Annotated in this window: 56 protein-coding genes, 1 tRNA gene and 3 pseudogenes (2 of these 60 running past the window's edge); 18 read left to right on the plus strand and 42 right to left on the minus strand. The window is 69.5% G+C overall.

Features of this window, described 5'->3' with window-relative positions:
* The 6 genes and pseudogenes from ACIP4X_RS11640 to ACIP4X_RS11665 form a co-directional block, all read right to left on the minus strand.
* Nucleotides 1-965 carry the 5' portion of a sugar ABC transporter substrate-binding protein gene (locus ACIP4X_RS11640; RefSeq protein ID WP_401348122.1) on the minus strand. The gene continues 145 nt to the left of window position 1, outside the view, so only the first 965 of its 1,110 coding nucleotides appear in the window; the start codon lies at nt 963-965; its stop codon lies beyond the left edge, outside the window.
* 266 nt (nt 966-1,231) lie between these two features.
* Nucleotides 1,232-1,681 (minus strand): heat shock protein transcriptional repressor HspR, encoded by a 450-nt coding sequence (locus tag ACIP4X_RS11645; protein WP_358737050.1) that lies wholly within the window; start codon nt 1,679-1,681, stop codon nt 1,232-1,234.
* 5 nt (nt 1,682-1,686) lie between these two features.
* A complete protein-coding gene (gene dnaJ, locus ACIP4X_RS11650) occupies nt 1,687-2,865 on the minus strand; it encodes a molecular chaperone DnaJ (RefSeq protein ID WP_358736989.1) in 1,179 nt (392 codons plus the stop codon).
* A gap of 39 nt (nt 2,866-2,904) precedes the next feature.
* Nucleotides 2,905-3,588: a nucleotide exchange factor GrpE gene (gene grpE, locus ACIP4X_RS11655; RefSeq protein WP_358736991.1), complete on the minus strand. Its 684-nt coding sequence runs from the start codon at nt 3,586-3,588 to the stop codon at nt 2,905-2,907.
* Nucleotides 3,585-5,447, minus strand: coding sequence for a molecular chaperone DnaK (gene dnaK, locus ACIP4X_RS11660; RefSeq protein WP_358736993.1), 1,863 nt, complete (start codon nt 5,445-5,447; stop codon nt 3,585-3,587). The genes grpE and dnaK overlap by 4 nt, the downstream gene beginning before the upstream one ends.
* Before the next feature lie 523 nt (nt 5,448-5,970).
* Nucleotides 5,971-6,984, minus strand: a pseudogene (locus ACIP4X_RS11665) (MraY family glycosyltransferase); the annotation flags it as partial.
* A gap of 225 nt (nt 6,985-7,209) precedes the next feature.
* Between ACIP4X_RS11665 and ACIP4X_RS11670 the strand changes: the two are divergent.
* Nucleotides 7,210-9,513 (plus strand): (Fe-S)-binding protein, encoded by a 2,304-nt coding sequence (locus ACIP4X_RS11670; RefSeq protein WP_401347938.1) that lies wholly within the window; start codon nt 7,210-7,212, stop codon nt 9,511-9,513.
* Between the two features lie 130 nt (nt 9,514-9,643).
* Here the strand turns inward: ACIP4X_RS11670 and ACIP4X_RS11675 are convergent, their stop codons facing one another.
* Complete coding sequence (locus tag ACIP4X_RS11675) at nt 9,644-9,976, minus strand: antibiotic biosynthesis monooxygenase (protein WP_358736997.1); 333 nt, start codon at nt 9,974-9,976, stop codon at nt 9,644-9,646.
* Nucleotides 9,977-10,161: 185 nt separating this feature from the next.
* Between ACIP4X_RS11675 and ACIP4X_RS11680 the strand changes: the two genes are divergently transcribed.
* Entirely contained in the window at nt 10,162-11,058 is an 897-nt protein-coding gene (locus tag ACIP4X_RS11680; RefSeq protein ID WP_358736999.1) for a Yip1 family protein, read from the plus strand.
* Nucleotides 11,059-11,147: 89 nt separating this feature from the next.
* On the opposite strand, the gene ACIP4X_RS11685 is transcribed toward ACIP4X_RS11680, so the two are convergent.
* Nucleotides 11,148-11,570, minus strand: coding sequence for a hypothetical protein (locus tag ACIP4X_RS11685; RefSeq protein ID WP_358737052.1), 423 nt, complete (start codon nt 11,568-11,570; stop codon nt 11,148-11,150).
* A gap of 403 nt (nt 11,571-11,973) precedes the next feature.
* Between ACIP4X_RS11685 and ACIP4X_RS11690 the strand changes: the two genes are divergently transcribed.
* Genes ACIP4X_RS11690 through fmdA form a run of 3 tightly spaced genes read left to right on the plus strand, consistent with a single transcriptional unit; the run spans nt 11,974 to nt 14,204 of the window.
* On the plus strand, nt 11,974-12,252 hold the full coding sequence (locus ACIP4X_RS11690) for an FmdB family zinc ribbon protein (protein WP_358737001.1): 279 nt from the start codon (nt 11,974-11,976) through the stop codon (nt 12,250-12,252).
* Nucleotides 12,253-12,290: 38 nt separating this feature from the next.
* A complete protein-coding gene (locus tag ACIP4X_RS11695) occupies nt 12,291-12,944 on the plus strand; it encodes an AmiS/UreI family transporter (protein WP_358737002.1) in 654 nt (217 codons plus the stop codon).
* A gap of 9 nt (nt 12,945-12,953) precedes the next feature.
* Complete coding sequence (fmdA, locus tag ACIP4X_RS11700; RefSeq protein ID WP_358737004.1) at nt 12,954-14,204, plus strand: formamidase; 1,251 nt, start codon at nt 12,954-12,956, stop codon at nt 14,202-14,204.
* A 102-nt stretch (nt 14,205-14,306) separates the two neighbouring features.
* Here the strand turns inward: fmdA and ACIP4X_RS11705 are convergent, their stop codons facing one another.
* Nucleotides 14,307-14,816, minus strand: coding sequence for a phosphoribosyltransferase (locus ACIP4X_RS11705; protein WP_358737006.1), 510 nt, complete (start codon nt 14,814-14,816; stop codon nt 14,307-14,309).
* 14 nt (nt 14,817-14,830) lie between these two features.
* Complete coding sequence (gene dcd / locus ACIP4X_RS11710; RefSeq protein WP_358737008.1) at nt 14,831-15,406, minus strand: dCTP deaminase; 576 nt, start codon at nt 15,404-15,406, stop codon at nt 14,831-14,833.
* A 524-nt stretch (nt 15,407-15,930) separates the two neighbouring features.
* Between dcd and ACIP4X_RS11715 the strand changes: the two genes are divergently transcribed.
* Nucleotides 15,931-16,004, plus strand: a tRNA-Gly gene (locus ACIP4X_RS11715).
* Between the two features lie 79 nt (nt 16,005-16,083).
* Here the strand turns inward: ACIP4X_RS11715 and ACIP4X_RS11720 are convergent.
* From ACIP4X_RS11720 to ACIP4X_RS11780, 13 genes and pseudogenes are all read right to left on the minus strand, one after another.
* Nucleotides 16,084-17,250 carry a tyrosine-type recombinase/integrase gene (locus ACIP4X_RS11720; RefSeq protein WP_401347945.1) on the minus strand — a complete coding sequence of 389 codons (1,167 nt, stop codon included), beginning with the start codon at nt 17,248-17,250 and terminating at the stop codon, nt 16,084-16,086.
* On the minus strand, nt 17,250-17,462 hold the full coding sequence (locus tag ACIP4X_RS11725) for an excisionase family DNA-binding protein (protein WP_362349903.1): 213 nt from the start codon (nt 17,460-17,462) through the stop codon (nt 17,250-17,252). The genes ACIP4X_RS11720 and ACIP4X_RS11725 overlap by 1 nt, the downstream gene beginning before the upstream one ends.
* Nucleotides 17,459-18,760: a replication initiator gene (locus tag ACIP4X_RS11730; RefSeq protein WP_401347948.1), complete on the minus strand. Its 1,302-nt coding sequence runs from the start codon at nt 18,758-18,760 to the stop codon at nt 17,459-17,461. The genes ACIP4X_RS11725 and ACIP4X_RS11730 overlap by 4 nt, the downstream gene beginning before the upstream one ends.
* Nucleotides 18,761-18,890: 130 nt before the next feature.
* Nucleotides 18,891-19,139, minus strand: a complete 249-nt coding sequence (locus tag ACIP4X_RS11735) for a SpdD protein (protein WP_401347951.1) — start codon at nt 19,137-19,139, stop codon at nt 18,891-18,893.
* Between the two features lie 14 nt (nt 19,140-19,153).
* Complete coding sequence (locus ACIP4X_RS11740; protein WP_358737017.1) at nt 19,154-19,348, minus strand: hypothetical protein; 195 nt, start codon at nt 19,346-19,348, stop codon at nt 19,154-19,156.
* A gap of 10 nt (nt 19,349-19,358) precedes the next feature.
* Entirely contained in the window at nt 19,359-19,550 is a 192-nt protein-coding gene (locus ACIP4X_RS11745) for a mobile element transfer protein (protein ID WP_358737018.1), read from the minus strand.
* Entirely contained in the window at nt 19,550-19,750 is a 201-nt protein-coding gene (locus tag ACIP4X_RS11750; protein WP_358737020.1) for a hypothetical protein, read from the minus strand. The genes ACIP4X_RS11745 and ACIP4X_RS11750 overlap by 1 nt, the downstream gene beginning before the upstream one ends.
* An 18-nt stretch (nt 19,751-19,768) precedes the next feature.
* Nucleotides 19,769-20,392, minus strand: a complete 624-nt coding sequence (locus ACIP4X_RS11755) for a DUF2637 domain-containing protein (RefSeq protein ID WP_358737022.1) — start codon at nt 20,390-20,392, stop codon at nt 19,769-19,771.
* A gap of 289 nt (nt 20,393-20,681) precedes the next feature.
* A pseudogene (locus ACIP4X_RS11760) lies at nt 20,682-22,060 on the minus strand (FtsK/SpoIIIE domain-containing protein).
* Between the two features lie 5 nt (nt 22,061-22,065).
* Nucleotides 22,066-22,416 (minus strand): hypothetical protein, encoded by a 351-nt coding sequence (locus ACIP4X_RS11765; protein ID WP_358737027.1) that lies wholly within the window; start codon nt 22,414-22,416, stop codon nt 22,066-22,068.
* Nucleotides 22,417-22,542: 126 nt separating this feature from the next.
* Complete coding sequence (locus tag ACIP4X_RS11770; protein WP_358737054.1) at nt 22,543-23,271, minus strand: GntR family transcriptional regulator; 729 nt, start codon at nt 23,269-23,271, stop codon at nt 22,543-22,545.
* Nucleotides 23,272-23,363: 92 nt separating this feature from the next.
* On the minus strand, nt 23,364-23,801 hold the full coding sequence (locus tag ACIP4X_RS11775; protein WP_401347957.1) for an ATP-binding protein: 438 nt from the start codon (nt 23,799-23,801) through the stop codon (nt 23,364-23,366).
* Nucleotides 23,802-24,077: 276 nt separating this feature from the next.
* Nucleotides 24,078-24,818, minus strand: a complete 741-nt coding sequence (locus tag ACIP4X_RS11780) for a GntR family transcriptional regulator (protein WP_401347960.1) — start codon at nt 24,816-24,818, stop codon at nt 24,078-24,080.
* Between the two features lie 81 nt (nt 24,819-24,899).
* Between ACIP4X_RS11780 and ACIP4X_RS11785 the strand changes: the two genes are divergently transcribed.
* The gene (locus ACIP4X_RS11785) at nt 24,900-25,994 is read left to right on the plus strand and encodes a DUF1152 domain-containing protein (RefSeq protein ID WP_401347963.1); all 1,095 of its coding nucleotides are present in this window, start codon (nt 24,900-24,902) and stop codon (nt 25,992-25,994) included.
* A 530-nt stretch (nt 25,995-26,524) separates the two neighbouring features.
* Here the strand turns inward: ACIP4X_RS11785 and ACIP4X_RS11790 are convergent.
* Nucleotides 26,525-28,189, minus strand: coding sequence for an ATP-dependent nuclease (locus tag ACIP4X_RS11790; protein WP_401347966.1), 1,665 nt, complete (start codon nt 28,187-28,189; stop codon nt 26,525-26,527).
* A 720-nt stretch (nt 28,190-28,909) separates the two neighbouring features.
* Here ACIP4X_RS11790 and ACIP4X_RS11795 point away from each other — a divergent pair.
* Together ACIP4X_RS11795 and ACIP4X_RS11800 are read left to right on the plus strand one after the other, a co-directional pair.
* On the plus strand, nt 28,910-29,560 hold the full coding sequence (locus ACIP4X_RS11795; protein ID WP_401348126.1) for a DUF4145 domain-containing protein: 651 nt from the start codon (nt 28,910-28,912) through the stop codon (nt 29,558-29,560).
* Nucleotides 29,561-29,766: 206 nt separating this feature from the next.
* Complete coding sequence (locus tag ACIP4X_RS11800; protein ID WP_401347968.1) at nt 29,767-30,882, plus strand: DUF1152 domain-containing protein; 1,116 nt, start codon at nt 29,767-29,769, stop codon at nt 30,880-30,882.
* A gap of 397 nt (nt 30,883-31,279) precedes the next feature.
* Here the strand turns inward: ACIP4X_RS11800 and ACIP4X_RS11805 are convergent, their stop codons facing one another.
* From ACIP4X_RS11805 to ACIP4X_RS11815, 3 genes are read right to left on the minus strand one after another with little or no spacing between them, the layout of a single operon-like run.
* The gene (locus tag ACIP4X_RS11805; RefSeq protein ID WP_401347971.1) at nt 31,280-31,615 is read right to left on the minus strand and encodes a hypothetical protein; all 336 of its coding nucleotides are present in this window, start codon (nt 31,613-31,615) and stop codon (nt 31,280-31,282) included.
* A 53-nt stretch (nt 31,616-31,668) separates the two neighbouring features.
* Complete coding sequence (locus ACIP4X_RS11810) at nt 31,669-32,067, minus strand: PIN domain-containing protein (protein ID WP_391458630.1); 399 nt, start codon at nt 32,065-32,067, stop codon at nt 31,669-31,671.
* A complete protein-coding gene (locus ACIP4X_RS11815; protein ID WP_358733054.1) occupies nt 32,064-32,345 on the minus strand; it encodes a hypothetical protein in 282 nt (93 codons plus the stop codon). The genes ACIP4X_RS11810 and ACIP4X_RS11815 overlap by 4 nt, the downstream gene beginning before the upstream one ends.
* A 119-nt stretch (nt 32,346-32,464) precedes the next feature.
* Between ACIP4X_RS11815 and ACIP4X_RS11820 the strand changes: the two genes are divergently transcribed.
* The gene (locus ACIP4X_RS11820; RefSeq protein WP_401347974.1) at nt 32,465-34,636 is read left to right on the plus strand and encodes a PQQ-binding-like beta-propeller repeat protein; all 2,172 of its coding nucleotides are present in this window, start codon (nt 32,465-32,467) and stop codon (nt 34,634-34,636) included.
* Between the two features lie 105 nt (nt 34,637-34,741).
* Here the strand turns inward: ACIP4X_RS11820 and ACIP4X_RS11825 are convergent, their stop codons facing one another.
* From ACIP4X_RS11825 to ACIP4X_RS11850, 6 genes are all read right to left on the minus strand, one after another.
* The gene (locus tag ACIP4X_RS11825) at nt 34,742-34,873 is read right to left on the minus strand and encodes a hypothetical protein (protein ID WP_358733058.1); all 132 of its coding nucleotides are present in this window, start codon (nt 34,871-34,873) and stop codon (nt 34,742-34,744) included.
* A gap of 252 nt (nt 34,874-35,125) precedes the next feature.
* Nucleotides 35,126-36,427 (minus strand): diaminopimelate decarboxylase, encoded by a 1,302-nt coding sequence (locus tag ACIP4X_RS11830; protein ID WP_401347978.1) that lies wholly within the window; start codon nt 36,425-36,427, stop codon nt 35,126-35,128.
* A gap of 212 nt (nt 36,428-36,639) precedes the next feature.
* A complete protein-coding gene (locus ACIP4X_RS11835; RefSeq protein WP_401347980.1) occupies nt 36,640-38,331 on the minus strand; it encodes a helix-turn-helix domain-containing protein in 1,692 nt (563 codons plus the stop codon).
* Between the two features lie 26 nt (nt 38,332-38,357).
* Nucleotides 38,358-38,699, minus strand: a complete 342-nt coding sequence (locus ACIP4X_RS11840; protein ID WP_401347983.1) for a hypothetical protein — start codon at nt 38,697-38,699, stop codon at nt 38,358-38,360.
* A 6-nt stretch (nt 38,700-38,705) separates the two neighbouring features.
* On the minus strand, nt 38,706-39,149 hold the full coding sequence (locus tag ACIP4X_RS11845; protein ID WP_358733065.1) for a PIN domain-containing protein: 444 nt from the start codon (nt 39,147-39,149) through the stop codon (nt 38,706-38,708).
* Nucleotides 39,146-39,406 carry a CopG family transcriptional regulator gene (locus ACIP4X_RS11850; RefSeq protein ID WP_358733067.1) on the minus strand — a complete coding sequence of 87 codons (261 nt, stop codon included), beginning with the start codon at nt 39,404-39,406 and terminating at the stop codon, nt 39,146-39,148. The genes ACIP4X_RS11845 and ACIP4X_RS11850 overlap by 4 nt, the downstream gene beginning before the upstream one ends.
* Nucleotides 39,407-39,625: 219 nt before the next feature.
* Here ACIP4X_RS11850 and ACIP4X_RS11855 point away from each other — a divergent pair, with 219 nt between their 5' ends.
* Nucleotides 39,626-40,135 carry a hypothetical protein gene (locus ACIP4X_RS11855; protein WP_401347987.1) on the plus strand — a complete coding sequence of 170 codons (510 nt, stop codon included), beginning with the start codon at nt 39,626-39,628 and terminating at the stop codon, nt 40,133-40,135.
* Between the two features lie 135 nt (nt 40,136-40,270).
* On the plus strand, nt 40,271-41,722 hold the full coding sequence (locus ACIP4X_RS11860; RefSeq protein WP_358733071.1) for an SPFH domain-containing protein: 1,452 nt from the start codon (nt 40,271-40,273) through the stop codon (nt 41,720-41,722).
* Between the two features lie 113 nt (nt 41,723-41,835).
* Here ACIP4X_RS11860 and ACIP4X_RS11865 read toward each other — a convergent pair whose 3' ends face one another.
* On the minus strand, nt 41,836-42,393 hold the full coding sequence (locus tag ACIP4X_RS11865; RefSeq protein WP_401348129.1) for a hypothetical protein: 558 nt from the start codon (nt 42,391-42,393) through the stop codon (nt 41,836-41,838).
* Between the two features lie 119 nt (nt 42,394-42,512).
* On the opposite strand from ACIP4X_RS11865, the gene ACIP4X_RS11870 reads away from it, so the two are divergent.
* Nucleotides 42,513-43,151, plus strand: a complete 639-nt coding sequence (locus tag ACIP4X_RS11870) for a TetR/AcrR family transcriptional regulator (RefSeq protein WP_358733073.1) — start codon at nt 42,513-42,515, stop codon at nt 43,149-43,151.
* Between the two features lie 241 nt (nt 43,152-43,392).
* Nucleotides 43,393-46,584: an alpha-L-rhamnosidase gene (locus ACIP4X_RS11875; RefSeq protein WP_391459403.1), complete on the plus strand. Its 3,192-nt coding sequence runs from the start codon at nt 43,393-43,395 to the stop codon at nt 46,582-46,584.
* Between the two features lie 6 nt (nt 46,585-46,590).
* On the opposite strand, the pseudogene ACIP4X_RS11880 reads toward ACIP4X_RS11875, so the two are convergent.
* From ACIP4X_RS11880 to ACIP4X_RS11895, 4 genes and pseudogenes are all read right to left on the minus strand, one after another.
* Nucleotides 46,591-46,800, minus strand: a pseudogene (locus ACIP4X_RS11880) (helix-turn-helix domain-containing protein); the annotation flags it as partial.
* A gap of 163 nt (nt 46,801-46,963) precedes the next feature.
* Nucleotides 46,964-47,383, minus strand: a complete 420-nt coding sequence (locus ACIP4X_RS11885) for a transcriptional regulator (RefSeq protein WP_358733078.1) — start codon at nt 47,381-47,383, stop codon at nt 46,964-46,966.
* On the minus strand, nt 47,380-48,210 hold the full coding sequence (locus tag ACIP4X_RS11890; protein WP_358733080.1) for a hypothetical protein: 831 nt from the start codon (nt 48,208-48,210) through the stop codon (nt 47,380-47,382). Before ACIP4X_RS11890 ends, ACIP4X_RS11885 begins: the two co-directional genes overlap by 4 nt.
* A gap of 165 nt (nt 48,211-48,375) precedes the next feature.
* The gene (locus ACIP4X_RS11895; protein WP_401347993.1) at nt 48,376-48,969 is read right to left on the minus strand and encodes a peroxiredoxin-like family protein; all 594 of its coding nucleotides are present in this window, start codon (nt 48,967-48,969) and stop codon (nt 48,376-48,378) included.
* A gap of 77 nt (nt 48,970-49,046) precedes the next feature.
* On the opposite strand from ACIP4X_RS11895, the gene ACIP4X_RS11900 reads away from it, so the two are divergent.
* The 3 genes from ACIP4X_RS11900 to ACIP4X_RS11910 all read left to right on the plus strand — a co-directional run bounded on the left by ACIP4X_RS11900 (nt 49,047) and on the right by ACIP4X_RS11910 (nt 51,661).
* Nucleotides 49,047-49,706 (plus strand): TetR/AcrR family transcriptional regulator C-terminal domain-containing protein, encoded by a 660-nt coding sequence (locus tag ACIP4X_RS11900; RefSeq protein ID WP_358733084.1) that lies wholly within the window; start codon nt 49,047-49,049, stop codon nt 49,704-49,706.
* Between the two features lie 271 nt (nt 49,707-49,977).
* Complete coding sequence (locus ACIP4X_RS11905; protein WP_401347996.1) at nt 49,978-50,724, plus strand: hypothetical protein; 747 nt, start codon at nt 49,978-49,980, stop codon at nt 50,722-50,724.
* A 253-nt stretch (nt 50,725-50,977) separates the two neighbouring features.
* On the plus strand, nt 50,978-51,661 hold the full coding sequence (locus ACIP4X_RS11910; protein ID WP_358733088.1) for a phosphatase PAP2 family protein: 684 nt from the start codon (nt 50,978-50,980) through the stop codon (nt 51,659-51,661).
* A 17-nt stretch (nt 51,662-51,678) separates the two neighbouring features.
* Here ACIP4X_RS11910 and ACIP4X_RS11915 read toward each other — a convergent pair whose 3' ends face one another.
* Nucleotides 51,679-52,362 carry a lytic transglycosylase domain-containing protein gene (locus tag ACIP4X_RS11915; protein ID WP_401347999.1) on the minus strand — a complete coding sequence of 228 codons (684 nt, stop codon included), beginning with the start codon at nt 52,360-52,362 and terminating at the stop codon, nt 51,679-51,681.
* 52 nt (nt 52,363-52,414) lie between these two features.
* Nucleotides 52,415-53,575, minus strand: a complete 1,161-nt coding sequence (locus ACIP4X_RS11920; RefSeq protein ID WP_391459395.1) for a TerD family protein — start codon at nt 53,573-53,575, stop codon at nt 52,415-52,417.
* A gap of 210 nt (nt 53,576-53,785) precedes the next feature.
* Here ACIP4X_RS11920 and ACIP4X_RS11925 point away from each other — a divergent pair, with 210 nt between their 5' ends.
* Nucleotides 53,786-54,052 (plus strand): GlsB/YeaQ/YmgE family stress response membrane protein, encoded by a 267-nt coding sequence (locus tag ACIP4X_RS11925; protein ID WP_358733094.1) that lies wholly within the window; start codon nt 53,786-53,788, stop codon nt 54,050-54,052.
* Between the two features lie 25 nt (nt 54,053-54,077).
* Here the strand turns inward: ACIP4X_RS11925 and ACIP4X_RS11930 are convergent, their stop codons facing one another.
* Complete coding sequence (locus ACIP4X_RS11930) at nt 54,078-54,245, minus strand: hypothetical protein (RefSeq protein ID WP_358733096.1); 168 nt, start codon at nt 54,243-54,245, stop codon at nt 54,078-54,080.
* Nucleotides 54,246-54,250: 5 nt separating this feature from the next.
* Nucleotides 54,251-55,247 carry the final stretch of a DNA repair ATPase gene (locus ACIP4X_RS11935; protein WP_391459392.1) on the minus strand. It continues 4,247 nt past the right edge of the window, so 997 of the gene's 5,244 nt are visible here — the last part of the coding sequence; its start codon lies beyond the right edge, outside the window; it ends in the stop codon at nt 54,251-54,253.

Genomic DNA, 55,247 nt, shown 5'->3' on the forward strand with positions numbered 1-55,247 from the left:
TTGCGGTGGGTGGGGCTGCTGACGCGGTCCCGGGTGAGGGAGTCGAACTGGATGTCCTTGCCCTGGACCTTGGCGACCGCCATCTGGGCGGCGGTCTCGGCCTCCGTCGGGTAGGGCTTGTACACGCTCATGTACTGCTCGCCGGCCACGATCCGCTGCACGGCGTCCAGTTCGGCGTCCTGGCCGGTGATGGCCGGCAGATCGGTGATACCCGCGGCCTTGAAGGCCCTGATGACGCCGGCCGCCATGCCGTCGTTGGCGGAGTAGACGGCGGCGACGTTGTCCTTGCCGAGCGAGGCGAGCGCCTGGGCCATGTTCGCCTGGGCGTTCTCCGGCTTCCAGTCCTTGGTGTCGTAGGACTTGGCGATCGTGACCTTCCCGCCGAGCTGGGAGAGCGCACCCTCCTTGAACTGCTTGGCGTTCGGGTCGGTGGGCGAGCCGTTGATCATGACGATGTTGTGGGAGAGGTCGGCCTTGGAGCCCAGCGCCTCGATCAGGGAGCGGCCCTGCACTTCCCCCACCAGTTCGTTGTCGAAGGAGATGTACGCGTCGATCGGGCCCTCGGCGAGCCGGTCGTAGGCGATGACCGGGATGCCCGCGTCCTTGGCCTTCTGCACCATGTCGGCGATGGTGTGCGAGTCGACCGCGTCGAGCAGGATGACGTCGACCTTGTTGTCGATCATCCGCTGCATCTGGCCGGCCTGCCGGTCCGCGTCCGCGTCCGCGTTGGCGTACTCGACCCTGCCCTGCTTCCCGGTCAGGGTGGAGACCTTCTCCTTGATGATGGGGTAGTCGAACTTCTCGTAACGGGTGTTGGCCGTCTCCGGCAGCAGCAGACCCACCGTCAGGTCGTTGCCCCTGGTCGGGCTCGCGTCCCCGCCGCTCGCCGTCCCGTCGAGCGCCCCGCAGGCGGCGAGCGAGAAGGTCAGCGTGGGTGCGGCCACGGCTATGGCGATACGACGCATCAAGGTGCTCACTTCTGGTGCCTTCCGGACGAGGGCGCAGCATTGCGACCCAGGTGACTGAAAAGCCAACGCGGAGGCGGCCATCGGCGTCAAGCGGAACCACTTAACGAGATGGCAACGTAACGCTCCGCTGCACCTGTGAAGACTTTGGGGAGCCTTGCGGAATCACCTCCAACCTCCCTTTACGGGCAGCGCACCCGCACAGCACGACGAGGGGCCGGGAGGCTCCACGGCCTCCCGGCCCCTCGTCGTCGGCCGAGTGTGTGTCAGTCCGGCTGCTGCCGCTTGGGCCGCCAGACCACCAGCGCGCTGGTCTGCTGGACCTCCTGATAGGGGACCAGGTCCCGGCGGTAGGAGGCATGGACGGCGGCCTCGCGCTGCCGCATCGCCGCCGCGGCGCCGTCCAGCGCCCCCTGGAGCTCAGCGATCCGGGACTGGAGCGCCGCGACCTGGTTCTCCAGTTCGATGATGCGCTTGATTCCAGCCAGGTTGATGCCCTCGTCCTGCGACAACTGCTGCACCTGACGGAGCAGTTCGATGTCGCGGGCCGAGTAGCGGCGCCCTCGTCCGGCGGTACGGTCGGGGGACACCAGGCCCAGCCGGTCGTACTGACGGAGTGTCTGCGGGTGCAGTCCGGACAGCTGGGCGGCCACCGAGATGACGTACACCGGTGTGTCTTCCGTCAGTTCGTACGGGTTGCGGCGGCGGCCGTCCATCTCACTCATGCTCCCTTCGCGGCCTCGAACAGCTCGGCCCGCGGGTCCTCGCCCGCGGTGGCCTCGCGATACGCCTGAAGCGCGTCACGAGCCTTCCCCGACAGGTCCTTCGGGACACACACCTCCACGGTGACCAGCAGATCGCCGTGGCTGCCGTCCTTGCGGACCGCGCCCTTGCCGCGGGCCCGCATCGTACGCCCGTTCGGGGTGCCCGGGGGCAGCTTCAGGGTCACCGGCGGACCGCCCAGGGTGGGCACGCGGACCTCGCCGCCGAGGGCCGCCTCGGCGAACGTGACCGGCACGGTGACGGTGAGGTTGTCGCCCCGCCGCCCGAAGACCGGGTGCGCCCCGACGTGCACCACCACGTACAGGTCGCCCGCGGGTCCGCCGCGCTCGCCCGGGGCGCCCTTGCCGCGCAGCCGGATGCGCTGGCCGTCACTGACCCCGGCCGGGATGCGGACCTGCATCGTCCGGGACGACTTGGCCCGACCGGAGCCCATGCAGACCTCGCAGGGGTTCTCCGCGATGAGCCCGCGGCCCTTGCAGTCCGGGCACGGGTCCGTCAGCGAGAACCCGCCGCCGGAGCCGCGCGCCACCTGTCCGGTGCCGACGCAGGTCGGGCACACCCGCGGGGTGCCGTTCTTGTCGCCGGTGCCCGAACAGGCCTTGCACGGCTGCTGGCTGGACATGCGCAGCGGCACCGTCGCGCCCTCGATGGCCTCCGTGAAGCTCAGCGTGACCTCGGACTCGATGTCCTGGCCGCGCCGGGGCTGGGCGCGCGTGGTGCCCGCCCCGCCCCGGTTGAACAGGCCCCCGAAGACGTCACCGATTCCGCCGCCGAAGCCGCCGCTCGCCCCGCCGCCGCCCTGGGCGCCTCCGAAGAGGTCGCCCAGGTCGAAGTTGAAGGAGCCGCCGCCCGCGCCCGGTCCGGGGCGGAAGCCGCCGTTGCCGAACAGGGTGCGGGCCTCGTCGTACTCCTTGCGCTTCTTGGCGTCGCCGAGCACGTCGTTCGCCTCGGAGATCTCCTTGAAGCGCTCCTCGGCCTTGGCGTTGCCCTTGTTGGCGTCCGGGTGGAACTCGCGGGCGAGCTTCCGGTACGCCTTCTTGATCTCGGCCTCGGTGGCGTCCTTGGGGACGCCGAGGACCTTGTAGTAGTCCTTCTCGATGAAGTCCTTGGTGCTCATCCCCGACGTCCCTCCTCTCGTGCGTCGTCCGTTATTGCGTCAGCCCTCCTCCGGGCCACCGTTCTCCTTGTCCTCGCCCTGCTCGGCGGCCGGGGCCGTGCCGGACTCCTCGGCCGGCTTGACCGTCTGCGCGCCGGGCTGGGGCTCGGCCACGGCCACCCGCGCGGGGCGGATGGTGCGCTCGCCGATCCGATACCCGGGCTGCAGAATCGCCACGCACGTCGTCTCGGTGACGTCCGGTGCGTACGAGTGCATCAGGGCCTCGTGGATCGTCGGGTCGAAGGACTCGCCCTCCTTGCCGAACTGCTGCAGGCCGAGCTTGGCCACCACGGTCTCCAGCGACTCGGCGACGGACTTGAAACCGCCCACCAGTTCGCCGTGGTCCCGCGCGCGGCCGATGTCGTCGAGCACCGGCAGGAGCTCGGACACGATGTTCGCGACCGCGACCTCCCGTACCGCGATCCGGTCCCGGTCGACCCGGCGCCGGTAGTTCTGGTACTCGGCCTGGAGCCGCTGCAGGTCGGCCGTGCGCTCGCCGAGCGCCGTGCGCACCTGGTCGAGCTGCGCGGTCAGCGCGGCCGACTGGTCCGGTTCACCGGCCGGGGCCGCGCCCTTGTCCTGGGCGGCGGCCTGCGCGGCGTCGTCGGGCGTGGCGGGGGCGGAGTCGGACTGCGGCGGAGGCTGCGGCTGATGCTCCTCGAAGCCGGGGGTCTCCTCCGTCACGCCGCACCGTCCTTGCGCTCGTCGTCGACGATCTCGGCGTCCACGACGTCGTCGTCGGCCCTGGCCTGGCCGGCACCGGCGTCACCGGCACCGCCCGCGGCCTGCGCGGCCTGGGCGTCGGCGTACATGGCCTGGCCGAGCTTCTGGGAGACGGCGGCGACCTTCTCCGTGGCGGTGCGGATCTCGGCCGTGTTGTCGCCTCCGGCGGAGTCGCCCTTGAGCTGCTCCTTCAGCTCGGCGACCGCGGACTCGACCTCGGTCTTGATCTCGCCGGGGACCTTGTCCTCGTTGTCCTTGAGGAACTTCTCGGTCTGGTAGACGAGCTGCTCGCCCTGGTTGCGGGTCTCGGCGGCCTCGCGGCGCTTGTGGTCCTCCTCCGCGTAGCGCTCGGCCTCCTCGCGCATGCGGTCGACCTCGTCCTTCGGGAGCGAGGAGCCGCCGGTGACGGTCATCTTCTGCTCCTTGCCGGTGCCGAGGTCCTTCGCCGTGACGTGCATGATGCCGTTGGCGTCGATGTCGAAGGACACCTCGATCTGCGGGACGCCGCGCGGCGCCGGCGGCAGACCGGTCAGCTCGAACATGCCGAGCTTCTTGTTGTACGCGGCGATCTCGCGCTCGCCCTGGTAGACCTGGATCTGCACCGACGGCTGGTTGTCCTCGGCCGTGGTGAAGATCTCGGAGCGCTTGGTCGGGATCGTGGTGTTGCGCTCGATCAGCTTGGTCATGATGCCGCCCTTGGTCTCGATGCCGAGGGACAGCGGGGTGACGTCGAGCAGCAGGACGTCCTTGACCTCGCCCTTGAGGACACCGGCCTGGAGCGAGGCGCCGATGGCGACGACCTCGTCCGGGTTCACGCCCTTGTTGGCCTCCTTGCCGCCGGTCAGCTCCTTGACGAGCTCGGCGACCGCGGGCATACGGGTGGAACCACCGACGAGCACGACGTGGTCGATGTCGCTGACGGAGACGCCGGCGTCCTTGATCACGTTGTGGAACGGCGTCTTGCAGCGCTCCAGCAGGTCGGCCGTCAGCTGCTGGAACTGGGCGCGGGTGAGCTTCTCGTCCAGGTGCAGCGGGCCCTCGGCGGACGCCGTGATGTAGGGCAGGTTGATCGAGGTCTCGGTGGACGAGGACAGCTCGATCTTGGCCTTCTCCGCCGCCTCACGCAGACGCTGGAGGGCCATCTTGTCCTTGGACAGGTCCACGCCGTGACCGGCCTGGAACTGCTTGACCAGGTAGTCGACGACACGCTGGTCCCAGTCGTCACCACCGAGGTGGTTGTCGCCGTTGGTGGCCTTCACCTCGACCACGCCGTCGCCGATCTCCAGCAGCGAGACGTCGAACGTACCGCCACCGAGGTCGAAGACGAGGATCATCTGCTCGTCCTTGTCGAGGCCGTACGCCAGGGCGGCGGCCGTCGGCTCGTTGACGATGCGCAGCACGTTCAGACCGGCGATCTCACCGGCCTCCTTGGTGGCCTGGCGCTCGGCGTCGTTGAAGTACGCCGGGACGGTGATGACCGCGTCCGTGACCTTCTCGCCGAGGTATGCCTCCGCGTCCCGCTTCAGCTTCTGCAGCACGAAGGCGCTGATCTGCTGCGGGTTGAAGTCCTTGCCGTCGAGGTTGATCTTCCAGTCGGTGCCCATGTGGCGCTTGACCGACCGGATGGTCCTGTCGACGTTGGTGACGGCCTGGCGCTTGGCCACCTCACCGACCAGCACCTCGCCGTTCTTGGCGAAGGCGACGACGGACGGCGTGGTCCTGGCGCCTTCGGCGTTGGTGATGACGGTGGGCTCGCCGCCTTCGAGAACGCTGACGACGGAGTTAGTCGTGCCCAGGTCGATGCCGACCGCACGTGCCATGGTGAATTCCTCCAGCTGACTTGAGTGGAACGGACTCAAGTGTGCCCGAGGCTCACCGCCGGGTCAACAGACCTGAGCCACATCGACTCAAGACTTATCCATCCCTTATACGCAAGGGCGCTCTGACCTGCGGCGATGTGGATTGCCTGGGCGGAGGAGGCGGATATTCAAGTTGACGGCGAGGGGGCTGCACCCCGGATACGCCGGGTCCGCCGGCCTCCGCGTCGTACGGAACCCGGCCGCGCGGGGCTCCCGCCTCGGACTGCCCCTGGGCGCGGAGGATGCCCCAGAAGGGCTCGCCGCGGGGGCGGGCGCCGGAAGCGCCGGCACGCGCGCGTGGCGGTGCCCCGCTACCGGACGCATCCGCACGCGCGCGCGTGGCACTCCCGGCGGCGGGAAGGCCCCGGGCCGTGCGCTCCTCGGGCCGCCCGCGGGTGCCGGGCACCCGGGCCCGCCCCCGGCTCCCGGGAAGCCGGGACTGGGTGCGCGTCCCGGGCAGCCGGGACTGGGTGCGCGTACCCGGGAGCGGGGACTGCACACGGGCGCTGTTGAGTTCGGTCGGGCGACGCGGCGCGTACGCCGGTACCCGCAGCAGCCCGAGAACGGCCACCAGGGCCGCCCCGGCCACCCACGCCACGGCTCTCGGACCGATCCAGTTCGTGTGGACCAGCACCCCGACCAGGACCGCGGCGAAGGTGCCGACACCGAGCAGGACGGTCACGCCCGGCGGGGTCGGCCCGAGCCTGCGCAGCCGGTGCGCGAGATGGTCCGGGCCTCGGCGCAGCAGGGGGCGCCCGGCGAGCTTCCGCGACAGCAGGACCAGGACGGCGTCGGCGCTCGCCGTGGCGGTGAGCGCGAACAGCACCGCCACGGTGGAGACCGTGTCGTACCCGGTACGGGTGAGCAGGGCCGCGGAGGCGAGCACGAAGCCGGTGAACAGCGAGCCGCCGGACCCGAAGGCGACCCGGGCCGGATGCCAGTTGTGCATCAGGAACCCGGTGAGGGCGGCCGCCAGCACGCTCAGCAGCACCGCGAGGTCGTCCATCACCTCGGCCGCCGCGCACGCGCCCACCCCGAACGCGGTGAGCACGCCCACCGTGCCCGCGAGGCCGTCCGCGTGATCGAGTCCCCGGAAGGCGGCGGCCACACAGGCGATCCAGACGACGGCGGCGATCCCGGCCACCGGCCCGGTCTCGTCGTACGGCACCACGCAGGCCGCCGCGAGGGCCGTACCGACGAACAGGAACGGTGTCCTCAGCCGCCACACGTCCGCGGCGGTCCCGAGCAGGGCGACCGCGGCGCCCGCGGCGAGCAGCCTGCCCACCCCTTCGCCCAGCGGGGCGGTGCCGGTCCAGCCGCCGGCCGCGGCGACCAGGCAGGTGCTGAGCACCACGGCCAGGCCGCCGAGCAGCGGCAAGGGGCGCGCCCGCCTCCTGCGGTCGACGAGGCCCAGCCGAAGCGCGAGCACTCGGAGCAGCGCCGAGAGCAGGGCGGCGAGGAGGAGAGCGGTGATGGCGGTGGCGATCCCGTAGAGCACGGTTCTTAAATTAGGGGTATATGGGGCGATCGGGTGCGAATAACACGATCGGCGCGCGACCGGATCCCCGGGCGGCCCTCCGGTACCCCCGGACGGCCCCCACGAGGGCTTCCAGCGACCCAGATCACCCCGCGTCCAGCTGCATCGCGTCGGAAGATGGGGGTAGTCTCAGACGGACTACATAAGTTACCGCTCAGTAATTTCGAGGCCGCCTCAGGAGCCCCCATGCAACTCGCCGCGATCATCGTGTCGCTGGTCCTGACCGTGGTCGGCGTCGCGCTGCTCGCCCGTGCCATCGGCCAGTTCGTCCGGTACTTCAAGCTGGGCCAGCCCGTACCCGCCGGCACCCGTACCGACAACCCCTACCAGCGCAGCGTGACCCTGGTCCGGGAGTTCCTCGGCCACACCCGGATGAACCGCTGGGGCATCGTGGGCGTCGCCCACTGGTTCGTGGCCATCGGCTTCCTGACGCTGCCGCCCACCCTCGCACAGGCGTTCGGCCAGTTGTTCCGGGCCGACTGGACGCTGCCGGTCATCGGCGACTTCCTGCCGTTCGAGATGTACATCGAGTTCATCGGTGTGATGACCGTCCTCGGCATCGCCGTGCTCATGGCGATCCGGCTGCTGAGCCTGCCGTCCCGGCCCGGCCGCAAGTCCCGCTTCGCTGGTTCCAAGGCCGGCCAGGCGTACTTCGTCGAGTACGTCATCCTCACCATCGGCCTCGCGATCTACGTCCTGCGCGGGCTGGAGGGCGCGCTCCACCACGTGGGGCACTACGAGGCCGGGTACTTCGCCTCGTACCCGCTGGTGCTCGCCTTCAAGGGCCTGTCGGCCGGCACACTGCAGAACCTGGTCTACCTGACCGCGATGATCAAGATCGGCACGTCCTTCGTGTGGATGATCGTGGTCTCCCTGAACACCAACATGGGCGTGGCCTGGCACCGCTTCCTGGCCTTCCCGAACATCTGGTTCAAGCGCGAGGCCACCGGCGGCACCGCCCTCGGCGCCCTTCAGCCGATGACCTCCGGCGGCAGGCCGATCGACTTCACCGACCCCGGCGAGGACGACGTCTTCGGCGTCTCCCAGGTCGAGCAGTTCTCCTGGAAGGGCCTGCTGGACTTCTCCACCTGCACCGAGTGCGGCCGCTGCCAGTCGCAGTGCCCGGCCTGGAACACCGGCAAGCCGCTCTCCCCCAAGCTGCTGATCATGTCGCTGCGCGACCACGCGCACGCCAAGGCGCCGTACCTGCTGGCCGGCGGCGGCAAGACCATGGAGGGCGAGGAGAAGGCCTCCGAGGAGCAGCTGAAGGACGTCCCCACGTCCGCGCTCGTGGAGGCCGAGCGCCCGCTGATCGGCACGCTGGAGACCGGCGCCGACAGCGCCTTCGCGGGCGGCGTCATCGACCCGGACGTGCTGTGGTCCTGCACCACCTGCGGTGCCTGCGTCGAGCAGTGCCCGGTCGACATCGAGCACGTCGACCACATCGTCGACATGCGCCGCTACCAGGTCATGATCGAGTCCTCGTTCCCGTCCGAGGCGGGCACGATGCTCAAGAACCTGGAGAAGAAGGGCAACCCCTGGGGCCTGGCAAAGAAGCAGCGCCTGGAGTGGACCAAGGAGGTCGACTTCGAGATCCCGGTCGTCGGCAAGGACATCGAGGACCTCTCCGAGGTCGAGTACCTGTACTGGGTCGGCTGCGCCGGCGCCCTGGAGGACCGCGCCAAGAAGACCACCAAGGCCTTCGCGGAACTGCTGCACATCGCGGGCGTGAAGTTCGCGATCATGGGCGGCGACGAGAAGTGCACCGGTGACTCCGCCCGCCGCCTGGGCAACGAGCCCCTGTTCCAGGAACTCGGCATGGAGAACGTCGCCACGCTGAACATGGCCTTCGGCGAGGAGACGGACGACGACGGCAACGTCACGCCCGAGTCCAGGAAGCCGAAGTCGGCGAAGAAGATCGTCGCCACCTGCCCGCACTGCCTCAACACGCTCGGCAACGAGTACCCCCAGCTCGGCGGCGACTACGAGGTCGTCCACCACACCCAGCTGCTCCAGCACCTGGTGGACGAGGGCAGGCTGGTCCCGGTCACCCCGGTCGAGGGCATCATCACCTACCACGACCCCTGCTACCTGGGCCGCCACAACAAGATCTACACGCCTCCGCGCGAGATCATCGGCAAGGTCCCGGGCCTCAGGAACGAGGAGATGCACCGCCACAAGGAGCGCGGCTTCTGCTGCGGCGCCGGCGGCGCCCGGATGTGGATGGAGGAGCGGATCGGCAAGCGCATCAACGACGAGCGCGTCGACGAGGCTCTTTCGCTGAACCCGGACATCGTCTCGACGGCCTGCCCGTTCTGCCTGGTCATGCTCACCGACTCGGTGAACGGCAAGAAAAACGACGGCAAGGCCAAGGAGTCCGTCCAGGTCGTGGACGTCGCCCAGCTGCTCCTCGACTCCGTCAGGACGCCGGTCGACCCGGCGGGCGAGGCGGCCGACGAGACCGAGCCGGAGCCCGAGCCGGTGAAGTAGGCGGCAGGCCCGGTCGTCCGCGTCCGACGCCCCCGTGTCCGTATGGGCACGGGGGCGTCGCCATGTCTCCGGGCTCGGGTCTCCGGGCTCCGGGCTCCGGGCTCCGGGCTCCGGGCTCCGGGCTCCGGTGCTACGCGCTCTTGGGCGCGGCCTGCTGCACGACCTCGAAGGACCACAGGGTGGAACCGCTGGCCGCGGGCTTCGGCCGCTCCCCGCCCTCACCCGCGCCGGCGCCCTGGTGCGCGGACTTCATCGGCCCCTCCATCCAGGCCTGGAACGACTCCTCGTCACGCCAGCGCGTGTAGACGAGATAGGTGTCGGTGCCCTCGACCGGGCGCAGGAGCTCGAACCACTCGAACCCGTCGGAGTTCTCGACCGCGTGGGCCCGGGAGGCGAACCGCTTCTCCAGCGTCTCGCGCTGCTCGGCGGGCACGGTCAGTACGTTGATCTTGACTACGCTCATGGTCCCATCCTGCCCGGTGACCCCCGGGCCGCCACTCAGCCCCTCCGTGTACCTCCGAGCACTCCGTGAACGCCCCTGAGAAACGCCCGGAACGCCCCTTAGGGGATGTCACAGCTCGGACCCAAAGCCCTGCCGAAACACCCGGTCCCGCACGGGATCCGGCGGGCTCGGGTACGTTCGATGACGTGGCTGGATTCAGGAGCGGACGCGGCGACCGGAACGACCGGGCCCCGCAGGCGCGGACCCAACGACCTCCGTACGGGCAGCAGGCACCCCAGGCCCCCTCGTACGGCTATCCCCCGGCGCAGCAGCCGTACCCGCAGCAGCGGCCGCCGTACGGAGGCGGGGGCGCCCAGTGGCCCCAGGCCGACGGCGGTGGCTACGGCGAGCCGGAGTACTTCGGCGGCGGCCGTCCGCAGGGCGGCCCCGACCCGTACGCGGCGGACAACCCCGGCCACACCCAGGCCTTCGCGGTCGGCGAGGACCCGTACAACCAGAGCGGGACCTACCGCGCGGGCTCGGCGCCGGCCGGTCCGATCGGCCCCCGGCTGCACTGGACGGACCTGCTGCGGGGCATAGTCCTCTCCCCCAACCAGACGTTCCTCCAGATGCGCGACTACACGATGTGGGGCCCCGCCCTCATCGTGACGTTCCTCTACGGGCTGCTCGCGGTCTTCGGCTTCGACGGCGCCCGCGAGGAGGCCATCAACGCCACCCTCACCAACGCGATCCCGATCGTCCTGATCACCGCCGTGGCGCTGGTGCTCAGCGCCTTCGTCCTCGGTGTGGTCACCCACACCCTGGCCCGCCAGCTCGGCGGCGACGGGGCCTGGCAGCCCACGGTCGGCCTGTCCATGCTGGTCATGTCGGTCACGGACGCGCCGCGTCTGCTCGTCGCCATGTTCCTCGGCGGCGACGCGGGCTTCGTCCAGCTGCTCGGCTGGGCCACCTGGGTCGCGTGCGGCGCGCTGCTGACCCTCATGGTCAGCCGCTCCCACGACCTGCCCTGGCCCAAGGCCCTGGGCGCCTCGGCGATCCAGCTGATCGCGCTGCTGTCGATCGTGAAGCTCGGCACGTTCTAGGGGGTGTCCGGCCTTCCGACGGCCCACCGGCACACAAGGGGCCCGGCACTACGCCGGGCCCCTTGCTCGTCCTCGCTCGTCCTCGCTCGTCAGAGCTTGCCGCCGATCTCGCAGGCCCGGCACGGCGGCTGCCCGCAGGTGCACTGCATGACGGCCTCCACGACCCCGCGATCGTGGTAGAGGCACTGGTCCTTGCAGGTGTGGCGCGGGATGAACCCCGCCGGGATCTCGCCGGGCCACGGCTCGTGACCGTCCCGGCAGCGGGCGAACCGCTCAGGGTCGGTGGAGTGCAGCTCGTGCATGCCCGAGCGTGCGGTGTCCTCCAGCTCCCGCACCCGCTCCACCAGGCTCTTCAGCTCGGCGGCGAGGCCGGCGTACTGGTCGGTGCCGGTCCTGACGTGCGCGGCCCGCAGGGCCATCGCCGCATTGCCCAGGAACCTGCCGGCGTCCTGAAGGTCGGTCACGTGATGCAACTGAATGCCGTTCACGCCTCGTACCCACACGGCGTCCATGTTGCTCACCGATCCGCCCTCCTTGGTTTTCTGCGAGACAGTATGCGCGGCGCCAGTGCCTGCGCATAAGCAAAATGAATCTATTTACCGAAACTAAAGGTGTCGGTCGCAACCGTCCAGCGAAATCAGGCGTGAGTCGCCTCACTCCACCCCTCATAGTGGATCTTCTACTGGCTCCGCCGCCGCCCCGGCTGATCAACACCGCGCGCACGATCATGCACTGATACGCACCCCACGGACTGCCGGAACAGGAGAAGGGACGGCCACCCCTCCGCGCCCCCTCCCCCGACTTGACACGCCCATTGACGAGACGTCTCCTTGAAGAGAGGAAACAGTCGCGGCACACGTTTTTCCGGCGCCGCACACTCGGGTTCGTGAGCGTCCAGCAATTTCCGGAGCAATAATGGCCACTTACGAATATCTATGCGGCCATTGCGGCCCCTTCGATGTGAAATTGGCGATCGGAACGGCGCCCACGACATACGGCTGCCCTTCTTGTGCGGACGCCGCGAGGCGTCTGTACTCCTCGGCCGGCCTGTCGACGGCCTCGAGCGTGTCCTCCGCCCTCCGCGAACGGGAGGAGCAGACCCGTGAGGCCCCGGCAGTGGTTGCCGAAGTGCCGTCGCGCGCAAGGCCGGAGCGGCGACCGCATCCCGCGCTCCCGCGGCTGCCGCGTCCCTGACTGTCTCCACCTCACGCGGAGTCAGGAGGTGCGTCGCGGTGGGAAATGTAGGACTCCTCTTTGTCGGCGCAGTGCTCTTCATGAATGGGTTGCTGCTCCTCAACAAGGTCGATGCCCGGTCAGGAGCAATACTGAACCTGTTCGTAGGAACATTGCAGGTTCTGACGCCGACCTACCTCATCTTCACGGCCGGCGGCGACCCCAAGAAGATCCTGGCGGCATCCGGCATCTACCTGTTCGGCTTCACCTACCTTTATGTGGGTATCGGCCTGCTCGCCAACCTCGACACCACCGGGGTCGGCTATTACTCATTGTTTGTGGCAATTGCCGCACTGGGTTATTCGTTCGCCAATTTCCACATCTTGCACGATGCCCCCTTCGGGGTCATCTGGCTCTACTGGGCCTTGCTCTGGTTCCTGTTCTTCCTGCTGCTCGGCCTCAAGATGGAGCACCTCAGGGCCTATACGGGATGGATCACCGCGATCGAGGGCTGGGTCACCGGTGCCATTCCCGCGGCGCTGCTGCTCTCCGGCTACTGGAAGCACCCCACCGAGACCGCCATCGCCCTGGGAGTGTTCGGCGTGCTGATGTTCGTGGGGCTGTGGCCGCGCACCCGTGGAACGCCCCGGCCGACCCGGGCCGCTCCGCCTGCCAGTAGCACGGGTGCTCCGACGTCACCGGATCAGAAGTGAGGAGTTGTCATGCCCGAAATTCTCTTCAACGTGGACCAGAGCAAGTCGATGCGTGAGCAGGACGTTCCCGGACACAACAGGTGGCACCCCGACATCCCCAACGCCGCCATGGTGAAGCCGGGAGCGGAGTTCCGGATCGAGTGCCGCGACTGGACCGACTGCCAGATCGGCGACAACGACTCCGCCAACGACGTGCGCGACATCGACCTGACCGTCCCTCACATGCTCAGCGGGCCGATAGGCGTGGAGGGCGCCGAACCCGGCGACCTGCTCGTCGTCGACATCCTCGACCTCGGTCCCGTGCCGCAGCAGCGCGGTGACGCGGCGGGCCAGGGCTGGGGCTACACCGGCATCTTCGCCAAGACCAACGGCGGAGGCTTCCTGACCGACTACTTCCCGGACTCCTACAAGGCCATCTGGAACTTCCACGGCCAGCAGGCGGTCTCCCGCCACCTGCCCGGCATCCGCTACACCGGAATCACCCACCCCGGTCTGTTCGGAACGGCCCCGTCCCCCGAGATGCTCGCCCGCTGGAACAGCCGCGAGAAGGCGCTGATCGACACCGACCCGAACCGGGTCCCGCCCCTCGCCATACCTCCGGACGCCACCCACGCGCTCGCCGGCAAGGCCACCGGGGACGTCGCCACCCGTATCGCCCAGGAAGGCGCACGTACGGTTCCGGCCCGTGAGAACGGCGGCAACCAGGACATCAAGAACATGACCCGCGGCTCGCGGGCCTTCTTCCCCGTGTACGTCAAGGACGCCAAGCTCTCCGCGGGCGACCTGCACTTCAGCCAGGGCGACGGAGAGATCAGCTTCTGCGGGGCCATCGAGATGGGCGGCTTCATCGACTTCCACGTCGACCTGATCAAGGGCGGCATGGAGAAGTACGGCATCACCACCAACCCGGTGTTCATGCCCGGCAACGTCGAGCCGCGCTACACGGAGTTCATCAGCTTCATCGGGGTCTCCGTCGACCACGACACGGACACGAACTTCTACATGGACGCGACGCTGGCGTACCGGCGGGCCTGCCTCAACGCCGTCGAGTACTTCAAGAGGTTCGGCTACAGCGGAGAGCAGGCCTACCTGCTGCTCGGCTCCGCCCCCATCGAGGGACGCATCAGCGGCATCGTGGACATCCCCAACGCGTGCTGCTCGCTGTACGTCCCCACCGCCATGTTCGACTTCGACGTCCGGCCGTCCGCGGCCGGCCCGGTGAAGGCCGACCGCGGCCAGGCCGCGCTGACCAGCGCCTGACGGACCACGTACGGACGACGTACAGGTCCACGTACAGGTACGGCCCCGCAGCAGGCGCTGCGGGGCCGTACGACGCTCGTTGCTGACGCTGATGGGCTCTCGCTACAGGGCGTCCTTCGAGGGCGTGATCGGCGTGCCGGCCTTGCGGCACGGGGGCAGCACGGACCACGGGAAGTTGATCCACTCGTCGGTGCGCTTCCAGACGTACTCGCACTTCACGAGCGACTGGGACTTCTCGTAGATGACGGCGCTGCGCACCTCGGCGACGGTGTCCAGGCAGAAGTCGCGGACCAGCTTGAGCGTCTTGCCGGTGTCGGCGACGTCGTCCGTGATCAGGACCTTCTTGTCGGAGAAGTCGATCACGTTGGGCACGGGCGCGAGCATGACGGGCATCTCGAGCGTGGTCCCGACGCCGGTGTAGAACTCGACGTTGACCAGGTGGATGTTCTTGCAGTCGAGGGCGTAGGCGAGCCCGCCGGCGACGAAGACACCGCCGCGCGCGATGCTGAGCACGATGTCCGGCTCGTACCCGTCGTCGGCGATGGTCTGCGCGAGCTCGCGCACGGCGGTGCCGAAGGCCTCGTAGCTGAGGTTCTCTCGTATCTCGGTCATGTCGCGAGCGCCTCTCACACCTGCGTGCGGTGGAAGTTGAGGTAGGAGCGGGAGGCGGTGGGCCCGCGCTGCCCCTGGTACCGGGAGCCGTAGCGTTCACTGCCGTACGGGGCCTCGGAGGGCGAGCTGAGCCGGAACAGGCACAGCTGCCCGATCTTCATCCCGGGCCAGAGCTTGATCGGCAGAGTCGCGAGGTTCGACAGCTCCAGGGTCACGTGCCCGGAGAAACCGGGGTCGATGAACCCGGCGGTGGAGTGGGTGACCAGCCCGAGCCGCCCGAGCGAGCTCTTGCCCTCGAGCCGGGAGGCGAGGTCGTCGGGAAGCGTGATGACCTCGTACGTCGACGCGAGAACGAACTCCCCGGGGTGCAGGATGAACGGTTCGTCGCCCTCCGGCTCGACGAGCCGGGTGAGGTCCGGCTGCTCGACGGAGGGGTCGATGTGGGGGTAGCGGTGATTCTCGAACACCCGGAAGTAGCGGTCGAGCCGCACATCGATGCTCGACGGCTGCACCATGGATTCGTCGAAGGGATCGATCCGCACCCGCCCGGCGTCGATCTCGGCCCGGATGTCCTTGTCTGAGAGAAGCACGTAGCGAGGATACGCAAGGCGCGCGGAGCCCCCACAATCAGGACGACTCCACGCGCCGGTACCGCGTTGCTGCCGCTGCTGCTCCTGAGCTGCCGCTACCGCTTCTGCAGTCCCACAGGCACCACGCTGCGGAGCCTGGCACACCGTGGACACCTCATGAGCCGGCCGGGGCCGAGCCGCTCGGCCTGCTGCATCGGGAACGAAGCGGTGCTGAACACGTGCCCTTCGGCACAACGGACGACGGTGCGCTCCATCAAGTCCCTTAAGTCCCTTCCCCAGAACCGCGTCTGGCCTCTCGCCGCCTGACGACAAAAGCCACAGTACGGGATCAAAGAGACGTGCCACCAGACGGCACTCCGGCCCCACAGGACCCCAGCCGCGCACCCCCACCGTACGCCCCAACTCCGTTCCCCCGCAGCGCCACTCCCCCCTTCCGGAACGCACACCGGCCCCACGGTTCGAGCACCGGGGGCCGGGGATGGGGTACAGTGAGCGCCGGACCCGAACTTCGGTCGGCGTCTTACGCGGGTGTAGTTTAATGGTAGAACATCAGCTTCCCAAGCTGAGAGCGCGAGTTCGATTCTCGTCACCCGCTCCATATGAAACCCCCAGGTCAGTGACCCGGGGGTTCTTTGTTGTCTAGACCGGCGGGCGGCTGCCGCACCACAACCGCACCATTAGTTCTCGGACGGCTCCACCCTGTGGTGCGCGGGATCGTTCTTGTGGTCCTTCGCACGTTCGGCGCGTACAAGGTCGTCGAGCCCGGCGGCTACCTCCCGTTGCCGGTGCTCGTCTGAGTGCTGGTAGATCAGCGCCGCCTTCTCGGAGGACTGGCCGGCGCGCACCATCGTGTCCCGGAGGGTGGCGCCCGAGCGGGTCGAGAGGGTGTGCCCGGTGTGCCGGAGGTCGTAGAAGCGGAAGCCGTCCGGAAGACCGGCGACCGCGCGAGCCCGACGCCACTTCCGCCCGAACGAGGTGCGCCGGAAGGCCGCGCCCTTCTCCCCCACGAAGACCAGCCCATCGGGCCCCTTCTCGGCGAACCAGTCGAGGTGCCGCTTCACCTCCTTCTGCAGGAAGGCCGGGAGGACGACGACACGAGCGCCCGCATCGGACTTGGTCGGTCCGGGAGCCCGCTTGCCATTGGTCCGCTCAGGCTCGGCGACCCGCACGCGGATCACGAGGTTGTCGAGGTCGACGTCACGGCGACGGAGGCCGGCCAGCTCCTCGGGCCGCATCGGACCGTACGCGCCGAGGTAGACCATGAGCCGCCAGCGGATGCCGATCGCGTCGGCGAGCGCGTCGACCTGGGCGACGGTGGCGATACGACGCTCGGTGGCGGACTCCTTGCCCGCGCCCTTGATCCGGCACGGGTTGCGGGTGATCAGGTCGTCGTCGACGGCTGTCTCGAGGATGCCCTTGAGGAGGCGGTACGCCTTGGCGACGGTTGTCTTGGCTTTGGTGGTGCGGAGCCGTTCGGCTCGCCACTCGCGTACGCGAGGTGCGGTGATCTCGTCCAGGTCGAGTCCGCCGAACGTCGGGAGGATGTGCAGGCGGAGCAGGTGCCGGTACAGGTCCTCCGTCCGAACGGCCAACTCTCTCTCCTCGACCCACTTCTCGGCGTAGACGCCGAGGTTGACCGCCCCGACGTCAGGAGCACGCCAGTCCCCGCGGCTGAGGTCCGCCTCGACCTGGGACAGCCAGATCTCGGCGTCCCTCTTGGTCTGGAAGGTCTCGCCCGCGCGGATGCGCTCACCGTCGGGCCCGAGGTACGACGCCGTCCAACTCCCGGACCGGTACTGCCGTACAGCACCGAAGCGCCGGCGCCTGCCCTTCTTGTTGGCCATCAGGCAGCCCTCCGCAGGGCCGTACGGCGGAGCCTCACCGGTTCCACGGTGTGGGCGGCGATGTAGTCGCGCACGGCACTCTCGGGAACGCGGACATGACGGCCGACCTTGACGTACCGGATGCGCCGTTCCTCGATGAGCCGCCGAGGAAAGCGGACGGTCGTCCCCAGCAGCTCGGCGACCTGATCCACGGACAGATAGCGGTCGTTCATGTGGTCGGCTCTCCTTCTGTTCCGGGAGCGGGTTCGAGGGTGGCGGCGAGCCAGCTTTCAGCGGCGGAGAGGCCGGTTCCGGCGAAGACCCAGTGCGCGAGGACGAGCGTCGTGTCATGGCCGGTGTCGACGACCGGGGCGGCTTGGGCGCGGCGCCATTCGGTGCGTGCTTCGCGGAGGGCGCCGAGGGTGGTGGAGTAGCGGCGGGACTTGGTGGAGAAGTGGCCGCGGAAACCGAGCATGTGGGCCCAGGCCCGCAGGCGGAGGTCTGCCAGTTCGGGGCGTGCGCCCAGGGCCCAGGCGATGCGGATCATGTGCCGGGCGTGTTCGGTGATCCGCGCTTGCGCCAGCTCGGCGAGGAAGCGCAACGGCCGGTCGAGGGTGCCGGTCGCCGTCTCGGCGCCCTTGGTGGCGTACTTGGCGACGTAGGCCGCGACGGCCCGCTCGGTGAGCTCCTGGCCGCCGTCGAAGTCGGCGGAGCGGATCGGGCGGACGTCGAGTTGGCGGCCGAAGACGAAGGTGTGCGGCCGGCCGTCGACCTCCGGGCCGTCGACGCGGGCGGCAGCAGCGGCAGCGCGGATGGCGTCGGCCAGCAGCTCGGCCGTTGCCCAGGCCGGGGGTACGGTCTGGGCGCCTTCCGGGCCGTCGAGGCGGATGACCGCGTGGAAGTGGACAGCGCCGCGCTTCTGGTACTCGGCCACCTTCGCGAATGAAACACACGCATGGTCGCGGAAGGCCCGTTGGGTCAGGCCGGCTCGCTTGGCGACTTCCCGACGGAGGTAGATCGAGAAGCGCTGCCAGAGGGCCCCGGCGCGCGCGTTCCAGAGAACGGCCGCTTCGTAGTCGTAGGCGTCCGGATCAAGGGGTGTGCCCAGGGCCGGGTCCTGGTCGTAGTGGCGGATGCCGCAGCGGCAGGGGCGTCCGTTGGAGGGACGGTTATGGACCGGGCCGAAGCTGGGGGCGGTGAAGGTGGCGAAGACGCGCGGGTGCGTGGCGACCTGTTCCGGGGTGTCCTTGCCGCCGCGGAGACCGGCGGTGATCAGGTGGTAGGTGTCGCGGCGGTAGGTCTCGGCGCAGGCCGGGCACCGGGTGGCCCGGCGGTTGTTGCAGCGGACGAGAAGCTGGCCGGCGGGGAGGGTGGCGGAGTCGAGGTGGTGCACGGTGCGGCCGATCTCACCGGTCGTGATGTCGATCTCGTACTCGGTGCGGTGGCCGTCGAGGCGTACCGGGCGAGTACAGCCGCCCAGGCCGGACAGCTGGCGGGCCAACTCGGGCATGGTGCCCAGCGAGGCCAGCATGGAGAGTTCCGCCAGCGGGGGCGAAGTCTGCCGGGTGATGATGGGAGTTCCTTTCGGCTGTTGCGATGGTCGGGAGGGGCGGCCCCGGGGCGGCGGGATGCTTGGCGGCGCTTGCCGCCCCGGCGGCCGGTCAGCGCTTGTGCGCGCCGTTGACGAGGGAGCGCAGGACCACGGCGGCGATGGCCACGGACACGGCCGAGACGGCGAGGGCCGCCAGGAGTGCGGTGAGCACGACGCCGACGACGGTCACCGCGGCGACGGCGCCCACCCAGGGGGCGAGAGTGCGGCCGGCCGAGGGCGCCGGGACGTGGCTGTGCTGGGCGCTGACGATGTGCGACGTGGGCTGAGTCGGGATGTCGGGCAGCTTGGGGCGGAGCACGGCGTATCTCCTCGTCAGTCGTGGGTGCCGTTGACGACGTCGACGCCGGAGCGGGTGCCGGAGTCGATGGCCGGTGCGAGGAAGGTCCGGGAGAGCAGGAAGCCGAACAGCGCGATCACGACGACGATCCAGACGCGGACGCCGAGGAACTTGATCGCGCCCCACGCGATGAGGCCCAGGACCAGGACGAGCGGCAGTGAAACAGTCACGGAAGCTCCCTCAGCGGACGTTGCAGCGGTGGGTGCGGGCGGCGAGTTCGGCGGCGGTGCGGCTGTCGTAGTCGGCGGAGAAGCCGCAGCGCGGAGCGGTACAGGCCGCGGTGTGCTTCTCGCGGCCCCGGCCGTCGTAGTACGTGGCGACCTGCACGGGGCCGATGCTGACGACTCGGCGAAAGCGCGGGTTCGCGGGCATCAGGGCAGCTCCCTCGATTCCGGGTGGCTCTCGCCGGTGAAGTCGGCGACGTGGTCGAGCAGCCACCGCCGGATCTCCTCGCTCTCGTACTCGTCGGCGGTGAGGATCACGGGTTCGGCGATGAGCATTGCTTCGGTGAGGCGGTTCTGACGGGTCAGCTCGGCGGCCCGGTTGAGCGCGCGGAGCGTGGACGGACGCACGGTGGGATGTCCTCCGGGTCAGGTGAGGTGGTGGGTGGTGATGGCTTCGGCGAGCCGCAACGGGACGCCGAGGCGGACGCGCAGGGTCGAGGTGTCGATGGCTGTCCCGGTCCGGGCCCGGTGTTCGTCGGCGACCTTGCGGGCGAGAGCGACGAGTGCAGGGGGAACGGGCGCAGTAGCAGGAGCGGAGGCCGGGGCCAGCTCGGGAGCCGAGGCCGAAGCCCCGGAAGCACCGTTGTCTGCCGGAAGCGGTTCCGGTGACGGCGCGGGTGTCTGTGTGCGTGAGCCGTGGGCGAGCAGGGTTCCGCCGAGGAAGGCGACCGCGGGCCATCCGGCGACGAGGATGCGCAGCCAGGCCGGTACGTCGTCCATGTCGAGGAGGCCGGCGGTCGCGACGTTCGCACCGAGCGACGCGGTCAGAGCGACGGCGAACCAGCACCAGGCGGCCGGCTTCGATCCGCCGTTGCGGAGCCGGTGCCAGGCAGCGACGAGGAGCAGGTCGACGGAGACGGGGTAGGCCCACGCCTTCCATCCGTCCTGTCCCGCAGCGGCGGCGAGGTCGTGCAGGTGGGCGAAGGACAGGGCCCCGGCGATAACGGCTTGGACCAGGACCGCGTCCGCACGGAGAGCGGGGCGGGCCATCAGGACGACTCGCCGGGGTGGTCCGGGCCGTCTTCGGGGTCGTAGCCGGGCGGGAAGATGCCGGGTGGCGGCTCCAGAAGGGACACGGCCAGGGACTGAGCCACGGCTTCGACGAACTTCTCGTCGGCGCCCGACGTGTCGGCGTAGAGGGCGAGTTGGCCCAGTAAGAAGACGGTCCGTGTGAAGTCTTCACAGTCAGGGCACATGGCAGCGCTCTCCTTCCTTTGGGCATGGCGGGGTAGGGACTTGGTGCGTGACGGTCGCGCCGACCGTGGAGGTGGAGGTGTGGCTACTCGGTCATCGGCTGCGAACGGCTCGGTGATTCGGTGGACTTCACCGACTGCACGGGCGGTGCGGAAGGCCGGAAGGGCGAGAGGGCCGGTACGTCGGGAGCGAAGTGGGCCGCAGCGCGGCAGGTGGCCGCAGCGTCGGCGAGGGAGAGTGCGGGGTGCGGATGCGGGACCAGCCGCCCGAGGTGTCACCCACGACGGCCAGGCCGGGCCGCTCGGAGGCGATCGAGCACGCGGCCCAGACGGCTTCCGGAGCGATGTCCCCGAGTGCCATCTTGGCCGACGCCTCGTCGTTGACACGGTGGCAGACACGGCCGGTGAGCTGTGCACGGAGCATGGTCGCGCCCTTACCCAGCTCGGCGCCGAAGCGCTGGCCGCAGACCTCCAGGTAGATGCCGGCCGCGCGGCCGAGTTGGGCGAGGCGGATGAGGTGGGTCACCATCTCGTCGCGCCGTTCCTCTTCCTTCCGCGTGGCGACGAGGAAGAGTTCCGCCACCTCATCGACGAACAGCACGATGGGCGCCGGGCGTTCGGTGTCCGGCAGGCCCCAGATGTCGGAGGTGATCAGTTCGTCCGGGGTGCCCGGGGCGATGCCCTGCCGGGCCTTGATCAGGTCGTATCGGTCCTCCATTTCCTTCACGAGCACCGGCAGCAGCTCGGCCGCCAGGTCAGGGTCGGTCGCCAGCGCCGACAGCCGGGCGGCGAACGGCGCCAGTTCGACACCGCGCTTGCAGTCGATGCCGACCAGGACCACCGGCTGCGTGGCCAGTCCGGCGAGCAGGTTCCGCAGGTACATGGACTTGCCCGAGAGCGTGGCGCCGAGAACCAGCTCATGCGGTACGGCACGGTAGTCACGGACGTACGGAGTCGCGTCCTCCCGCAGGGCCACCGGCACTTGGAGCAGTCCTGGGCCCGTACGACCGCGGGGCATCCGTACCTTCCGGAGGACGTCGAAGCCGACGAGCCGCAGTTCGACGACTCCGGGCTTGATGTCCCGGACGTGCACGGCATGGACGCCCCAGGCGTGCCGAAGCCGTTCGGTCGAGGCCGCCACGTCCGCCGGCTCCTGTCCGGGAGCCAGGCGCAGCCGCATGCGCAGGCCTGTCGAGGTGGGCCGGATGAGCCCCCGGCGGGGCGGGACCGGCCGGACCTCCCGTCGGGTGGTGGCCCGGACGGCCAGGGTCCGCCAGCGCGGCGGCTCGACGGTCAGGCCGCAGGCGTCCATGGTCGAGGAGTACGAGGCCAGCAGCCGGGCCACCGACAGCGGCAGCCCGACCGTGGACCAGTACGCCGCGGGGTGAGCGTGTCGGACGTAGGCCGCGCCGCCTATCGCGGCGAGCGACCCACCCAGCTCGGCCACCGTCCCAAGGTCCGCCACGGCGATCAGCCCGCCTGAGCCATCGGGAAGGCACCGGGGGCAACGGCGGTGGCCCGGTAGGCGATGCCGTGCCGCTGCTGCCCGTTGAACACGCTTTCCCAGGGCCGGGCCACCAGCCCCGGCAGGGCGACCGGAGCACCGACGGTCAGCCCCTCCGAGACCCCGCTTTCGGGGATGGTGACCTGGATCAGCGACGACTCGCCCTCGTCGATGTAGACGACGCCGACGGTCATCAGGGCCTCACCGCTCACGGCGTCCTTGGCGATCTCGCCGGTCTGCCGGTCACGCACCTTCGGTGCCGGTGCTTCGGTGAGCAGGATCGTGGCGGTCGAGGCGTCAACGCGGATAACACGCACTGAGATGTCTCCTTCTGAGTCGATCAACTCGCACCTGACAAGTTGACTTAGCAAGTTCGAAACTAGGGATGCCAAGTTGACTTGTCAAGCCACTTGTGAGGGTGAGTTGAGGGGCCGTCAGGCGGCTTAGTTCAAGCGGTAGGTGTCTTCCAGCTCCTGCCGATCGGCAGGAAGGAGCACGTCAGAGACCTGGAGCGCCTGGCCGGAGGCATCGCAGGCGATGACGAGGACGCTCAGGACGGGGACGCCGTCCTGAAGCCCCAGCAACTCAGCTTCGGCAGCGTCGGGCAGCCGGGCGGACACCCGCTCCGTGACATGGTCGAAGCGAATCTTCTTACGCGTCTCCAGGTGCTCGCGCACGCCGGACGCCAACGCGTCACCGTCGGCCAGATCGGTTCCGTCGACCAGGCCGGCGGGGAAGTACGACGAGACGAGCTCGACCGCTTCGCCGTCCTCTTCGACCAAGAGCCGACGACGGAGCACCTTGGCACTCTTGGGCAGCCCGAGAGCCGAGGCCACACGCGGCGGGACCGCCGCTTCCCCGACATCGACCAGGCGCCCAGGGGTCTGCGACTCGTCGCGCGTCAGAGCGTCGAGCCCGCGCCGATCCTTGCTCTCGACGACCGCGGGACGTCCGCGCACGATCGTCCCGTAGCCCTGCCGGGACTCCAGCCAGCCGTCCCGCTTCAGCAGCTCCAGCGCTCGCACGACCGTGGGGCGGGACATCCCGAACGCCTGCACCAACTGGTTCTCACTGGGAACCCGTGTGCCAGGCGCGTACGTGCCGTCCTCGATGCGACGTTGGATCGTCTGCGCGAGGCGCACGTACTTGGGTGCCTCCACTTCATACGCCATGAACGCCGCCACCTGTCGAGATTGGCCAAGTCAACCAGTCAACCAGACTAGCGACTATGCCCGTGCGGCAGTAGAAGTGGGGCAGGTCTGGCTCATGAAGGCCAGGCATCGGCCATCACGAAGGAGACGACCGTTCCCCCGAATCGGCTCGGCCCGGAGTGCCAGGATTCGGCGATGGAGTCGACCAGGAGCAGACCGCGCCCGTGCGCATCGTCGGCATCCGGCCGGCGGAGACGCACGCTCGCCGGGAATCCCGGGTTGTGCACCTCCACCCGCAGCGAAGTCCCCTCCCGGAACCACTCCACCCGTACGAGCCACTCCTCGTCCGACCGTCCGTAGCGGATCGCGTTGGTCACCAGCTCCGAGATCATCAGCATGCAGTCGTCGACCGAGCAGAGCGGGTTGTACGGGGCGATGAACTTGCGGAACCAGCGCCGGGCCCGGGGTACGGACTCCGGAGTCGGATGCAAGGTCATCGCCCCGAGTCGGGGCGAGTCCTCGCAGGGGTAGCGGTCGATCAAGTAGGTCATCCGCGCTCACTCCTTGCCGCTGCCGTCGCAGTCGAGGCAGCGCCGCTTCGATGTGGCACGAGTTCGGTCATCGGCCGTGGCCAGAGCCACCGTCGTGCGCGAACCGACACGTTTCCAGCCGCGCCCCCGGCATCCCCGGCAGGCTAAGCGCGCGCCCTGATCCGGCCGCTGACTCGTCACGCCGTGCCCCCTTCTCGTAAGTGGCCTTGGCCACTTACTGGATGGTGGCATTAGCCACTTGGGCCGCGCAAGCCGTTCGCGCGAAGTGACCTGCAATCAGGTGAGGGGATAACCCTGCTCGAACGCCCAGCGGCGCGGCGGGTAAGTGGCCTCGGCGAACTCCAGCGGCCGGTCCTGGAGGTCATAGACCACGTGATGGACAACCAACACGGCCGATCCAGCGCCCAGTTGCAGGTTCAAGGCCTCTTCGTCGGTAGCGCTCCGGGCACACATGCGGTCCTCGGCGTAACTACCCTTGCGCCCTGTCATCGTCTCGACGTACATCAGGGTCCCCTCCTGGATGCGCTCAGGCTCCATGAGCTTGGGCGCACGCTGACCGATGTCAGGCGCGAACCACGAGGTGGACAGGGTGATCGGACCGTCCTGGTTGTTGGTCACCCGCCGGCGGTGCACCGCCCGACGATCCTTCGTCAGCCCCAGGGCCTCAGCGACGTGATCGGGCGCGTCCATCCAGCCGGCGGAGGTGATGACCGCGTACTCCCCGGGCGTGTAGATCTTCCCGGTCTGGCGCGCACGGCCGTACAACTCTCGTGCGCGGCGGTTCACTTCGAGACTGCGCACGTAGGTACCTGACCCCTGGCGCTTCTCGACGAGCCCCTGATGACTCAGCGCCTCCAGCGACCGGGCCGCCGTGGGCCGGGACACCTTCCAGTCGGCAGCCAGCTGCCGTTCCGAGGGAACCTCGTCCCCTGCCCGTAGGTCGCCTCGAAGGATCTGATCGCGGATGTAGTGGGCGATCTGGAGATACTTCGGTTGAGCCTCCTCGATCTGCGGCATGTGCCCTCCTCGTCCAAGTGGCTATGGCCTCTGGCCACTATAGGGTGAGTGGCCAGGCCCTCAGCCCGTAATGTTGGGCACATGACGCGGTTGATCGTCGCAGCAGGAGGAGGTGGCGACGCAGTCGCCGCCGGAATGCTTCACGCCGCCCTGTACGGCGACGAGGGCCGGGCGGTGATCCTCACCTACGCCTGGGACCGCCTGCTGGTCGACCCGATCCCGGGCCCGCGAGGAGCGGACAACTTCATGGGACTCGCGCCGGTCACTCGCTCCGTCCGGTCGGTGCCGGCCACGGCCGAGCCGATCGCCCCGGCGGGCTCCACTCTCCCCCGACTCGCGGCCGAGCTCCCGCACACCTTCGCCCTGCTCGACCCGCACCACGGCGCCGAGGGCGTCACGCGCCAGCTCGAAGAGCTGATCGACCATCTGGCTCCCGCGTCGATCGATCTGCTGGACGTGGGCGGCGACATCCTCGCCCAGGGCGACGAACCCACGCTCAAGAGCCCGCTCGCCGACGCCCTCACCCTCGCCGCGTGCTGCCAGGTCAACGCCCCGATCCGCTTGCTGGTCGCAGGCCCGGGACTGGACGGTGAAGTCTCGCCCGACGCCTTGCGCCCCCTCTTCGGCCCCCTCGTCCACAGCTTCACGGCGCAAGACGTGGAGTCGGTCGGCAGCGTCCTGGAGTGGCACCCCTCAGAGGCGACAGCGATGCTCGCGGCGACGGCCCGAGGAGCCCGCGGCATCTGCGAAATCCGGGACGCCGGCTTCGCCGTACCCCTCACCGACGAGGGGCCCACGGTCCACGAAGTCGACCTGGATGAAGCCATCAGCCGCAACAACCTGGCCCGCGCCATCATGACGACGGCCACCCTGGACGAGGCCGAGGCGTACAGCCGCGAAATCTGCGGCTTCTCAGAAATCGACTACGAGCGCAACAAGGCGGCATGGCTCACCGAGCAGCCACCGACGAGTCTCGACCCCGACGACGTACTGCTCCGGCTCGACCAGTTCCAACGTGAGGCCCGAGCCCGCGGAGTCACCCACACGACGTTCCGCCACATCACCGAGGCCCTGAACCTCAGCGGCTCTCATCGCGGTGAGCTGCGCCAACTCCTCATCAGCAGCCGCCCAGAACAGTACGCGGCGCCCTTGTGGCGCATCCCTGCCGACGACTGAGTTACAACCTTCTTTACGGGTTCAAGGGCTCGCTTCGCTCGCCGTCGCTCCCGGCCTCCTGAACTGCAAGCAGTCCGATCAGAGATCGAAGGTGCCGCGCACAGCGCGGCGGCGCCGGTCGGTCGCCGCCGCGCCGCCCCTCCTTGCCTTCGTCACCGGGGCCGCGCGCCGTCGCCCGCCCGCGCCCACAAGGGGGCGAAGGCAAGGCCGGGGCTGGACTGAGGCGACACAGCGAGGTCAGAACAGTGCCTCCGGCGGGGGATCGGCCGGCACCGGGATGGAGGGGGGCGCCGTCTCCGACTGCGGGTCCGTAGTGGCGTGCGCGGGGAGCTCCCATCTCGCCCGCCGTCGACCCAGGCAGAGCCGAGCAGACGCGGCCCCTGGCGTCCAGGTCGTTCGTACAGTGGCGCGCTCCACCTGGACGCCAGGGACCACGCCCGCTCCACGGTGTGTGGGTCGACGGCGGACGGGATGGGAGCTGGGGTGAGTGGTGGAATGAGCTTGCGCCGCACCTCAAATTCGCCAACCGTCTACCGGTCGGTCGAAGAACTGAGATACCGCTGGACAGAGCCGAGAAACTCGTTGAGCTGCAAGTTTTCCACTTCGTGAAGCCTCCGCCCCAAGACCTCCGGAACCCAAGTTCTTTTATTCCCAATCTCTGGATGCCATCGTTCAAGCACGCCGACAGGAACCACGAAAATGCCACACTCGGACAGAAATTTGAGTACTCGCTGCATAGATGCCGAAGGTTCACCTTGCGGTGCTGCTGAGATGCCGCCGGTTTTGATCTGTTCCCATCCTGAGACGTGCCTGATTGACTGAGTGATTATCCTTCTTGCCTCATCAGTCAGTGCGTCCTTCTCTCCGAGATGCGAGATACTAGAGACGGCATCGAGTAGGTCGCGCATTATGGGAGGCTTCCGTAGTTGCATGATAGCTGATTGAAGGTTGCGTAGTTCCTTTTCGATGTCAAAGGGTGCGTGACCATTTGGTGGCATGCATTCTCGCACGAGTCGCGTATCGTCCAGAAAATCGATGTCAACGATTGCAGCGCTGGGAACGCCGAACCGGCGAGCTTCCTTTAGGGCGCGCCCCATTCTCGCCTTGCCGTTAACGTGTATGAATAGAAGGTCTTGCCTTGAATTATCACGCAGGTGCCTGTCGATGTAAGCTTGATAGTAGGTGCAGTCGGAATCCCCTTCGCATATGACGATGCCTTCATGGAAGAGTCCGTTCAGGATTCCCGAATAGCGCAAAAAGGGATCAGCCCAAACTCCACGCACTTCATCGGAGTTGATTTCCTGGAGCTTATTCCCCTTCCCGTTTCTGCTGATTCTGACGATTTTGACCGGTGTGTCTCTGTTCTCAAGGATGCCCATGAGGACATCAACGCTGTGGGTTGCGATGACAATCTGGGTATCGCCAGGGCTGTGCTCGACCAGGTATCGGCCGAGGAGTCGAGCTTGCGGAGGGTGCAAAAAAGCTTCCGGCTCGTCGATAAAGATCATTGTGCCAGCTGGGGTAATGGCGTTCACGAGAAGTCCCATGAATGCGCGGACGCCGTCGCCCTGAGTCGATACCGGCTCAAATGAACGGAACTGAGTCAAAAGCTCTTCGCTGACGGGATATCCGGAGTCCTCGATCGTAGGCTTACCGGTGAGCAAATCTAGTTGCTGTTCATGTCGATTTATGCAGATCGGGAAACCGAATGCTTTTTCCGCCAGCTGCGATATGCGCGCTTCGAGCTCCAGGTCCTGAACCATCTTCTGAAGGGTTCCGCGTGGCGTGCCGTACATCAGGCTCGGCTTATTTGCGGAAAGTGGCATGCTCAAGCGTTCGCTAGTGCCGTGAAAGCTGGCAAAGAAGGGTAGTGTGGCGCCTAGTACCGGTTGCTGTTCCCAGTATCTGAACGAACCGGCGGACACGTTTCCTTCCATTTCATGGACACTGTCGGTAACGAAAACTCCTCCGTCGTTACCTCGAAGGCGTAGGCGTCGGCTGTCGAGCCATGCAACAACGTCTTCTTCCGTTCCCTTTTTGTGTATGTCGACATCGATGACGATGGCTCGGTCCTCCGACATTCCACCTTTCGCTGCTTCATGCAGTTCTCTAAGAAATCGTGACTTCCCTGAGTTGTTGGGTCCGACAATGACCGTAATGCCTCTATGGGGCAGCTCAAGCGTTTGCCCGTTCATGAGGTGAGCCCTAGAAATCGAGCACTCGACCGACACATGCACCTCCGCGAAGACTATGAAGTTCATGTTGAGCCAAGTGCTGGCTCTCTGTGATGGGTTTGACCAAACTGGGGTCTTCGCCTGATGTCGGGCGATGACCCCCGTAAGGGCGTGGCAGAGCCGTACGCGCCGGAGCACTGCAAGCCGCAGCGAGCTGACATCAACAGCAGCGAATGGGGTCGGGCGACGTGCACGGACCAGCAGGCCTACACCGCCTCCAGCCGAGCGCAAGGCGGCTACGGCAGTGCTGGAGCTTTCTCTGCCTCGGGCCGTCCCTGGGCCGTCCGAGGCCGCTCAGCAGCGACCGGTGACGACTACTAACGACAGTCGTAGTGAGCGACAGCCGCAGGTCACTCGATTGGATCTGCGACACTGGTACCACCATGCCCAAGCCCGGAGATCTGGCATTGGTCCAAGGTCGTCGGGGGCACAGCGGGTGGACCGATCCCGAAGACGCTCATGGTCGAAGTGATCGATGTGAGCCGTCATCCTCAAGCGCTGTCTTATTCGTCAGTGCCTGTTTACGCCAAACTCACGGTTGGTGAGCAGCGCGTCCGCTAGCTTCGGAGTGTGACTCTTGAGCTGCCTCATCCGACGGCACCAGTCGTCGTCCACTGCCCTGAGTGCGATAAGCCAGTAATCGCCGCTGCCGCTGGACGCGTACTGGAGCCGGACACAGACATGTGGGGGCCCGGCGATCTCGTCACTCTCGCGCAGTGCACCGAGTGCGAAAGGGCCCTGGTCGTGACCCAGGGCGATGACCTAGAAGGACGCTGGTCTGACCCCATACGAGTCTACCCACCTACGGGTGATCAGCTCAGCTTCAGCGTTCCGAGCAAGCTGCGCGACGACTGTGAAGAAGCTCGCCGTTGCTTCACCAGCAAGGCCTTCACTGCTACGGCTGTCATGGTCCGACGGGTCCTTGAAGGTCTCTGCCTTGACCAAGGAGCGACCGCGAAGCCACTGATAAATGCGCTCAAGCAACTCGCGGCCGACGGGAAGCTTGATGGTCGCCTGCTTGAGTGGGCCCAGGAGCTGCGAGGTCTCGGTAACCACGGAGCGCACCACACCGGCATACCGGTACAGAGGCAGGATGCACATGATGCTCTGCTGCTGGCAGAAGCAATCTTGAACTACGTGTACGCCCTCCCCATGCAGTTCGAGGCATTCCGGCGGCGCAGGGCAGGTGAGCCCCCGTTGCTCCCGCCGCCCCTCGCAAGCATCCGGGTGCAGCAAGCTCCCTCGGCCGCAGCGGTGTTCGCCGGCGATGAGCCGAGCGCCTGCACCACAAGCGCACCAGATACAGCGGGGAGTAGCGGGGAACCACGGTGAAAGCAGTCAGGCTCGGTTAGACGGTTCTACAGCCATCCGCCGAGGTGAGCGCCCGAATGGGCCCCGAATGACCGCAGCTTCCCAAGCTGAGAGCGCGAGTTCGATTCTCGTCACCCGCTCCATGATTCAGGCCCAGGTCAGCGACCTGGGCCTTGTTGTTGTGTGCAGGGCTGGTGGCCAGGCCTCCAGCCCGTAATGTTGGGCACATGACGCGGTTGATCGTCGCAGCAGGAGGAGGTGGCGACGCAGTCGCCGCCGCTATGCTCCACGCCGCCCTGTACGGCGACGAGGACCGGGCGGTAATCCTCACCTATGCCTGGGACCGCCTGCTGGTCGACCCGATCCCGGGCCCGCGAGGAGCGAACAACTTCACCGGACTCAAGCCAGTCACCCGTTCCGTCTGGTCGGTGCCGGCCACGGCCGAGCCGATCGCCCCGGCGGGCTCCACTCTCCCCCGACTCGCGGCCGAGCTCCCGCACACCTTCGCCCTGCTCGACCCGCACCACGGCGCCGAGGGCGTCACACGCCGGCTCGAAGAGCTGATCGACCACCTGGCCCCCGCGTCGATCGATCTGCTGGACGTGGGCGGCGACATCCTCGCCCAGGGCGACGAACCCACGCTCAAGAGCCCGCTCGCCGACGCCCTCGCCCTCACCGCGTGCTGCCAGGTCAACGCCCCGATCCGATTGCTGGTCGCAGGTCCGGGACTGGACGGTGAAGTCTCGCCCGACGCCTTGCGCCCCCTCTTCGGCCCCCTCGTCCACAGCTTCACGGCGCAAGACGTGGAGTCGGTCGGCAGCGTCCTGGAGTGGCACCCCTCAGAGGCGACAGCGATGCTCGCGGCGACGGCCCGAGGAGCCCGCGGCATCTGCGAAATGCGGGACGTCGGCTTCGCCGTACCCCTCACCGACGAGGGGCCCACGGTCCACGAAGTCGACCTGGATGAAGCCATCAGCCGCAACACCCTGGCCCGCGCCATCATGACGACGGCCACCCTGGACGAGGCCGAGGCGTACAGCCGCGAAATCTGCGGCTTCTCGGAAATCGACTACGAGCGCGACAAGGCAGCACAGCCCACCGAGCAGCCACCGACGAGTCTCGACCCCGACGACGTACTGTCCCGGCTCGACCAGTTCCAACGTGAGGCCCGAGCCCGCGGAGTCACCCACACGACGTTCCGCCACATCACCGAGGCACTGGGACTACCCGGCAGCCACCAGCGTGAACACCTGCGCGCCCTGCTCATCGAGAACAGGCCGCACCAGTACGCAGCACCTCTGTGGGAGCTGTCGCCGGCAGAGAGCGAGCAGCAAGCGCGGTGAGCGCCTTCAGAAGCGACCCCCGGCACTGGTGCGGAAATCGATGTCGCCCTGAACCTGATCACCGGCAATATAAGACCGTCGATCCTCTGGACCCAAGAGACCCAACTGTCTGCCGACGCTGCCGAGCAGGTGGCGAAGGCCCTTCTGCGGGCCGCCGCAGAGTCCCGAAGCAGGAGGAAGGCCAGAACCACCCGCCCCTGAGAGGACCGACCAAAGCCACCAGCGGCCTGAGTTGCAACCTTCATCACGAGTGCAAGCACCCGTCGTCGCTTCGCTCCTCCGGGCGGGCGCACCGTGCATGAGGTCAGAACACGTCGTTCTCGGCAACGGGTGAAATGAGGGCCACGTACGGCGGATGAAAAGTGAGCCACTCCGCGATCTCTTGATCATTCTGACTTCACTGTCTGGGGTCAGGAGGAAGCGAGGGTGATCGACGTGGAGGACTGGGCTGAGCGTGCGGCAGGAACGGCGGCTCCGCCGGAGCCGTCAGTGTCGTCTCCAGGTATGTCGCCGCGTTCTTCCCGTCGATGCCCTCGCCTGCGCGGACAAGCTCTCGGCGGCGCTCCTCCTCGGTCGGCCACTGCTGGTCGAGGTAGGTCTCCAGAGTGTCCTCGAAGACGGTGTATCGGCCGGTCGAGTCGTTGGCGGGCTGGGAGGATGGCGTCGAACCCAGGTACCGGAGAAGGTTCGCGTTCTTGGCGCGATTGGCCCGGGCCTGCCGCTCGAGTCTCAAGATCGGTCACATGCGCCCGGTAACGCTCCTCTGCAATCGGGATGTGCTTCGAATCAGACCTTCTCCGCGCTCACGCGTGGATGCTCGTCAGTGAGCAGCCCGATGTCTTCTACGTCGGAAGTAAGGATCGTCAACCGACCGGGATGTTGCAGGGCGGTCGCGCACAGTATGGCGTCGATGGCGTACTTGTGGCCGTGCAGCCCCGCTGCGCGCAGCAAAGCCGCGGCGGATTGCGCGACGGCCTGGGTCACCGGCTCGACGGTCAGGCGGGACAGGGTCCACTTCAGTGCGTCGTCGTTGATCTTCGGGTGGATCACCTCGACCAGCACCGCGGCTGAGGTGATCACTGGCATGTCCGCGTCGCGAGCCGCCGTCAGCCACTCATGGATTTCCCGATCATGCTGCACCGCCTTCGCCAGGCCCTCGCTGTCCAGGACCAGCGCACCGCTCACGCGGCCGCCCCCGCATTCGAAGCGCCGCCGGTCAGCCGGGCGCGCTTGGCCGCCACAGCCTCGGGGTCGGCCGGACCGTGCACCTTGTCGAAGTCCGCGATCAGCTCGTCGAGGTTGTCCCGCTCGATCTGCCGCTGGGCCGCCTTCTCCAGGTACGCCGAGACACCCCTCTTGCCGACCCGCTCACGGATCGCCTGCAGAGTTCCGGCGGTCAGAGTGACGGAGATACCGCTGGTGGGGCCGTCGCCGGGCAGGAAGTCCACATCGTCATCAGCCACACCCCAAGTATGCCATTGAAAATGGCATAACGGTGGGCGAGTACACCACGCCACTCCGGAGAGGCAGGCCCTAGGCTGATCTCCGTGAGGCAGGCAGGCGCTGGGAAGGATGATCGGCGATGACGCCCCTGAGCAGCGGGGACCCGGAGTCCATAGGCGGGTACACCCTTCTCGGTCGGCTCGGGGCGGGCGGCATGGGGGTCGTCTATCTGGGAGTCTCCGCCTCGGGACGGCAGGTCGCGGTCAAGCTCGTGCACGGGCCGTATGCCCAGGAGGAGGAGTTCCGGACGCGCTTCCGGCAGGAGATCGCGGCGGCGCGCAGAGTGAGCGGCGCCTTCACCGCGCCTGTCGTGGACGCCGACCCGGACGCCGAGCGGCCGTGGATGGCGACGCTCTACGTGCCGGGGCTCAACCTCGCCGAAGTCGTGGAGAAGAACGGCCCGTTGAGCCGGCGGGAGCTGCGCGCGCTGGGGCTGGGGCTCACCGAGGCGCTGCGCGACATCCACCGGGCGGGCCTGGTGCACCGGGACCTCAAACCGGGCAACGTCCTGATGACCGAGGACGGGCCGCGCGTCATCGACTTCGGCATATCGCGCGCTGCCGACAACCAGAGCCTCACCACGACCGGGCGGATGATCGGCACCCCGCCCTTCATGTCGCCGGAACAAGTGGCCTCTCCCCGGGACGTCACCCCGGCCTCGGACGTGTTCTCGCTGGGGTCGCTGCTGGTGTTCGCGGCCGTCGGCACGGGACCGTTCGACGCCGACAGCCCGTACATAACCGGCTATCAGGTGGTGCACGGGACCCCGGACCTCGGTGGGGTGCCCGAAGCGCTCCTGGACATCATCGAGCGCTGCCTGGACAAGGACCCGGCCTCGCGGCCGGAACTGACGGACATACACCGCATGCTCCAGGCGCTGCCGGAATCCGACGCCACCGGGTCCCCCGAGACCCGGCAGTCCATCCAGTCCCGGCGCCGTCCCACTTCTCGGAACGCGGCCACCAGCTCCCCGGGTCCCGCGACCGGTGCCGGCACCAGCACCGGTGCCGACACCAGCACCGGCAAGCGCCGGCGCACACGGATGCTGCTCACCGGCCTCGGCGCCGCGCTGGCCGTCACGGGGCTGTGGGTCGGGATGGGTGTCTTCGTGTTCGCTCCGGACACCACCACCGCCTCCGACGCCACCGCCACCGCCCGTGCCGCCTCGCTGCCCGACGGCTGGCGGCCGTGGCGGACGAAGCTGCGGGACGCCGTGCCAGGTGTCCCTCTCGACTACAACAGCCCCGGATGCGTGGCGCAGGGAAGCGCCCTGTTCTGCGGCGGTACGGGATTCACGGCCGCCAGGATCGACGCGGCCTCCGGCCGCACCCTGTGGCGGGCCGGCACCCGTCCTCAGGGGGCGCAGCCGATCGGCGTTCGCGACCGGCTGGTCTACATGTACGAGGAACCGGACGACGAGACCAGGCGGGTGGTGGCCCTCGACGCCGGTACCGGGCACCGGCGGTGGCAACGCGACATCAACGGGGCCGAAAAGGCGGTCCTGTACCACGGGGGACTGCTGACCCTGTCTCCCGACTCCGCGTCGTTCGTGGCCTACGGGCCTTCCGGCAAGGAACTGTGGCGGGCGCCTTCGCTGGACGAGTACTGCACTCCGACGGCGCTGGGAGGCGTCCCCTACGCCCTGTGCTCGGAGGGCACCGAGGCCGGCCAGGCCCCGGTCGATCTGATGAGGCTCGGACCCGGCAGCATGACCGAGAGCGCCACACTGCCCAAGAAGGCGGAAGCGCTCGGCGCCGTCGGCGGGGAACCGCTGTTCCTCGCCCCCCAGACCGCGAAGGACGTGTACGAAGCCGGGTACGAACGGCCGTACAACGCGCTGCTGCGGGTGGCCTCGGAAACCGGGGAGGTCAAACGGATACCGCTGGCGCGTCCGCTGACCGGCGCGGCCACCCTCGCGGACGGCGTCGTCTACTTCGTCCGGTCCGACGGGACGGTCACCGCGGTGTCGGCGGACAGCGGCAAGCAACTCTGGCAGAAGGTCACGGACGTGGAGAGTCTGTCCGCGCCCGCGGTGTCGGCGACGTACAAGCGGGTCTATTTCTCCAACCGCTTCGGCCGTCTGCTGGCACTGGACAGTCGTACCGGGGCGGAGGTCTGGCGTACCTCCGCGCTGGACGACCCCGGGGACAAGGCGCAGGGCTACCCGCCGCGCGTGCTGCTCGTCAAGGACGCGATCGTGGCACTGGCCGGCGACACGGCCTTTTCCCGGAGCCCGGACGGGCCCGCCTGACCGGCCGAGGCAGAAGCCGCGCCCGAGCCGGGAGCGCGGGTCCGGTTCTCGTCACCCGGTCCGGCGAAGAGAGCCCCAGGCCGTCGGTCCGGGGCTCCTTTGTCGTCAGCGGGTCTGCGCCCACACCACCAGCAGGCCGACCACGGCCGTGCCCGTCCCGTAGCAGGCGCCCCGGAGGAACTGGTCGGCCGCGATGCCCCGGCGCCGTGAGATCCACCGGGCGGCGTCATACGTCACTCGGCCGCAGCGCGCCCCTGTGGCGGACAGCCGGCGTCCGATGGCGCCCCGTCGGCCCGGGGGTGCCGCTCTCTCCGTGAGACGCCCTGCCCGGGCGGACCGTACTTTCATGGCGGTTGCACCTGCCTTTCCTGGCGTTGTGGTTTCTCTCCGGGCGGCCGGGCCGCCGGGCAGCCCGGCGTGCTCGCGGGGCACGCCCGGCCCAAGTGGCCGCGACCGGGGCTTCGGTGGGGGTGCGCGGGAGAGCGCGTGTCACTCTCCGGCGAGGGCCGGTGCCGGGTGGACGGCCTGTGCGGCGCGGAGCCAGCGGAAGGTGACCCGGCCGTCGGCGTCGACGCGGGCGCCGTGCACGGCGGGCTCGGGCAGGCTGTTGTAGTGGAACGGCGTGGAGAAGTAGTAGGCGCCGGTGTCCGGGACGACGACGAGGTCGCCGACGTCGAGGAGGGGCAGCGCACGGTCGCGTGCCAGCAGGTCACCCGCGAAACAGCACGGGCCCGCGATGTCCTGGTGCACGGGCAGGCCGTGCTTGGCCCGGCCGCTGGGGTCGTGGGCCTCGATCCGCAACGGCCATGCGTCGGGGGCGAACACGGTCCGTGTGGCCACCTGCGCGCCGGCGTGGGTGATCGCGATGGGACGTCCGCCGGCGGTCTTGGTGTACTCGACGTACGCGGCGGTGAACCCGTTCTTGGCCAGCACGGAACGGCCGAACTCGGTGACGATCTCGTACGCGCCCGAGAAGAGGGCCGGTGCGTGCTCGCGCAGGTGGTCAACGTAGGTGTCGAAGCCGGGCGTCGGCTCGTCGCTGTCGAAGTTGACCGGCAGTCCTCCCCCGATGTCGATGCCGGTGACCTGCCGGCGGCCGAGGTGGGCGTTGATCTCCTCGGCGAACTCCACCGCCTTCGCGACGCCCCGGGCGATCAGGTCCAGGGGACAGCCCTGCGAACCGACGTGTGCGTGCACCCAGGTGAGCCAGGGACGGTCCCGGTACGTCTGGAGCAGCCGTCCCCGGTTGCCCTCGTCCTCCAGCGGGACACCGAACTTCGAGGTCGCGGTGGCCGTGCTCATGGCGGTGATCGAGCCGGCGCCGATCTGGGGGTTGACGCGCACTCCGATACGCGAGTCGGAACGGCGGGTCGCCAGGATCTCGTCCAGCCGCGCGAGTTCCTGGAAGCTGTCCGCGTTCACCGCGACCCCCAGGCTCAGCGCCCGGACCAGTTCGGCCCGCGTCTTGGCGGGGGAGTCGAACACGATGTGCGCGGGCTCGAAGCCCGCCTCCAGCGCCTGGGCGAGTTCGCCGGCACTGGCGACCTCGCAGCCCATGCCGCTCAGGCGCACTTCCTCGAGTACGGGAACCAGGCAGTTCGCCTTGGCCGCGAACGCGTGCAGGACCCGGAGGGAGTCGGGGAACGCACTCCGCAGGGACGTGACGGTCTCGTTGACGCCGTCGAGGTCGACGAACCCGGCCAGTACGGCCGTCTCGGGCTCCAGGAGTCCCTGCTGTACGGCTGCCCGCAGAATCCGCTCACGCCGGTCGGCCTTGCCAGAACCACTCATCGTGCACCCTCCCCGGGGCCGAGGTCTGATCGCCCACGGCTGCCGTGGGGCGGACCACCAGACTCGCTTCGGAGCGGTGCGGGTGTCTTCGTCGGGAGTCCCGGTCTTCCGCCGCGCGGTTCTCACCGGAGAGCGAAACGCGGACGTGCCACGGCCGGCATGGTGCCCGGGCACGAAGAAGCGGCCCTTCCTTCGTGGCGGCGCCCGAAGGCTCACACCTCCCGGCCATCGCGTTCGAGGAGGCGCAGTTGCAGTTGGGCGAGAAGCCGGGCGTCCGGACTGCGGAGGTCGAGTCCGGACACCTCGGTGAGCCGGCTGATCCGGTGCCGCAGGCTGTTCGCGTGCACACCCAGCGCCCGGGCGGTGTCCGGCACGTGACCGAAGTGGTCGAGGTAGGCCCGCAGGGTCCGCACCATGGTGCCTCCGCCGTGCGCGGCGTCGAACGCCACCAGGCGTGCCACCGGTGTCTCCGGTGCCGGGGGCGGCCCCGTCAGTGTGTCCAGCATCTGGTTCAGGGCGATCGTCTCGGCCACCTCGCTCGCGAAGGCGACGGTGCGGTGCTCTCCCGTCGAGAGCAGGGCTCGCAGTGCCAGGTCCGCCGACCGGCGGGACTCGGGCAGGTCCGCGAGGGTCCCGACCACCGTGCCCAGACCGATTCTCGCTTCCGGCCCGAACACGTCGGCCACCTGCCGGACCAGCGACTTCCCCAGACGTGCGACCTGTTCGACGGCCCGCTGCATGTCCTGGTGCAGCGCGCCCACCAGGACCAGGGCCCCCTGGCTCACCGGCACCGCCACCGGCGTGAGGTCGTTCGCGCCGCAGTACACCGCCATCAGGGCGCACAGCCTTCCGCTCTCCTCCGCCGTGCAGGAGGCTCCGGGGCGTACCGCGAGGACGGCGCAGTGCCCGTGCGCCGGGATTCCGGTGCGTTCGGTCAGCAGGTCGGCGGATCCCCGTCCGTCGAGCAGGGCACGGGCCGCGTCCTCGACCAGCCGGGCGTGCGTGCGGTGCGAGCGGTGGTGCAGCAGATGTACGGCGGCCACCCGCGCTGCCGACCGCAGGGTGTCGGCGGCGTGTGGCGGGAGGTCACCGCCCGCGGCCGCCACCCAGATCGATCCGAGGATCTCTCCGCCTGCCCGGACGGCCACCACCAGGCGTTCGGGATTCTCCCCGTGCGCCGGCCGGTGGATGACGTCCCCCGAACCCCACAACGCCCGGAAGAACCCGGCCTCCCGCATGGCGGCCACGCGCCACTCCGGCACCCGGCGGCCGAGGATCGTCAGCCGGCGTAACTCGTCCACGTCCTCCTTCGTGGACGAGTACGCCAGGACCCGGGACTCCACGTCCTCGATCGTCACCGCGCCGCTGACCAGGACCGCCACCGCGTCGGCCAGCCCGTTCAGGTCGCCCGGCGTCACTGCCGGATCGGCGGGGACGCCGGACAGGACCAGACCGGCCCGCAGCGCGCCGATCAACTCGACCCAGCCGCACCACGCCGTCCGGAAGAGCACCGCCGTACCGGCGTTCTCGGCGGCCGCCCGCAGCGCGTCCGGGGGCCGCCCCGACCTGCCCGGCCCGAAGACCAGCGCGGCCACTCCGGAGCCGGCGGCATCGCGTACGACGTCGACGGCGGCGGCCGACTGCGGATCCATGCCCACCGCCAGCAGCACCTGCCCCCGCGGCAGCCCCGACTCCAGCGGGTCCAGCACCGTGATTCCCTCGACCACGCCCCCGAGGCCGCGCGGAGCCGTGCACAGCTCCAGCGCGCCGGCTCCCATGACCGACAGCAGCCTTTCCAGCGTCGGCCCCGCTGCGGCGGAGTCCCCCTGCCCGGCCGTTCCGTTCAGCAGCATCCGGCCCCCCACGTCGATGCGCCCTGTGACGGTGAGTGTAGGAGGAGTCACGGAGATGACGCGAGGCTCACGCGGGCCTACTCGTCGTCCTCGCCCCGGCCGTCCTCGAAGACGAGGAGCGGTTTGGCGCCATGGGCGGGTGCCTCGGCGAACGAGACGGCTTCGGTGAAGCGTTCGAGCGGGAACGGCCGGCCCTCGGGGATGCTCAGCACTCCATCGGCGACGAGGCCACGGACCTCGGACAGCGCGCGCAGCACATCCGCAGGTGAGGCAGCGCCGAACCAGCGGTTCAGCCGGAAGCCGCGGACCACTTTGGTCTCGTAGATGCGCGAGCGCGCCGACAGGGGAATCGTCAGCGCCGCGGGGCAGTGAATCGGAGTCGCCTTCACACGGATCAACCACGAGCGCTGCCCTGTCATGAGCCGTTACAGCGGTAGGTCGTCGGGCAGGACGCGGAATGCCTTGTGGCGGCCCAAGGGTCGTACGGCACGGAAGTCGCGTCGGTCGAGGGTGAGGATCGCGTCGGTGTCGTAGTCCGCGGCCAGTGCCACGTTCACCACGTCCGCGAGGTCCAGATCCAGGTCGCGGTGGCGGGCACGGACGGACTGGGCCGCGCCCAGGTGGTCTTCCGTGATCTCCGGCATGACGACCCGGCCCCGGCTCATCCAGCGGCGAAGGTCGTCGACGGCACTGACGGCCGCCTCCCGCCCGAGCTCACGCGTAGCCACGTGATCGAGTTCCGCGAGGAGGAGCGGGGACATGACCAGGAGTCCGGCGGACAGGATCGCTTCGTTCGCCGCTCCGTGCTCGGGATGCGTCGAGTCGAGGGCAGCCAGGAGGCCGGACGTGTCCGCGATGACGATGATCACGCGGCAGGTCCGGAGTCCGTCTTGCGGCGGACCGCGTCGGCGACCGCGTCGCGGACCTCGGTCTTGGACGGCGTACCGCCCGGTCCCTCAAAGGTGCGCGAGAACAGCGGCTCGTCCCAGACCCGGTTCGCCATGGCGGCGAGGTGGATGCCCTGACGGATGATCTCGGCCTCACTTATGCCCCGACGCTTGGCGGCCTCCTTGATGATCGCCAGGTCCTCGGGGTCGGCATAGACGTTCGTGCGCTTCATGGACATGTACCAAGACTAGTCCATGTACCAATGTGATGTATCGCCATCGGCTTCGCGTCCGTACTCCGCGTCACCAGTCGCAGCGGAGCGTCGGAGGTCGGGCGAAGGTGGTATCAAGGCGGAATCAAATGCGCGTAAAAATTGCCGGGAGCAGGCAATGTGCTGTCACCCGATCGCATGGCACCATGCAGGCGGGGGAGATCGTCGAGTGAAAGCGCGGCCCAGATGAACTGGTTTGTGGGTCTCGGTATCGCCGGACTGGTCCTGCTGGTGCTCTCGCTGATCTTCGACGGGATCCTGGAAGGCCTGTTCGGCGGGGTGCTGGACGGGTTGTTCGACGGGCTGCTGTCGCTGCCGGTCATCGCCGGATTCGTGTCCATGCTCGGCTTCGGCGGGGCGATCGCGCTCGGCACCACCGGTCTGGGGACCACGGGGGCGATGGCGATCGGCGTGGTGGCGGGCGTCGTCACGGGCTGGTTGACGTGGAAACTCAGCCGCGTCCTGATGCGGGAGCAGGGCGCTGCCGCTCCACAGGGCGACGATCTCGTCGGCGGTTCCGGTTCCGTGGTGACCGCCATTCCGGCCGAGGGGTACGGCGAGGTGCTGGTCCATCTCGCCGGGCAGCCGCTGAAGCTGTCCGCGAAGTGTTCGGTGCCGGTGGCGCGGGGTGCCGAGGTCTGGGTGGAGTCGGTGCTGTCCGCGACCTCGGTCGCGGTCCGGCCGGTCGAAGACTGACCGTCGGAGCGGCGCACCACACCCCGAGACACGCACGCCCACTCCTTTGTCTTTCTTTCGCTGTCTTTCTTCCGCGCCCGTTCCTGATCCGTTCCAATTCGCCGTCCCCCGGGGAGGGCTGAGGGGATTGCACACATGAGCCCTGTACTGATCGCCGTGATAGGAGCCGTCGTGCTCCTGGTCCTGCTGGCCCTCGTGGTCGTCACCCGCTACAAGGTCGCGGGTCCCAGCGAGGCGTTCATCGTCACCGGACGGCGCGGCAAGAAGTCCACCGACCCCGAGACCGGCCGCGTCTCCACCGACAACAGCGGCCAGAAGGTCGTGGTCGGCGGCGGTGTCTTCGTCGTGCCCTTCGTCCAGCAGAAGTTCAGCCTCGACCTGTCCAGCCGGCACATCCCGGTGGCCGTCCGGGGCGCGGTCACGCTGCGCGGCGTGAAGGCCAACCTTGAGGGCGTCGCCATCGTCAAGGTCGGCGGCACCGAGGACTCGATCCGCGCCGCGGCCCAGCGCTTCCTCCAGCAGCAGGACGGCATCGTCGGATTCACCCAGGAGGTGCTGTCCGGCGCGCTGCGCTCCATCGTCGGGCGGATGTCCGTCGAGGACATCATCCGGGACCGGGCCGCCTTCGCCGGGCAGGTCGCGGAGGAGGCCGAGGCCAGCCTGTCCGGGCAGGGGCTGGTGCTGGACGCCTTCCAGATCCAGGACATCACCACCGAGGGCTCCTACCTGGAAGACCTCGGCCGGCCCGAGGCGGCCCGCGCCAAGCAGGAGGCCGACATCGCCGAGGCCGTCGCCCGGCGCGCTTCCGAGCAGGCCCGGCTGAAGGCGGAGGAGGAGATCGCGGTCGCCCAGCGCACCTACGCCCTGAAGCAGGCCGAGATCAAGGCCGAGACGGACGAGGCCGCCGCCCGCGCCAACGCCGCCGGCCCGCTCGCCGAGGCCGCCCGGCGCCAGGAGGTCCTGCAGGAGCAGGAGAAGGTCGCCGTCCGGCAGGCCGCGCTGACCGACCGTGAGCTGGACACCCAGGTCCGCAAGCCCGCCGACGCCGACCGTTACCGGGCCGAGCAGGAGGCGGAGGCCCACCGCATCGCCCTGGTCAAGGAGGCCGAAGCGGCCGCCGAGCGGGCACGGCTCACCGGTGAGGGCGAGAAGGCCCACCGTGCGGCGCTCGCCGAGGCCGTTCGTATCGAGGGTGACGCCGAAGCGGCCGCGATCGCCGCGAAGGGAGCGGCGGAGGCCGACGCCATGCACAAGAAGGCCGACGCCTTCGAACGGTACGGCGACGCGGCGGTGCTCCAGATGCTGGTCGAGGTGCTGCCGCAGGTCGTCGGCAAGGCGGCCGAGCCGCTGTCGGCCGTGGACAAGATGACCGTCATCTCCACGGACGGCGCGGGCCAGCTCCCGCGCACGGTCGCCGCCAACGTCGCCCAGGGCATGGAACTCCTCAGCTCCACCACCGGCGTCGACCTCGCCCAGCTCCTCCAGGGCCTCGCCGGACGCGGCACGGCGAAGACCCCGGCGCAGGTCGAGGCCTCGACCCCGGCATCGGCCGAACCGTCCAACGGCAAGATCGACATCACCGAGTAGCACACGGAACGCGGTGACACCACCGACCACGGAGCCCGGACGCCCGAGCGGCGCCCGGGCTTCGCTGCGAGTTGACGCCGCGTACCCACAGAGGCGACGGCTCCGTAGGTCGGTTATTTCTCCCCGTCCGCCTTCTTCAGGCGCAGTGCGGAGATCAGGAAGAAGACGCCTCCCAGGAACGCGTAGCCCGCGAGGCTTCCCAGAGAGGCGTTCTCCCCGCCGGCCTGGGCGATGAACGACGCGCCCGCGAGGGTGGAGATGCCTCCGCTCGCGATCATCGGCCACTGGCCTCCCAGCCGGCGGCGGACCGCCCCTACGACGAGTTGCACGAGTCCCGCGGTGATCGCCCAGAGTCCCCACACCCGCAGGACGGCCGGGATGCCGGACGCGGCGGCGACCGCCAGGCCCAGGCCCGCCAGCGTGCTGATCACGATGTTCGCGTACAGGCCGGTGGCCGCACCGCCGTTCGCCCTCGCGGTACGGACGTCGACGACCGCGGCGGCCACATCGAACAGGGGATAGATCACCAGCAGCGTCACGCTCAGTGGGCCCAGCGTCGAGGCCGACACGAACAGCAGAGCGGCCCATACGGCCGCGAAGGCGAAGCGGACGAAGTACAGCTTGCGCAGGGCCAAGGGGGCGCTGGTCGTGCGTGTTTCCAGGGTCTCCAGGGTTTTCACGTGCGGCCTTCCGTGAGGGAGAACGTTCGGTCTCTCTCCACTCAAGACGGCCGGCGACAGCGCTGTCAAGACCGAACGTTCTCCCTCATAGCCTTGGTACGCTGATCCCCATGAGCCGGAGCACAGAAGGCGGCAGCACCTCGGAAGCGCGATCGCGGCTGCTCAACAAGGCGACCGAGATCTTCTACGCGGAGGGGATCCACTCCGTCGGCATCGACCGGATCACCTCGGAGGCCCAGGTGACCCGGGCCACGCTGTACCGGCACTTCTCCGGCAAGGAAGACCTCATCCTCGCCTACCTCGACCAGGCCGACCGGGCGATCCGTGCGCAGGTGGACGCCGTCGCCCGGGCGAGCGGACGGTCGGCGGCCGACCGGGTCCGTGACGTCGGCCGGTGCATCGTGGAGGGCATCGGCTCCCCCGGGTTCCGCGGCTGCGCGTTCCTCAACGCGGTGGCCGAGTATCCCGATCCCGACCACCCCGTCCACCGGGCGGTACTCGCCCACCGGCAGTGGTTCCTGGACACCGTCACCGACCTGCTCGCACAGACCGGCGACGCGCCCGCCGACGCCGCCGGCCGGCAGTTCGTCATGCTCAGGGACGGCGCGATGGCGGCCGGCTGCCTCTTCGATCCGCGGCTGATCTCCGAGACGTTCCTGGACGGCGTCGAGGAAATCCTGCGGGCCCGCACCGCCCCCGGGTCCGCGCCGAACCCGACCGCTCCTCCCGCCACCGGGACGACCGTCTGAGGGTGTCCGAGCTCCGCTCGGACAAGGGACTTCAGGTCGGGCGGCCTCCGGAATTGAAACCGTTCAATCGACTGACGCCCATGCCGCGCGCCGGGCCGGCCCGCGTGACGCCCGCACACAGGCCGCCCACGAAAGTGCCGTCACACTGATTGACCTTCACCCCGCCCGCCCATACGTTACCCACACTCACCGGCACTGAATCGATTCATCCATTTCATCCATCCGTGGACGAGGAGTCGTAGTGATCAGTAGGAGGAGTGTTCTGGCGGGTGCGGCCGCCACCGTCGCGGCGGCGTCCTTGGACGCGATACCGGCGGCGGCCTCTACCGCGTCCGGGCGCGACGGTCTGCGTGTCACGGCGCCGAGCGTGGAGTACGTCCAGCACCCCCTCGGTCTCGACGCGCAACGCCCCCGGCTGAGCTGGCCGTTGGCTGCCGAGAAGCCGGATGTGCGGCAGAGCGCCTATCAGGTCCGCGTCGCCACCACCGCGAAGGGCCTGTCCCGTCCGGACGTCTGGGACAGCGGGAAGGTCACGTCCGGCGAGTCCGTCCTCGTGCCGTACGGCGGTCCTCGGCTCGCACCCCGGACACGCTACTTCTGGTCCGTACGCGTGTGGGACGCCGACGGCCGGACCTCCGGCTGGAGCGAGCCCTCGTGGTGGGAGACCGGCCTCATGGGGGCCGGGGAGTGGACGGCCGACTGGATCTCGGCTCCGGCGAGCCTCACGAACGTGCCCTCCCTCGAGGGGAGTTCCTGGATCTGGTTCCCCGAGGGCGACCCGGCGAGCAGCGTTCCGGCGGTCACCCGCTGGTTCCGCCGCGTCGCGAAGCTGCCCGACGGGATCACCGCGGCGACGCTCGCCATCAGCGCTGACAACGTGTACGCCGTCTCCGTGAACGGGGTCGAAGTGGCCCGCACCGACCTGGAGACCGACAACGACGGCTGGCGCCGCCCGGCCGTGATCGACGTACTGGACCGGGTGCGCGGCGGTGACAACGTTATCGCCGTCTCCGCCACCAACGCCTCCCCCGGCCCGGCGGGACTCATCGCCGTCCTCACGGTCCGTACCGCCTCCGGCGAGCAGAGGACGGTCACCGACGCCTCCTGGAAGGCCACGGACAAGGAACCTCCCGCCGACTGGCGCGTGCTCGGCTTCGAGGACGGCGGCTGGCCTGCGGCGATGGTGGCGGCGCCGTGGGGCGGCGGACCCTGGGGAAGGATCGTCCCGGTGACGTACGCCGTCACCCAGGTGCGCCACGAGTTCCGGCTCCGCGGCCGGAAGGTGTCCCGCGCGCGGCTGTACGCCACGGCGCTCGGTCTCTACGAGGCCCATCTCAACGGCAGCCGCGTGGGCCGCGACCAGCTCGCTCCCGGCTGGACGGACTACCGCACCCGCGTCCACTACCAGACGTACGACGTCACCACGCTCCTGCGGCCCGGCGCCGACAACGCCATCGGGGTGTATCTCGCGCCCGGCTGGTACGCGGGCGACGTCGGCATGTTCGGCCCTCACCAGTACGGCGAACATCCGGCGCTGCTGGCGCAGTTGGAGGTGGAGTACGCGGACGGGACGAGCGAGCGCATCACCTCGGACACCGGCTGGCGGGCCGCCTCCGGGGCGATCGTCGCCGCCGACCTCCACGGCGGCGAGACGTACGACGCCCGCAAGGAGACCCCCGGCTGGACCTCACCCGGCTTCGACGACGGGAGCTGGCCCGGCGTGCGCGGCGCCGGTGACGTCGGCCCCGGCCTGATCGTCGCGCAGGAGAACGGCCCGGTACGCGTGGCCGAGGAGCTGACGCCGAAGAAGGTGACCGAACCCAGGCCCGGTGTCTTCGTGTTCGACCTGGGGCAGAACATGGTCGGCTCGGTGCGCCTGCGCGTGAAGGGCGCCGCGGGGACGACCGTACGGCTCAGGCACGCCGAGGTGCTCAACCCCGACGGCACCCTCTACACGGCGAACCTGCGGAGCGCGTCGGCGACCGACACGTACACCCTCAAGGGCCACGGGGAGGAGAGCTACGAACCCCGTTTCACCGTGCACGGTTTCCGCTATGTCGAGGTGACCGGATTCCCCGGTACGCCCTCGGCGCGGGCCGTCACCGGGCGTGTCATGTATACGTCGGCACCGTCCACGCTCGTCTTCGAGACCGACGTGCCGATGCTCAACCAACTGCACCACAACATCGTTTGGGGGCAGCGCGGCAACTTCCTCTCCGTACCGACGGACACGCCCGCGCGCGACGAGCGGCTTGGATGGACGGGAGACATCAACGTCTTCGCACCCACGGCCGCCTACACGATGGAGTCGGCCCGCTTCCTGTCCAAGTGGCTCGTCGACCTCCGGGACGCCCAGACCGCGGAGGGCGCGTTCACGAACGTGGCACCGGACGTCGGCGGACTCGGCGGCGGCACCGCCGGCTGGGGCGACGCGGGCGTCACCGTCCCCTGGTCCGTCTACCAGGCCTACGGCGACCGTCAGGTCCTGGCGGACTCCTGGCCATCCGTCCAGGCCTGGCTGAGGTACCTGGAGAAACACAGCGACCGGCTGCTGCGCCCGGCCGAGGGATACGGCGACTGGCTGAACACCGACGACGAGACCCCCAAGGACGTCATCGCCACCGCGTACTTCGCGCACAGCGCCGACCTCGCGGCCCGGATGGCCGCGGAACTCGGCGAGGACCCCGCCTCGCACCTCGATCTCTTCGGACGGGTACGAGAGGCGTTCCGGAACGCCTATGTCACCTCCGACGGCAGGGTCAAGGGCGATACACAGACGGCCTATGTCCTCGCGCTGTCCATGGGCCTGATGCCGGACGGTTTGCGGAAGGCCGCGTCCGACCGGCTCGTCGCCCTCATCAAGGCCAGGGACTGGCACCTCTCGACGGGTTTCCTCGGCACACCCCGGCTGCTGCCCGTCCTGACGGACACGGGGCACACCGACGTCGCCCACCGTCTGCTCCAGCAGCGCTCGTTCCCCAGTTGGGGCTACCAGATCGACAGGGGCGCCACGACGATGTGGGAACGCTGGGACTCCATCAGGACCGACGGCGGTTTCCAGGACCCGGGCATGAACTCCTTCAACCACTACGCCTACGGCTCGGTGGGAGAGTGGATGTACGCCAACATCGCCGGTATCTCGGCGGGCCGGCCCGGTTACCGCGAGATCGTCGTCCGCCCCCGTCCGGGCGGTGCCGTCACCTCGTCCCGCGCCGCCTTCACCTCGGTCTACGGGCCCGTCTCCACGCAATGGCGGCTGCGGGCGGGCCGCTTCACGCTGACCTGCACGGTGCCGGCCAACACGACCGCCGAGGTGTGGATCCCCGCGTCCACTCCGAAGGCGGTCACCCGCACGCACGGGACGCTCCTGCGCCAGGAGGACGGCTGCGCGGTGTACCGGGTCGGCTCCGGCACGCACCACTTCACCACCTGACGTTGGCTACGCGGCTGCGCTGCCCTGATTGCCGTCGGCCGGGAGGCGCAGGGTGTGGTCGCCGAAGTCCGCGACCACATCCAGCCTCCCGCCGAGCGCCTCCACATAGCGGGCGATGACGTCCAAGGTGGCTCCCTCTCCGTGTTCGATCCGGGAGACCCGGGCAACGCTGACTCCCATCCGGGCCGCCACGTCCCGCTGGGCCAAAGTCTTCTTGGGCATGGCTACTCCCTCAGTCCTCGTCACTGGTGCAATCGCGGTGGAGCTGCTCGGCCAGCGGAGCGCTGTTAAATACTGGCAAGCCCCCAAGCCGCGCGCTCTGTCGTGATCAGCCGTGGAAGACCTTGCCCGGACGTTCAACCTGCCGACGGCCCAGGAGTCACGTAGCCCTTGTCGCGCCCGCGTTCGGTTCGCCATAGCCAGGGTCGGACATCGGCTGGGTCTGGTGCGGGGCGGAGGTATCCAGGCGGAGGACCAGGGCGCGCAGGGCGCGAAGTTCGGCGTCCAGGGCCTGGGCGCCGGGGCGGGTGAGGGTGATCCAGGTGCGGGGGCGGCGTCCGGCGTAGCCCTTCTCCAGGGTGATCAGACCCGAGTCCTCCAGCACCTTCAGGTGACGGGAGAGATTTCCGTCGGTGACGGCGAGTTGCTTCTTCAGGAAGCCGAACTCGACCCGGTCGGCCTCTCTGGCGATGGTGAGGATGCCGAGCCGCACGCGCTGGTGGACGGTGTCGTCCAGCGAGTGGGTCGGATGGAGTCCTTCCTGTTCGGCCCGCTCAGCGGTCGAGTCCCCGGCACTCATGGCGCAACCGTACCCGCGTCGGCTGGGCCGGTCGTGGCGCGGCGACGGGCCGCCGCCCGCTCGACCAGGCCTGCGACCAGCAGGATGGCGGCGAGCAGGAGCGCCTTGACCTGCGGTCCGTCGGTCCAGCCGGGGTGGGCGGGGTGCTGCCAGGGGAGCCACCCGGTGGCCCAGGAGGCACCGAGGTAGGCGGTGAGCAGCAGGGCATGCGCGATGCCGGCGGCCGCGGCGGTCCAGTTGCGTTCGGCCGCCCCGAGGGCGAGCAGTCCGATGCCGACCAGGTACCACGGGGAGGCGTAGCTGTTCTCCAGCAGGACGACCTCCCACGGCTGGTACCTGGCGAACAGCAGGCACAGCAGGGCGCCCGTGATCACCACGGTGGCGATGGCGGTGGTGCTGAGCCACACGCCGCGGCGAGGGACGACGCCGCGGGCCTCGCCCCGCAGGCGGTACCAGCGGGCGAAGACGAACCAGGCCAGGGGGAGAAGCGCGAACCACACGCCCCATCCCACGAAACGCAGGAAGGCGCCGTCGAACTCGCCCCTCAGACAAGGGGTTCCCGGTTCATGCTCGACGCACAGGCCGGTCAACTCGGCGTAGGCGAAGGCCGGATAGGAGCTGACACTTCGGCCGTGGGCTCCGAAGTTGAAGGCGTACCGGGCGAACGGAGCGGCCGCCAGCGCGAGAAGGCCGAAGCCGACGAGGGAGACCCACGCGCCGTTCATCTGCGCGCGGGTACTGGCCCGCAGGCCTTCCGTCGCCGCCAGCAGGCCGGCCGCGCGAGCCTTCGGTCCGGATCCCGCGCCGATCGACGACGGTGTCCCCATTCCCACTGATGTCCCCCTTGTGGTCGCGCCCGAACAGCGCTCGGAAGCGGGCCGCCGGTCCGCCGCCCGCTCATCGTCCCCATTTACTCTGCAATACAAAGTACATGGCATGCAAGAGTGAACCTTCGACTGCAGGACCTTCGCGGGGGGGCTCAACGTCCTTTGTCAGCCGTGCTGTTCGGGGGTTCGGGGCGTCGTGTGCACGGCCGCCAGTCGCAGCAGTTCGTCGACCGGCCACTGGTCGTAGGCGTGCTCGCCGTGCTTGGTGGCCAGGATTCGGCCGTCGGGGGCGATGAGGAAGTCGGCGGGGAGGCCCAGGCGGCCGCCGTGCGGGGTGGTGGAGGGCAGGTGCTCCCGGCCGTGGACGACCTCCCGCAGGCCGCTCGCCACCGCGCGGAGGATCGGCCACCAGGCGCGCGGGTCGAGCAGGGCGCGGGGGGAGCTTTCCACGCCGAACTCCCGGTACAGCCGCTTGTCCGGGTCGGCGACGACGGCGAACGGGAGATCGGCGGTGTGGGGCAGCAGTTCGTCGGCGGGCGAGTGGAAGACCACGACCTCGCGGACGCCGGCCGCCTCGATCTCCTCGTGCCGCCGCACCACCGAGCGCAGGTGCAGGTTGCAGACCGGGCAGCCGGCGAACCGCCGGAACTGGAGGTGGATCAGCCGGTCGGGATCGGGCACGGCGACCTGGTCGCCGGAGACGGCGGTGAGACGCCGCTCCTGGACGGTCGAACCGGGCCCCACCGGACTTCGGGACATGGGCACGACGAGCTCCTTTCGTAGGCGTACGGCATACGCTTACCAGCGTAGGCGTATGCCGTACGCTGTCAACTGCCATGCCACGCCCACGTTCACTCACACCGGACCAGCCGGCCGCGGCCGCCCTCACCGTCATCGACCGGGACGGGCTCACCGGACTGTCGATGCGCGCCGTCGCCAAGGAGCTCGGCATGAGCACGATGGGGCTCTACCGGTACGTGGAGGACCGCGAGGAACTGGAAGGGCTCGTCGTCGAGCTCGTACTCGCCGGTGTGGACGTCGAGCCGCCGGACCCCGGCATGCCGTGGCGCGAGCGGATCGAGGTCATGGTGCGGCGGCTGCGCGACGCCGTGGCGGCCCACCCGGCGATCGTCCCGCTCGCCATCAGCCACCGGCACCACTCCCTCGGGGTGCTGCGCTGGTCGGAGTCGGTGCTCGCCGTCCTCACCGAGGCGGGCGTCGCGGGCGAGCGGCGGGTCGTCGCCCTGCGCGGACTGCTCAGCTACGTCATCGGAGCCATCCAGCTCGAACACCTCGGCGCCCTGTCCGGTGCGGGCACCGTGGCCATCACCGAGCTGCCGGCCGCCGAGTTCCCCCACATGACGGAGACCGCCCGGCACGCCCGGAACGTCGGCGCCGACCAGGAGTTCCTGGGCGGGCTCGCACTGCTCCTCGACGGCCTCGGCGGTCCTGGCGGTCTCGGCGGTCCTGGCGGTCCTGGCGGTCTCGGCGCCTGAAGACGGGCCGAAGGCCCCCGCCCGAAAGCGGCCACCCGTCGGGGCCGCCCGAAGGCTCCCCTCGTCCTGCCCATCCCTGCCGCCCTGTCCTGCCCCCGCCCGGACCCGTCGGCCTTACCCATCCGCCGGAGCCCGGGTGTGACGGGAGAGGGCGTCCATACGCTGAGGCAGTCGGAATGAGCAGCGAGGGCGGCGGATCCGTAGAGCGAACGAGTAGCTATCGCATGGGATGGACACGGGCATGGGCGACCGACACAGCGACGGTGGGGGCGTGGACCACCGACGCGCCGGTACGGGCGGCCACGGGTCCGGCGCCGACGACGACACCCGCGCCGCCGCGCTGGAGCCCGCGCTCCGCCGTGCCCTGAGCGCCGGGGCCCTGGACACATCGGCCGAGCAGCGGGCCGTGGCCGCTTTCCGGGCCGCCCGGCAGGAAGGCGTCCACCGGCAGGCGCGGGCGCGGAGGCGCGACGACTGGCGGTCGCGGCGCGCCCTGGGGCGGCGCTCGGTGCGGGCCGCCGTCGCCGCGCTCCTCGCCGGCCTGACGTTCAGCGGCGTGGCGATCGCGGCGATCGGCTCACCGACGTCCGGCGGGAAAGTGGAGGACGACGGCCCGGTACGACGGCACCCGTCACCCACCGCGCCCCAGGCCCCGGCGCCCGCGTCGACACCGGCCCCCGCCGCCACCGCGCCGTCCGGGCCCGGCTCCCCCACGCCCGTGCCCTCCGTGACCCGGGACCGCCCGCCCACGGCCAAGGACATCCAGGCCCACTGCCGCGCGTACGCGTCGGTGAAGGGCAGGGGCAAGGCGCTGGAGTCAACGGCCTGGAAGCGGTTCATCGAGGCCGCGGGCGGCGAGGACAACGTCGACGCCTACTGCGCCGACCTGCTGTCGCAGGACCGGACAGGCAACGCGGGCAAGGACAACGGGCCACCGAACAGCCACTCGGCCGGCGAGCCAGTCGGCCTCAGCGGCCTCCGCGACCTCCGCGGCCCCGGCCGGCCCGGCGGCGCATGAACCCGTCATCGAGGCGTTTCCCGCGGACCACCTGGTCGTGGCGCCGCCCCTTCGAGTGACCTTGATCTCCTCGCGGGCAATGCGACGGCGCCTGAGGCAACCGGACCCCCAACTGCTACCGTCTACCAATCTGTAGACGTTCATCCCTCGGACGGCCCGGCTTCACGAGGGTTCCACATCTGCGTCCGCGTGTGTTCACACGCGTTCCCCGGAGCGCTCACGCACGTGGACCCATGGCCCGGAGATCCACCTGATGACGACTTCCTCCCCGCCCGCCACGGGGCTCGACGGCGCGGCCATCGACGGCGGCCTCTACACCGACGTCACCAACTTCGCTCGGGACACCCACTGGCTGAACGAGCCCGTCGCGGTCTTCTCCGACATCGGCATGGGCCTGTTCGCGCTCTTCCTGCTGGTGGCCTGGTGGCGCGCCCGGCGCCAGGGGAACACGGTCATGACCGCCGTCCTGGCCACGCCGTTCGCCGTGATCCTGGCGTACGCCTTCAACAGCGGGATCAAGAACGTCTTCCAGGAGCCGCGCCCCTGCCGGGCCCTGCCGCACGACTTCCTCATCGAGGCGTGCCCCCCGGTCGACGACTACGCCTTCCCCAGCAACCACACCACGGTCGCCTTCGCGTTCGCGGTGGCCCTGCTGCTCATCAACCGGTGGCTGGGGGCCATCGCCCTGCTCACGGCCGTGGCGATGGGCGCCTCGCGTGTCTACGTCGGCGCCCACTACCCGCATGACGTCGGCGTCGGCGCGCTGGTGGGGACCGTGGTCACCCTGGTCCTCGTCCTGCTGGCCCGGCGACTGGCCGTGCCGCTGGTGGAACGGATGAGCACGGGGCCGCTGAGCCCGCTGCTCGTCGCCAGGACCGCGAAGCGGGCCCGCCCGTCGGCCCGCGCGAGCCGCGCGGCGACGCGGGCCCGGGTGTAGCGCCCCTCGTACGGACATCAGGAGCCGACCGCCCGGCCGGCCTCGGTCCAGTGCGCGTGCAGTTCGTCGAGGTAGGACCGGGCCTGGCTGCCGGGGGTCGCCCCGCGGGCGAAGGCGAGCATGTTGCCCTGCCCGGTGTTGTAGCCGAGGGCCAGCAGGTCGTTCCTGCTGTACGGGCCCGCCCACTGGGCGGGCAGCACGGCCGCGAGGTCGTGCAGGTACCAGGCCGCGGCCTCGACGGCGAGGTCGCGGTCGTCGGGCAGTTCGTCCCACGAGCGGTTCGCGAAGTCACGGTCCTTCTTGGTGGCGTCGTAGGTCGCACGGTGCATGTTGGCGATGCCGAAGGCGGCATCCGGCTTGTACTTCTGCCAGGCCCGTTCGAGACCGGGCTCGTGGGGCTTGTACGACTCGTTGTAGAGGATCGCCATCAGCAGCCGGGCGCTGACGCCCGCCTGGCCGGCCCTCAGCCGCACCTGGGCGGCCTGGTCGGCCGGGTCGTACGGTCCCGCGGTCGCCGTCGCCGAGGGGCGTGCCGGGGCGGTGGGCGAGGCCGGGGACGGGGACGGGACCGCCGGTACGGGCCGGGGAGCGGAGCCGGAGGGCAGCCCGCCCGCCGCGCGCACGGCGCCGTAGCAGACGGCGGCCAGGAGCACCACGAGCACCACCGCCGGCCCGCGCCGCCGCGACCGGGTAACCGTCATGTCCCGCCCTCCTTGTCCTGCCCGCCCCGCTCCCCTGTTTCGCGGGAGCCGGTCACTCCTCGTAGTAGTTGTTGATCACCACGTCCGGCTCGTCGTCGTCGAAGGCCTCGTTCAGCAGGGCCCCGCCCACCAGGCCGGCCGCGCCGGCGCCGATGAGCGCGCCGGTGCCGAAGCGGCGGCCGCCCTGCTGCTGGTCTCCCTGAGCGGCCGGGTAGCCCTGCTGCGGATAGCCCTGCTGCGGATAGCCCTGCTGGGCCTGGGGATACCCCGGGCTCATCGGCTGGGGCGGGGTGTAGAACGGCGGTGCGGTGGTCTGGACGCGCTGCGCGCACTCGGCGCACGCCTGGACCGGCCGGGGCACGCCCCACTGCGGGTACCAGTTCACGCTCATCGTGCCGGGGCCGTGGCCGGGGTCGAAGAAGCAGGTCATGACGGGGCTCCTCGTGGGGTGCGGGGGTGCGGTGACGGTCGGCGGCTGCGGGGACACCAGGGTCGGTGTCGGCGTCACGGGGACGGCGGGCGCGGGCGGCACGGGAAGCGGTGGGGGCGTCGTGGGCATCGGGGCCGGTGGGGCCGGGTCGTACGCCCCCGCCTGCTCTCCCGAGGGGGCCGGGCCGGACGCGGCCGGGCTCCCGTCCGCGTCCGTGGTCTCCCGCAGGACGTCCACGCCGTAGTCGGTGGCGATGCCCGCGAGACCCGAGGCGTAGCCCTGGCCGACCGCGCGGAACTTCCACTCCGCGCCGTGCCGGTACAGCTCGCCGAAGACCAGGGCCGTCTCGCCGGACAGACCGTCGGCCGCCAGGTCGTACCGGGCGAGTTCGGCACCGCCCTCCTGGTCGAGCACGCGGATGTGGGCGCTCCGCACCTGGCCGAAGGCGTGCCCGCGCGCGGCCCCCTCGTAGAGCGAGACCGGGAAGACGACCTTGGCGACCTCGGCGGGGACGCGGGTCAGATCGACGTCGATCCGCTGGTCGTCGCCGCCGACGGGACCGCCGCCGCTGAGGCGGACCGAACCGTCGGGGCTGCGCAGGTTGTTGAAGAAGACGAAGTGCCCGTCGGACAGCACCTTTCCGGACGCGTCGCACAGCAGCGCGCTGGCGTCCAGCTCGTATCCGGCATCCGCCCGCCAGCCCAGCCCGACCGTGACCGCCGTCAGGCCGGGAGCCCGCTTGCTCAGCGAGACGTTGCCGCCCTTGGTCAAGGGCACACTCATCGAACTCCTCCGCAGCTTTTCCGGTCCCCCGTGTTCATGGGACTCAACGCGCCTGCCCTCCCCGGCAGTTCCAGGGTTGCGCAATAATGAAAATATGTGGCCGGATGCGGACCGGCCGGGCAACCACCGGCGCCGCGGCATGCGTCCTGGCCATTGCGGGCATCCGGAACCACGCGATCAGGCAACCCATACTCCTGGAGAAGAGGCGACGTGAGCATCATCGGCTGGATCATTCTCGGACTGCTGGCCGGGGCCATCGCCAAGATCCTGCTGCCGGGGCGGGACCCGGGCGGCCTGATCGGCACGACACTCATCGGCATCGCGGGCGCGTTCGTGGGCGGGTGGCTCTCCGCCAAGTTCCTCGACCGGCCCGTCGAGAACAACTTCTTCGACCTCTACACGTGGGGCGCGGCCGTCGGCGGCTCCCTCGTGCTGCTCATCGGCTACCGCCTCCTGTTCGGCAACTCCCGGAACTGATCCGGGGGCGCCGCCCGGGAGGCGCTCAGTCCTCCTCGGCCGGCGACGTGCACCGGTAGGCGTGGGCGCGGCGGCGGTCGCGGCGCACCAGGACGGTCGTACTGGCCGCCACGATCAGCCCGGCGGTGCTGAGCGGGACCAGGAAGGGCGTCATCACCGCCATCGCCGCGGTGACCGCCGTCATCGTCTGCATCGTCGTCACTCCTCCGTTCCGGGTTCGGCCGCGTGCCGGGCCCGGGAGGTGGTGCGGCCCGTGAGGGCGGCCTCGATGGCGCCCATCCGGTCGGCCAGCAGGGCAAGGGCGGCGGTCGCGCGCGTGAGGGGATCCCCGGCCGGGCCGCCGAGGCTCTGCGCGCGGACGTGGGCCGACTTCAGCTCGGCCCAGCGAGTCGCCTGTCGCGGGGTCAGGGTGCCGCGCAGCTCGGCCAGTTTGAGCAGGTTGGCCTCGGCTCCCGTGGTAAGGGTCTGTGCCTCGGCGGTGAAGTGGTCGTCGAGGACGGCGGACAGTTCGGTCGCGTTCATGACGGGCCGCAGCCGCTGGGCGATCTTGTTCATGGTGCGGTAGGAGCCCTGGAGGCGGAACGGCGGCTCGGTGCGCGTCTCGTCGGACTGGGCGGCGGAGGCGATGTAGGCGGCGTTGACCGCGAGGACCGTCTCGCGCGCGCCGAGCAGATGGCGCATCACCGACACGATCTGCTCGACCTCGGCGGGCGCGTAGGGGTGCCCGAGCCGGTCCGCGCGGGCCGCGGGGTCGTTGCCCGCGAGGCGGAGGAACAGGTCGAGGTCGCGGCGGTCGCGGCCGGCCAGCGGGGCCAGCACCGGGTTCGCGGTGAGCGCGTTCTCCAGGAAGCTGACCGCGAAGACGTCCTCCTTGCCGGTCAGGACGTCGCCGAGGTTCCAGACGTCGGCGCGGTTGGCGAGCATGTCGGGGACGCGGAAGCGTTCGCCTGACTCGGTGTAGGGGTTGCCGGTCATGCAGACGGCGAACCGCTTGCCCCGCAGGTCGTAGGTGCGCGCCTCGCCGTTCCACACGCCCTCGACCCGGCGGGTGGCGTCGCACAGCGGGATGAACTTCTGAAGCAGTTCCGGCGAGGTGTGCTGGATGTCGTCCAGGAGCAGCAGGGTGTTGTTGCCTGCCGCCAGGGCGAAGTTGATCTTCTCGATCTCCTGGCGGGCGGTGGCGTTCGGGGCCTCG

It is taken from the genome of Streptomyces sp. NPDC088817, from assembly GCF_044750345.1.
Classification (GTDB): domain Bacteria; phylum Actinomycetota; class Actinomycetes; order Streptomycetales; family Streptomycetaceae; genus Streptomyces.

Bases quoted from the DNA above. Each gene is read 5' to 3' on its own strand.
- ACIP4X_RS11800 (WP_401347968.1), top strand. From the start codon at position 29,767: ATGACGCGGTTGATCGTCGCAGCAGGAGGAGGTGGCGACGCAGTCGCC.
- ACIP4X_RS11670 (WP_401347938.1), top strand. From the start codon at position 7,210: ATGCAACTCGCCGCGATCATCGTGTCGCTGGTCCTGACCGTGGTCGGC.
- ACIP4X_RS11785 (WP_401347963.1), top strand. From the start codon at position 24,900: ATGACGCGGTTGATCGTCGCAGCAGGAGGAGGTGGCGACGCAGTCGCC.
- ACIP4X_RS11685 (WP_358737052.1), bottom strand. From the start codon at position 11,570: ATGGACGCCGTGTGGGTACGAGGCGTGAACGGCATTCAGTTGCATCAC.
- ACIP4X_RS11895 (WP_401347993.1), bottom strand. From the start codon at position 48,969: ATGTCCCGAAGTCCGGTGGGGCCCGGTTCGACCGTCCAGGAGCGGCGT.
- ACIP4X_RS11770 (WP_358737054.1), bottom strand. From the start codon at position 23,271: ATGGCGTATGAAGTGGAGGCACCCAAGTACGTGCGCCTCGCGCAGACG.
- ACIP4X_RS11910 (WP_358733088.1), top strand. From the start codon at position 50,978: ATGACGACTTCCTCCCCGCCCGCCACGGGGCTCGACGGCGCGGCCATC.
- dnaK (WP_358736993.1), bottom strand. From the start codon at position 5,447: ATGGCACGTGCGGTCGGCATCGACCTGGGCACGACTAACTCCGTCGTC.
- dnaJ (WP_358736989.1), bottom strand. From the start codon at position 2,865: ATGAGCACCAAGGACTTCATCGAGAAGGACTACTACAAGGTCCTCGGC.
- fmdA (WP_358737004.1), top strand. From the start codon at position 12,954: ATGCCCGAAATTCTCTTCAACGTGGACCAGAGCAAGTCGATGCGTGAG.
- ACIP4X_RS11820 (WP_401347974.1), top strand. From the start codon at position 32,465: ATGACGCCCCTGAGCAGCGGGGACCCGGAGTCCATAGGCGGGTACACC.
- ACIP4X_RS11720 (WP_401347945.1), bottom strand. From the start codon at position 17,250: ATGGCCAACAAGAAGGGCAGGCGCCGGCGCTTCGGTGCTGTACGGCAG.
- ACIP4X_RS11870 (WP_358733073.1), top strand. From the start codon at position 42,513: ATGAGCCGGAGCACAGAAGGCGGCAGCACCTCGGAAGCGCGATCGCGG.
- ACIP4X_RS11840 (WP_401347983.1), bottom strand. From the start codon at position 38,699: ATGACAGGGCAGCGCTCGTGGTTGATCCGTGTGAAGGCGACTCCGATT.
- ACIP4X_RS11780 (WP_401347960.1), bottom strand. From the start codon at position 24,818: ATGCCGCAGATCGAGGAGGCTCAACCGAAGTATCTCCAGATCGCCCAC.
- ACIP4X_RS11790 (WP_401347966.1), bottom strand. From the start codon at position 28,189: ATGAACGGGCAAACGCTTGAGCTGCCCCATAGAGGCATTACGGTCATT.
- ACIP4X_RS11890 (WP_358733080.1), bottom strand. From the start codon at position 48,210: ATGGGGACACCGTCGTCGATCGGCGCGGGATCCGGACCGAAGGCTCGC.
- ACIP4X_RS11830 (WP_401347978.1), bottom strand. From the start codon at position 36,427: ATGAGTGGTTCTGGCAAGGCCGACCGGCGTGAGCGGATTCTGCGGGCA.
- ACIP4X_RS11915 (WP_401347999.1), bottom strand. From the start codon at position 52,362: ATGACGGTTACCCGGTCGCGGCGGCGCGGGCCGGCGGTGGTGCTCGTG.
- ACIP4X_RS11860 (WP_358733071.1), top strand. From the start codon at position 40,271: ATGAGCCCTGTACTGATCGCCGTGATAGGAGCCGTCGTGCTCCTGGTC.
- ACIP4X_RS11675 (WP_358736997.1), bottom strand. From the start codon at position 9,976: ATGAGCGTAGTCAAGATCAACGTACTGACCGTGCCCGCCGAGCAGCGC.
- ACIP4X_RS11775 (WP_401347957.1), bottom strand. From the start codon at position 23,801: ATGACCTACTTGATCGACCGCTACCCCTGCGAGGACTCGCCCCGACTC.
- ACIP4X_RS11855 (WP_401347987.1), top strand. From the start codon at position 39,626: ATGAACTGGTTTGTGGGTCTCGGTATCGCCGGACTGGTCCTGCTGGTG.
- ACIP4X_RS11730 (WP_401347948.1), bottom strand. From the start codon at position 18,760: ATGCTGGCCTCGCTGGGCACCATGCCCGAGTTGGCCCGCCAGCTGTCC.
- ACIP4X_RS11745 (WP_358737018.1), bottom strand. From the start codon at position 19,550: ATGCCCGCGAACCCGCGCTTTCGCCGAGTCGTCAGCATCGGCCCCGTG.
- ACIP4X_RS11690 (WP_358737001.1), top strand. From the start codon at position 11,974: ATGGCCACTTACGAATATCTATGCGGCCATTGCGGCCCCTTCGATGTG.
- ACIP4X_RS11705 (WP_358737006.1), bottom strand. From the start codon at position 14,816: ATGACCGAGATACGAGAGAACCTCAGCTACGAGGCCTTCGGCACCGCC.
- ACIP4X_RS11920 (WP_391459395.1), bottom strand. From the start codon at position 53,575: ATGAGTGTGCCCTTGACCAAGGGCGGCAACGTCTCGCTGAGCAAGCGG.
- ACIP4X_RS11900 (WP_358733084.1), top strand. From the start codon at position 49,047: ATGCCACGCCCACGTTCACTCACACCGGACCAGCCGGCCGCGGCCGCC.
- ACIP4X_RS11755 (WP_358737022.1), bottom strand. From the start codon at position 20,392: ATGGCCCGCCCCGCTCTCCGTGCGGACGCGGTCCTGGTCCAAGCCGTT.
- ACIP4X_RS11725 (WP_362349903.1), bottom strand. From the start codon at position 17,462: ATGAACGACCGCTATCTGTCCGTGGATCAGGTCGCCGAGCTGCTGGGG.
- ACIP4X_RS11885 (WP_358733078.1), bottom strand. From the start codon at position 47,383: ATGAGTGCCGGGGACTCGACCGCTGAGCGGGCCGAACAGGAAGGACTC.
- ACIP4X_RS11930 (WP_358733096.1), bottom strand. From the start codon at position 54,245: ATGCAGACGATGACGGCGGTCACCGCGGCGATGGCGGTGATGACGCCC.
- ACIP4X_RS11795 (WP_401348126.1), top strand. From the start codon at position 28,910: ATGTGGGGGCCCGGCGATCTCGTCACTCTCGCGCAGTGCACCGAGTGC.
- ACIP4X_RS11850 (WP_358733067.1), bottom strand. From the start codon at position 39,406: ATGTCCATGAAGCGCACGAACGTCTATGCCGACCCCGAGGACCTGGCG.
- ACIP4X_RS11645 (WP_358737050.1), bottom strand. From the start codon at position 1,681: ATGGACGGCCGCCGCCGCAACCCGTACGAACTGACGGAAGACACACCG.